The sequence below is a fragment of the Streptomyces sp. NPDC002825 genome (assembly GCF_040295385.1).
GTDB lineage: Bacteria > Actinomycetota > Actinomycetes > Streptomycetales > Streptomycetaceae > Streptomyces.
The window spans coordinates 1-55,519 of sequence record NZ_JBEOVH010000043.1 but is presented as its reverse complement, the minus strand read 5'-3'; the positions used below and the strand labels follow the sequence as shown (position 1 = coordinate 55,519).

Genomic DNA, 55,519 nt, shown 5'->3' with positions numbered 1-55,519 from the left:
GGGGGGGGGCGCCCCGGGGGGGGGGGGGGGGGGCCCCCCCCCCCCCCGCCCCGCGGGGGGGGGGGGGGGGCCCCGGGGGGGGGGGGGGGGGGGGGGCGCCCCCCCCCCCCACGCCGGATCTACAGGTACGGCCGCGTGATCAGCTCGATCGCGTGCCCGGACGGGTCCTTGAAGTAGACCCCGCGCCCGCCGTGTTCCGTGTTGGTCTCGCCCGGGCGCTTCATCTGCGGGTCGGCCCAGTGCTCGATGTCGCCCTCGCAGAGGCGCTGGTACGCCCGGTCGAAGAGCTCGTCGTCGACGAGGAACGCGTAGTGCTGCATCTGGATGTCGACCGGGGGCTCGGCGAACTGGAGCAGAACCCCGTCGGAGAGCTGGATGTTGAGGAAGGGACCCCAGGACGGCGCCTCGGGGAGTTCCAGCAACTCGCGGAAGAAGCGCGCGGATTCGTCGCGGCTCTTGGACGCGATGATGGTGTGGTTGAACGTGACTGCCATGTGGATGACCTCGCTTGTTGATTCGACACGTGGAAGGGGCTCGCAGTGCTGCCGCACCGGGGAGGTCCTCGTGCCGAACCGTCGGGGTGCGTCTCGCGCACCCGCTCGGCGATCAGTCGTCCACCGGATCGCCCGTCTGTGCATGGCGTATCGCCGGTCCGGTGTTCATGGCGGACGACGCTACTTGATCGACCCGGGCCGCGACAAGGCGGGCCGCCCGGTTCCGCACCGGAAATGACCGGAAACGACTGTCCGCGCACCGCGCGTCAGGAACCGGGCGGCGGGCATCGGACCGGATCAGCTCACGAACTCGCGGTCGCCGTAACGCACCTCCGCCCGCTCCCAGTCGGCTCCGAGGGCGGTGGTGAACCTGCGGGCCAGCGGCAGGTCGTCGACCGGGGCGACGAGGACGAGGCGGCCGTCGAGGGTGACGGAGCCGCCGCCGAGCTTGTCGCGGGCCTCGGGGTCCGCGACGAGCGCCTCGCGCAGGCCGTCCACGCGGACGCCGGGCACCTCGATCTCGACCGCGTCGGTCTCCGGCGAGGTGCGCGGCAGGCAGCGGAAGGTGAGCACCGCCTCCTGGTGGTACTGCTTGGCGATGACGCCGGCGATGTGGTGGAGCCCGTCGCGGCCGACCCGCTCGACGTCGAACTCGCGGGACCGCTCGTACGTCGCCTGCTTCAGCTCCTCTGACCAGAAGACGCCGTCCAGCAGCTCCGAGGCGCCCGGTCGGGCCCCGTGGGCACGGATGATCTGCCGCACCTCGTGGCCGAAGCGGGTGAGGCGGGTGTCGAGCCGGGGGTCGTCGGGGTCCGTGATGATCGCGGTGTTGTCGGTCGCGAAGACCTCCGCCGCCGGACAGTCCCGCGCGTCGTGGCTCGCGTACGTGCTGGGCGCGCCCGCGACACCGAGGAGCAGGGCGGCGACGGTCGAGGCGAGGAGGCGGGCGCGTCGCCCGGTGGTGGCGTTCTTCATGGCGTGATCAACGAGGCCGCGTGACGACCGGCACGGCGCGTACGGGTGCTCCCGTCGCGTCGAGGGAGGGACGCCGCTCCCGCGTGCGGGACGCCCGTGTCCCGAGCGCGCGGGCTCGGGACACGGGCGGGTGGGGGTCACCGCGGATCGGGTCAGGCGACGACCTTGAGGGTCTTGGCCTCGCCGTACTTGTCGAGGGTCTTGAACAGGGCCTTGATGTGGTCGGGGCGCAGCTTCACGCAGCCGAGGGACTTGTAGTCGCGGTCGCCGCGCCACTGGGAGGCGCCGTTGACGGTCATGCGGCTGTGGATGAAGAGCTCGTCCCGGTTGGCGCCCTTGCTGCCCCGGCACTTCTTGTCGGCGAGGCGGATCGCGTAGCCCTTGATCGCCTTGCCGTCGTGGGTCCTGGTGCGGAAGGGGATGGCGTACGTGCCGTTCGGCAGCCATCCGCCGGTCCTGCCCTTGCCCACCTGGCAGGGGTTGGTGCTGGTGCCCGAGCCGGCGCGCCACTGTCCGAGCACGCGCTTGCCGAGGTAGGCGGTGAGCTTGGAGTACGTGGGGTTCTTCGGGTTCTTGTCGAAGACGAGGGTCACCTGGCCGCCCGCGGCCCGTGCCCGGGGCGCGGTGGGTGCGGCGTTGGCGGCGGTGCCCGCGGGGGCGGCCAGAGAGAGGGCGAGGACGGTTGAGGCGAGGGCGAGGGCGCGTGTCCTGGAACGAAGCATGATCGTTCTTCTCCTGTCAGACGGTGGGAGCGCCGGGCCTCCGAGCGGCTCGGCGGAATCAGACTCCCGGGGGGCGGGGCCTGGCGGCAGTACCTTCGCCGGGTCGGCTCACCCGGCGTCGTTTCATCCCGGTCCCGTGACCGGCTCACCTCTCTGACCTGCGGTTTCGATCGTTGGTGGGACGGCGGAGGGACGACGATGGGTGAGGCGTTCGGCGCGACGGAGGGCGGCACGGCCCGCGAGGAGCTCGCCCGGCGGATCGGTGCGGCGTGGACGCGGTCGGGCTGTCTGGCACAGGAGCGGATCGAGGCGCGGCTCAAGTCCCGTTTCGCCGGCCGGAGCATGCGGGGCCTGAGCGATTCCAGCTTCAACCGCTACAAGGACCCGGAGGCCACCGCGTTACCGGACGGGGAGGTGCTGGCCGCGCTGGCCGAGCTGTTCGGGGTGGGGGCCGAGGAGGCGGAGCGGTGGGCGAGGCTGCTGGACGAGGCGCGGACCGAGGCGCGCAGGCGCAGGGCCGCGGTACGGGGCGCGAAGGGGGACTCGGAGCCGTCCGGTGGCGCGGGAGGCGCGTCGGACGTCGCTCCGACGGAGGCGTCCGCCGGGGAGCCGGAGTCCGCCGTGCCGTCGTGGGGGCCGGGCCCGGGGGCGGAGGCGGCACCCCACGAGGACCCGGCGCCCGCGCCCGGGCGTAATCCGGCCGGGCGCCGGGCGCTGATGGGCGTCGCCGCCCTGACGGCGGCCGTCGCGACCTGGGCCGTGGCCCAGTTGCCGTCCGTCCCGACCGAGGGCGGGGCGCCGGTCGCCGCGGCGGGCGCGAAGGCGCCGGAGAGGCCCCCCGAGACACTCGGAGGTCCGGTCGGACCGCCCGCGGTCACCGGGACGGCGGCCCCGGGACCGATGACGGGCGACCACCGCTGCGGCAAGGTGCGGGCCGTCGACCACGCGGCGTGGAGCGCCTGCAGCCAGATCTCCGACGACGGCGACACCCTGCGGTTCGCCGTGCGGATCGACAACCCGGGCTCGCGCGCGGTGACCGTACGGGCACGCCTGTCCTGGGTGCGGAGCCGTGTCGTGACGCCCTGCCCCGCACCCTGGGGCACCGGTGTGCGCCTGACCGTCCCGGCCGGCCGGTCCGCCGTCACACCGCTCGACGCCTGCCCCCGTAAGACGGTGCGTCCGAGTGCGTACCAGGCGATGGCCTGGGTGATCGCCGAGACGGACATGAGCTGGGGCGAGCGGGAGACCTCCATGACCGTGCACGTCCACCCCGACCGCTACCGGTGGAACGACCAACTCCCCTGAGAGGCCTTCGACGGTGGCAATGACGTGACGAGTTCTCGCCAAGGGCCCATCCCCGCCTGCCGCACCGTGCAAAGTGGGACGGATCGCCCGCGGGCCGATGGTGGCCCCCGCGAAGGGAGTGGTGCCGTGCTGTCCGACTTCTTCGACCGGTTCCGGCGGGGCGGCAAGGGTTCCGGCGGGCGCGGCCCGGCGCCGATGCCCGCGAACCTCGTCCTCGACGCCGACTTCTCCTCCGCCGAACAGTGGGTCGCGGGCCACTCGTGGGCCTATCCCGACGGCGGGCCGACGAACCAGGGCGACAACAAGCTCGACCACCTGGTCGAGGACCCTTCGTACAGCCGGTCGGGGACCTTCCGGGCCACCCGCAGGACCGACGGGCTCTGGGACGCCGGACTGCTGACGACGGAGGGCAGCGCGCAGGGGTTCCTGGTGCGGACGGGCGACGTCCTGGAGGCCCGGGTGCGGCTGCCCGTGGAGACGGGCGCCTGGCCGGCGATCTGGACCTGGCTCGACGGCGGCCAGGAGATCGACGTCTTCGAGTACCACCCCGACAACCCGGACCTCCTGGAGCTGTCGAACCGGGTGCGGGGCCGGTACCTCTACTTCCGGGACCCCGCGGTCCAGCCGGGGGCGTGGGTGGACCTGCGGGTCGATTTCGGGGCGCGCTCCGTGGTGTGGTGGGTCAACGGAGCGCGCGCCTTCGACGACCGCCGCGGGGTGGGGCGTTCCTGGCGGGCCCATCTCATCGTGAACCTCTCGGTCTGCGCGGGCCGCTACCACCCGGCGCCCGACCCGGACGCCTCGGAGATGTCGTACGAGGTGACGCGGTTGCGCGTGTACCGGAACTGACCGGTTGTCCGACGCCTCCACTGGCCCGGCCGCCCGCTGGTGGCGGCGGGTGTTGCGTAGGCTCGAACGGAGCGTTCCGCGGAGCCCCGCACGCGCCGTCCCTACGACGAGGAGGACCCTGTGAGCACCGCCGGAGAAGGACGGCAGCAGCTGGACGAGGCCAGCGTCCTCAACGCCAAGAAGACGCTCCTCCAGCTGCTCGCCCGGGCGGGGGTCTGGTCCGGCGACGCCGAGGAGCTGATCGGGTTCGTCGAGGCGGGCGCCCTCGCCCTCGCGTACGAGGAGATCGGCGCGGCCCGGCGGGAGGTGCCCGAAGGGAAGGGCGAGGCGTACGCCGCCGGGTGGCTCGACGGGGTGCGGGCCGTCACCGACGAGTTGGGGGCCGTCTCCGAGCGGGCGCTGGGGCGCGCCGTCGCGGCGGATCCCTCGGCCGCCTCTCCGGACGACCGTCCTCCCGTGGGGCGGACGGAGCTGGAGCGGACCAAGGTGGCCGTCACGCCGCTCTATCTCTCCTTCGCGGAGGTCTCCGAGCTCGACCCGGAGGTCACCGAGCAGGTGCTCCGGGCCCTCCTCGGCACGATGAGCTCGCGTCAGCGGGCCGGGTACGCGGGGCGGCTGACGGAGTTCACCTCGGCCCACCGGGCGCGCCTGGAGCGGCTGTACGCCCAGTACGGGCCGGGCAGCGCGATCGCGATCCACGGCCGGTACTCCCTCATCCACTCCCCCACCAGCGTCGCCGTCCTGGAACGGCTCGCCACCGAGCCGGCGGACCTGCACGAGGAGTGGGACGCGGCGGAGCTGCCGCCGGCCTGGCTGGACGGGCTGACGACGGCGTGGGAGGCGTCGGCCTGACGGCGCTTCATTCGGCGGGCACAGGGGCGGGCCCTGCCGTTCCCCGCCAGTCGAGAATAGGTTAGGCTCACCTAACAAGCGCCTCGCGATGGCCGCTGCCTCGGCATTCCCATGCCTGGAGAGGCGTCAGGCGGGGCGCCAGCACACCTCTGCCCGGAGACAAGGATCCGCCATGCCTGCAGTGTTCACCCCCTTCCGCCGCCGCGTCCTCGTGGCGGGCGCCGCCGCGGTCTCGCTCGGCCTCATGGTGACCGGGTGCGGCTCGGACGACAAAAAGGACGACACGAAGGACTCGGCGGCCAAGGCTCCGGCGGGCGCGTTCCCCGTCACCATCAAGAGCGCCCTCGGCGAGGCCGTCATCAAGGAGAAGCCGAAGCGCGTCGTCACCCTGGGCCAGGGTTCCGCCGAGACCGCGATCGCCCTCGGCAGCGTCCCCGTCGGCATCGAGAGCTACCCCTGGGGCAGCGACAAGACCGGCTACCTGCCCTGGATCCACGACGCCGTGAAGAAGTCCGGCGCGACGCTGCCCAAGCAGTTCGACGGCGGCGAGGAACTCGACATCGAGGCCATCACCGAGCTGGAGCCCGACGTCATCCTCGCCCCCTGGTCGGGCATCACGCAGAAGCAGTACGACCTCCTCAAGGACATCGCGCCGACCGTCGCCTACCCCGACAAGGCGTGGAGCACCGACTGGGACCAGCAGATCGAGATCGTCGCCAAGGCGCTCGGCCAGCCGGAGAAGGCCAAGGAGCTCACCGCCAAGATCGACAAGCAGCTGGCCGACGCCGCCGCCACGCGCCCCAACTACAAGAACGTCACGTTCTCGTACATCTACAACACCGGCCCCGGCACCCTCGGCGTCTTCAAGCCCGAGGAGCAGCGCGTCGCGATGGTCTCCAAGCTGGGCCTCAAGGTCGACCCGGTCGTGAACACCTTCAAGGAGACCGAGGGCACCGACTCCGCCCTCATCGGCCTGGAGAACGCCAACAAGCTCTCCAAGAGCGACATCGCCTTCACCTTCTACATGGACGACAAGTCCCGCAAGGAGATCGAGGCGCAGCCGCTGTACGCGGCCATCCCCGCGGTCAAGAAGGGCGCGCTCGTCCACAGCAACGACCAGCCCTTCGTCACGGCCTCGTCGATGATCAACCCGCTCACGGTGCCGTACAGCATCGAGCGGTACCTCCCCATGATCGACAAGGCCGTCGCCAAGGCCGGGAAGTAGCAGCGGGTCCCGAGCGTGACCACTCTCTCCCGGATCGGCCAGGGCCCCGCCGTCGTACGGCGGGGCCCTGGCCGGCACTTCGCGGCCGCCGCGCTGTGCCTCGTCCTGCTCGCCCTCGCGGTCCTCGCCAGCGTGATGTTCGGCAGCAAGCCGACGTCCCCGTCCGATGTCCTGCGGGTCGTCACCGGTGACGGCGACGACTACCTCCGTACCGTCGTCGAGAGCCGCTACCCGCGCACCGCGCTCGGCCTGCTCGCCGGGCTCTGCCTCGGCGTCGCGGGCACCCTGATGCAGGGCATCACCCGTAACCCGCTCGCCGAGCCGGGACTTCTCGGCATCAACGCGGGCGCGTCCGCCGCGATCGTCACCGCGACCGCGTTCCTCGGCGCCTCCGGGCAGCGCGAGAACATCTGGTGGGCCCTCGCCGGCGCCCTGGCGACCGGTGTCGTCGTCCACCTCGTCGGCACGGCCGGCGGCGGCAGCGGACCGGTGCGCCTGGTGCTCGCCGGCGCGGTGCTGTCCGCGGTCCTCGCCGCGTACATCCAGGCCGTCGCCCTGTCCCGGCCGCAGGTCTTCGACACGTACCGCTACTGGGTGGTGGGCGCGCTCGGCGGCCGCGGCTTCGACGCGTTCTGGGCGGTCCTGCCCTTCGCCGCCGTCGGCTTCGTCCTCGCGCTGCTCCTCGCGCCCGGGCTCAACGCCATGGCGATGGGCGACGACAAGGCCGCATCGCTGGGCATCAGCCCCGCACGCGTCAAGGGCGCCGGGCTCCTCGCCGCGACGCTGCTGAGCGCCGCCGCGACGGCCGCGGTCGGCCCCATCGCCTTCGTCGGTCTCGCCGTCCCGCACCTCGTCCGGGCGCTCGTGGGCGCCGACTTCCGGCTGCAGATCCTCTTCACCTCGCTCGCCGGGCCCACGCTGCTGCTGTTCGCCGACGTCATCGGCCGTGTGCTGCTGCGCCCGCAGGAGCTGATGGTCGGCGTCGTCACCGCCTTCGTCGGCGCGCCCGCGCTGCTCTTCGCCGTCCGTCGTATGAGGGGAGCGGCATGAAGACCGCCGAGCGGATCGACACCCCGGCCGTGACGGCGTCCCGGCCCGTACGGCCCTCGGGCCGGAGCCTTCTGCGGATCGGCTCCTGGGTCGCGATCCCCGTGCGGCGCCTCACCGTGATCGCCGCCGTGGTGACGCTGCTGCTGCTCCTCGGGGCGGCCGTCGCGACCCTCTCCCTGGGCCGGCTCGGCATCGACCCGGCCGACCTGCCCTCGGCGCTCATGGGCGAGGCCACCGGCAAGAACGCCTTCGTGCTGAACCGGCTGCGCGGCCCGCGGCTCGTCGTCGCCATCGCCACCGGCGCGGCGTTCGGCCTGTCCGGGGCCCTGTTCCAGTCGGTCACCCGCAACCCTCTGGGGAGTCCCGACGTCATCGGGCTCGGCGCGGGTTCGGGAGCGGGTGCGGCGGCCGCCGCGCTGTTCTTCCCGGAGGTCGTACCGGTGCCCGTCGGCGCGCTGCTCGGCGCCGTGATCGCGATGGCGGTCGTCTACCTGTCGACGGGGACCGGGTTCCGCAATCCGGGGCGCCTGGTCGTGGCCGGCATCGGCGTGTCCGCGATGTCGACGGCCCTCACCCAGTACGTGGTGTACGCCGTCGAGCGGGACAAGGCCAGCGCGCTGACCGCGTACATCAACGGCAGCCTCTCCGCCCGCTCCTGGGACGACGCCACGACGATCTGGGTGGTGCTGCTCGTCTGTCTGCCGCTCGCGGCGCTCCTCGCGCGGCCGCTGAGCATCGGCGAGATGGGCGACGACCTCTCGACCGGCCTGGGCGCCCGACCGGCCCGTACCGCGACGGCGGCGGTCACGCTGTCGATCGTCCTGTCCGCGGGCGCCGTCGGCGTCGCCGGACCGATCGCCTTCATCTCCCTGACGGCGCCTCAGATCGCCAAGCGGGTCACCCGCAGCGGCGGCCCGCACCTGGTCATGTCGACGCTGCTCGGCGCCCTGCTCCTGGTCCTCGCCGACCTGACCGCCCAGCAGCTGCCGCTCTTCGACAACCTGCCGGTCGGCCTGTACACGATGGCCGTCGGAGGCGCGTACCTCGGCTATCTCCTGCTGCGGGAATGGAAGCGGCCGGCCTGACGTCGCTTCCGGTGTCGGTGAGCAGGGGGACCGCTGTGCGGTCCCCCTACCGCTGTCGTGGTCCGAGCGGCTCGCCCGTGCGCAGGTTCCAGCGGCCGGCGCGGCCGCTGAGGTGGACGGCGGTCAGCGGGCGGACGTCCAGGCGCCAGGCCATGGAGTCCGGCGCCGCGAGGGCGTGGACCGTCGCGGCGCGGATCACGTCCGGTTCGACGACCGCGGTCACACGTCCGGAGCCTTCCCGGAGTTCATCGATCCAGCCGCCGACCCGGACGCGCAGGTCGCGCAGCGACTCCCCGCCGTGCGGGGCCGCCGCCGGATCGGACAGCCAGGCGGACACGGCAGCCTCCTCGGCGGCCGCGACGGCCGCGAGGGTCTGTCCGCGCCACCGGCCCATGGCACAGCCCGCGAGCGCGTCCACGGGCTCCGACGGCAGCCCCAGGGCCTCCGCCGTGCGGCGGCAGCGCGGGGACGGCGAAGAGTACGCGCGCGGCGACGGGCCGACGGCGGACGCGACGGCCTCGGCGCATGCGATGCCCGCCGCGTCGAGAGGACCGTCGTCGTCGAACCGGACCTCGCGCAGCGCCTCGTTCGCGGCGGGCGAGATCAGCGTCAACCGGACTGTCATCGGGTTCCTTTGCGGCGTACGGGAGGTCGGTGAGGGTGTGACCGGAGGGGCGGACGGGACTCTACCCGGGGGCGTACGAATGGTGATCCAGGACTCACGCCCTTGGCTGCGGCCTCCGCGCGCGGTACCGTCAGTCGACATTTGAACAGCGTGACGACGGCGAGACGGAAGTCCGGTGTGAATCCGGCACGGTCGCGCCACTGTATGCCGAGGCGTCCTTCGAGGGACGTCACGGCGAGTCAGACCCGTGGACCGTCGTCCTGCACCACCGTCTGGGACGCGAGTTCCCGCAGGAGGTTTCATCATGGCCGAGGCCGTCGTCTCCGCTGCCGTTTCCGCCCCTTCCGTAGCCGTTCCGGCTCCGCTGCCCGTGCGCGCCGTACTGCCCTGGGCCTTCTTCGTCGGGCTCCTCGCGCTGATCGCGCTGTACTTCGTCGGTGCCGAGCAGGGTGCGACCTCCCTGTTCGCGGGCTCCGACGTGCACGAGTGGGTGCACGACGGTCGCCACCTGCTCGGCTTCCCCTGCCACTGAGAGGCGACCGCACCGTGCACGCCTCAACTGTCAGATCCCTCCTGGTCCGTGGCATGCTCGCGGGCCTGATCGCCGGCCTCTTCGCCTTCGCCGTGGCCTACGCGGTGGGTGAACCGCCCGTGAACGGGGCGATCGCCGTGGAGGAGGCCCAGGCCGCGCACGAGGCCCACGGCCACCAGCACGGGGACGCCGCGGCCGAGACCGGGGCCTCCGCCTCCGCCGAAGAAGAGGAGGGGATCAGCCGCTCCGCGCAGTCGACCTTCGGCCTCGCCACCGGCGTCCTGGTGTACGGAGTGGCGCTCGGCGGCATCGCCTCGCTCGCGTTCTCCTTCGTGCTGGGCCGCGTCGGCCGGTTCAGCCCGCGGGCGACGGCGGCGCTCACCGCCGCCGCCGCGTTCACCACCGTCTATCTGGTGCCGTTCCTCAAGTACCCGGCGACCCCTCCGGCCGTCGGCAATCCGGACACCATCGGGAAGCGCACCACCCTGTTCTTCCTGATGATCCTCCTCAGCGTCCTGCTCGGGATCGCCGCCGTGATCGCCGGACGACGGCTCGCGCCGCGTCTGGGGAACTGGAACGCGACCCTGGCGGCCGGCGCCGGGTTCATCGTCGTGACGGCCGTCGCCTTCGCGGTCCTGCCGGACAACGACGACGCCGTCGCGGCGAGTTTCCCGGCCGCGCTGCTCTGGGAGTTCAGGCTCGCCTCGCTCGCCATCCAGGCGGTGCTGTGGGCGGTCTTCGGGGTCGTCTTCGGCGTCCTCGCACACAAGGCACTGGCCCCCCGGACGGCCACCGCCGACACGGAGGCCCGGCTCGGGGCCCCCGCCGCCGGCTGACCGCACACCTTCGCACGTCGCTGCCCCGCCCGCCTCCCGGTGGGCGGGGCAGCGTCGTCCTGGGCCGTCTCTTCCGGATCTTGCCGGTTGAGCCCGCGGCGTCTGGTGCCGTGGATCGCAAGGCGGAGGGTCGCCCGATTACTGGACGTACTCGGGCGGGCCCGACAACGCTGCGAGGTGCGGTGCCAGGCGTCGCGGGTCAGGCAAGATCCGGAAGAGACGGCTTAGGCGCGAACCCGCTCCCAGGCCTCCTCGAACATCTCGTGGAGGGGGGCCGTCGGCAGGATCCGTACGAACGGGGAGCGGATCCACTTGTTCCACCCGGGCCGTACCAGATGGGACGTCAGCTTCGCGGTCTCCAGGGGCAGGTGCGGGGCCTTGAGCTCCGTCCAGTCGCCGGGCAGGAACAGGGTCCGGCCCGCCCGTGCCCGCTTGGCCTCCAGGACCGCTCCGGTGGCGAGGAGTTCCGCCCGGACCTCCGTGTGCCGCTTGGCCGACCAGCCGTTCCAGCGCCGTACGTTCCGGTCGGTGGGCGCGGCGAGGGCCGCCAGCTGGAGGTACAGGGCCGCCGCGTCCTCGCCCACGCCGAGCTGCGCCGCCACCCCGGTGACCAGCTCCGGGCAGGACAGTCGGGGATCGGCCTCGTACCCCCCGGCCGGTACGGCTCCGGACCGGGCGCGCCGCAGCATCCGCTCGAGCCCTCCGCCCGCGAGCAGCGGCGCCAACCGGTCCAGGTCCTCGGCGAGGTCGGTGACCTCGCGGACCTCCTTCCACGCCCCGGGGTCGCCGACGGCCGCGGGGCGCAGGAAGGCGGTGCCGTACGGGGCGCACACCACGAGCGGTCCCGAGTCGTACGCGGTCTGCGGATCGGATCCGCTCTCCGGGTGCGGGACCACCGGCAGCCGCCGGGGCCCGAACCGCTCGGCGATCCGCTCCGGCGTGTCGCGGACGCGGCTCTCGGGGAGTTCGAGCAGCAGCTCGGGGCGGTCCAGCTCGGCGCGCAGCCGCTCGTACAGGGCGGTCGCCCCGGCAAGGGCCGGATCGCCGACGGGCCGGTCCGTCCACGCCCACACGAGGGCGCTCGCGATCTCGGTCAGGGCGAGCCCCACCGGGGTGCGGTAGGGCAGTTCGGTCCCGGCCCGCGGCACGGCCCGCACCTCCACTCCCCTGCCGTGCCGGGTCGCCGCCAGCTCCCAGCCGGCCGCGGGCACGGTCGCGTCCTCGGCGGCGTCGTCGCCTCCGGCGAGGCGCCGGGCCCAGACCTCGGCGAGGCCGAGGTCCGCCTCCAGGGCGTCGGCCGTGTCCTCGTCGACCGCGGGCCGCGCCCCGAGCAGCTCCCGCCACACCCCGGCCATCCGCTCCACGGCCGACTCGACCCCGCCCGGCCGCCACAGCTCGGCCGGATCGTCGGGCAGGGCGGCGGCCAGGACCGCCCTGCGGCCCGCGCCGCCCAGCCGGGTGCGCAGCTGTTCGTACGACTCGGCCGTCAGCGGGGTCGCCTTGTACGGGGCCTTCCGCACAAGGGCCCGGTGCTCCTCCCGGTCGGCCCGGCCGACGAGTCCGGCGACGACGAGCCGGGCCAAGGAGCACCGTACGCCCGTCAGGCCGGCGAAGCGGGCCGCCGCCGACTCCGGGACCGGGACCGGCCCGTGGGCGTCGACGGCGGCCACGAGGGCCCGCAGCCGCCGCGCGTCGTCCCGCTCCACGCGCACCTGCCGCACCTCGGTGGCCACGCCAGGCACCGGGTCGCCGTGCGGGTCCTCGGCGACGGGCGCCACGAACCACTGCTCCGCGCCCCCGTCCCGTACGCCGGCGGACGCGAGGGCCGTGCCGCCCGCGCGCATGAGGTCCGCCTGCCCTGGTCCGGACGCCCTGCCGGCCCACCAGCGGCTGCCCCGGCGGGCGAACGGCTGCTCGGCCCAGGTGTCCAGGAGCGCGAGAAGCGCGGCCCGCTCCGCGTCCGGGGTCGGTGCCACCGCCGCCCGCCAGGCGACGGCGTCGATCGCGCCGAGGAGCTGCGACCAGTCGTGCGGCGGGGCGGGCGGCGAGAGCCGGCGCACCTCCTCGACGACGGCCCCGTCCAGGCAGGCGCCGTCGGCCGCGAGCGCGGTCAGCGTCGCGGGGAGGGCCACGTCGGGGGTCCGCCGCCAGTGGTCGCGCTCGCCGGTGTCGACCAGTCCGAAGAGCGCGGGCACGAGTGCGGTGTCCGGCGCGGACCGGGCGAGCCGCACGGGCGGCGCCTCGGCGAGCAGGGTGACGCGCCGGTGCAGGGCGCTCCGCCGCTCCTCCACCCGGGCCGCCCGCACCGCCACGGCGACGACGGCCTCGACCAGGACGGGATCGGTGACGTCCGGCAACTCCCGCGCGACGACGGCGCGGAGCGCGGCGGTGGCATCAAAGGTGGCCGTGGACGCGGGCGTGGCCGTGGACGCGGGCGTGGCCGTGGACGCGGGCGTGGCCGTGGACGCGGGCGTGGCCGTGGACGCGGGCGTGGCCGTCTCGCCGGAGGCAGTCGTGGCCTCGGAAGGCGTCGTGGCCTCGGAGGCCGCCGTGCGGTCGGGAGCGGCCGTGCTCTCGGATGCGGTCGCACCGTCGGCGGCGGCCATGGCTTCGGAGGCGGCCTTCAGCAGCGCTTCCGCCGTCTCGTGGCTCACGCTGCGCAGCGCACGGGACCCGGCCGCGTCCCGGGTCCGCAGGAGGTACCAGAAGGCCGGGGGCAGGGCCACGCCCCCGGAGAGGGTGGCGCGCCGGACCGGCCCGACCCGGGGGTCACGGGGCGAGCGGTGCCCGTCCAGCTCCCACAGCAGGACGCCGTCGGCGGTGTACGCGCGCACTCCCGTCCGTGTCTCGGCCTCCGCGAGGACCACGTCCTCCACGGCGCCCTCCGGCGGCGCCCACAGCCCCCACGGCTTCTGCCCCTGCCGGTCGATGTCGAAGCGGGCCGTGCGCCCGTCGATGCTCCGGAGCCGGTAGTGGTCGGGCGCGGGGTCGCGGTGCGGGGTCCGGAACAGGATCCGGGTGCCGACGAGACCGTCCCTGCTGCCGAGCGGGGAGTCGGAAAGACCGGCGGGCAGCGGCGCCAGGTGCAGGGCCTCCCCGTCCAGGGCCATGCCCGCCTCGGACGGTTCCGTGGCGGGGTCGGCGCTCGCGGGCCGGCCGGGGAAGTCGGGCACCTCGACGCCGCCCGTCGGCTCTCCCGTCACCGGGTCCACCACCGCCCAAGGACGCCTGCCGTACACGCCGTTGGTCCAGACACGGGAGCCGTCGCCGAGCTGCAGCTCGCTGCTGTCGATGCCCTCCGTACCGCCCGGGCGCAGGGCGCGGAGGCCCCCGTGGCGTCCTCCCCCGTCGGCCGTCTCGAACTGGAAGCCGTAGGCCCCGTCCAGCTGCCCGCCGTACGGCACGAGTCCGCCCTGCTCGTCCGGCGTGAACGGCTCCTCGGGCCGGTCCGCCCAGCAGGCGGTGTCGCAGAAGTACGGATCGGGCTTGACCGACCAGCTCACGAGGAACGATCCGCCGACGTAGTGGACGGCGTACATCGTCGCGTCGACCGGCACCGTGAACCGGCAGGATCCCCGCACCCCGTCCGGGTCGACCGCGACCGCGCGGCCGGGCCCGAAGACGGTGAGCACGGGCCAGGTGCAGGTCACTCCGGTGACGCCGCGCACGGGTCCCCCGGCATCGGCACCGGTGGTGGCGAACTCCGCGTACACCGACTCGAGCGCGGGCCAGGCCAGTTCCTCCGGAAGCCCTGCGGTCAGCGAGCGGCGCAGCGCGCCCGCCGCGGTCGTCGCGCCGAGGGCGTCGGCGATCCCGCCGAGCGCCGTCACGGTCGGCCGGTCGAGAAGGGTCTCCAGCTCGGCCACGGACTCCTCGGCACCGGCCATGCCGCCGCCCCCGACCGTGTCGACGAGCTTGCCGACCCGTCCGGCCACCTCGTGGGCGATGCCCTCGTTGCCCGGGAGCAGCGTCACCGCGGACCCGGGCCGCCGTCCGCGTGCCATGTGCCAGTTCGGCAGCAGGTTGGCGTGGACGGTCCCTTCCAGGCGCGGGCCGAACACCGGGTCGGCGGCGAGCGCGGTGAGGTCGCGCCGGGACTTCTCGCCCCAGAACCGCATCCGGACGTCCGGGCCCGGATCGGTGACCGTGGCCCCGGCCGCCAGGCACGCGTCGAGGACGTCCGCGTCGAAGCCCTGGTAGTGGTGGCGGGTGAGGTGGAGCGTCACGGGTGCGGCCTCGGCCCGCAGTCGGGGGCCCAACCGGCCGATCAGGTCGAGGAGTTCCTCCGGAAGAGGCTGACGTGCGACCCCGCCGCCGGACTGCAGGGCGTACTGGTACATGCGGACGAAGGTGCCGACCCAGTGGTGCACCCCGCCCTCGGGCACGATCCGGCCGGCCTCCATGGCCCCGGTCGCGCCACAGCCGATCAGCATCCGCAGCCACGCGCCTCCGTCGGTGACGCCTTCGGGGAAGACCTCCACCAGTCCGGCAGCGACGGCGTCCGTCGGCGGATGGGCCGCGAGCACCGGCCCGGCCGCCGTCAGCAGGGCGTCCGGCACGGCCTTCTTCCGGGTGACCGACAGGATCGCGCCCACGAGCCGGGCGACCTCCGCGTCCCCGAGGCCGGCCTTCTTGGCGGAGGCCCGTACCCGGCGCACCAGATCCGCCGGGAGATCGGCGGGCGAGGCGGCCCAGGCGGTCAGGAACGCCTCCAGGGCGGTGTGTGCCGCCGCCGGCTCCAGAGCCTCGGCGAGGAACCGCTGATGGGCGCCGAACTCCTTGGCCGGCATGGCGCCGCCCTTGGCGAACAGCAGCCCGTTGGCCAGGCGGTAGGCGGGGTCCACCGGCAGGCCGTGCTGGACCTCGGCCGCCCGCGCCGCCGCGTAGGCCCGCCCGCCCGGCCTGCTCCCGTAACCGATCAGCCGGTGCCCCACGGTGTCCCAGAACCACGGCAGATGCGCCGGCGGCAGCTGTCGCGCCCGCCGGGCCATGGCGTCGACGAAGGCGCCGGGCTTGGTCCAGGACCGGTTGAGCTCGGCCCCCATGTCCTGCACCAGCACGCACGCGGCCTCGGCCGCGCCCGGGTCGTGGGCGGCGACCCAGTCGGCGTAGGTGGTCGACACGTGCGTACCGGCGGTGGGCAGCAGGGCTTCCAGCGAGACGATCATGTCCTGGATCGTCGCATGCCCCACCGACACCGCCCCGGGGCGGCGGGTGTTCGGCCGCGAACAGTCTTGGGAGCGCTCTCAGAGACGTGCGGTCTACGGATATCCTGCAGCCGACCAGCCCACCCGCCGACCAGCGACCACACCAGCCGGCAACCGAACGACCCACCAGCCACCAGCCACCAGCCGAGGAGCGTACGCCTTGCCCGAGCAGACCACGGGGCCCCGCCCCACGCTGGAAGCCGTCGCCGCACGCGCCGGTGTCTCCCGCGCCACGGCCTCCCGGGTCGTCAACGGCGGTGCCGGTGTCCGCGCCCCGCTGGTGGAGAAGGTGCTCAAGGCCGTCGACGAGCTCGGTTACGTGCCGAACCACGCGGCCCGCACCCTGGTCACCCGACGCAACGGCGCCGTGGCCGTGATCATCGCGGAGCCCGAGTTCCGGATCTTCTCGGACCCGTTCTTCGAGCAGCAGGTGCGCGGCATCAGCCGGGAACTGACGGAGCACGACTCCCAGTTGGTGCTCCTGTGGGTGGAGGGTCCCGGCGACCACGAGCGGATCTCGCGGTATCTGGGCGGCGGGCACGTCGACGGCGCGCTGGCGTTCTCGCTGCACAGCGACGACGCGCTGCCGGCCGTGATCGACCGGGCCCGTATCCCCGTGGTCTTCGGCGGGCGGCCCGCGCCCGGGACGGATCCGGCCGTGCCCTTCGTCGACTGCGACAACCGGGGCGGCGCCCGGGAGGCGGTGCGGCATCTGGTGGGGCTCGGCAGGCAGCGCATCGCGCACATCTCCGGCCCCGCCGACCAGACGTCCGCGATCGACCGGATCCACGGCTACCGGGACGTCCTCCTCGACGCCGACCCCGCTCTGCTCTGCGGGGGCGACTTCACGGAGGAGAGCGGGGCCCGGGCGATGGCCGAGCTCCTCGACCGGCGGCCTGACGTGGACGGGGTGTTCGTCGCCAACGACCTGATGGCCTCGGGGGCGTTGCGGACGCTGCGGGAGCGCGGCGTGCGGGTGCCGGAGGACGTCGCGGTCGTCGGCTTCGACGACATGGCCTCGGTGGTCGACAGCACCGTCCCGGCCCTGACCACCGTCCACCAGGACATCGAGGGGATGGGGCGGCTGATGGTGAAGCTGCTCATGCGGCTGCTCGACGGGACCGGGCCGGGGATCCCGGACTCCGTGATCACCCCGACCTCGCTGGTCCGCCGCGCCTCCGCCTGACGTCGTACGGGCAACGGGAAACGGGGAACAGGGAACGGGGAGGCCGTACGGGAATGCGGCGGGGCCGGGTGGCTCTTCCGGGCCCGCCGCCTTCCCTCCCTGGAGTCAGTCGTACGGGATGACGACCACGGACCGGTCCGTGCCCGTCTGGAGCCGTGAGTCGCCGTTTCCGATCGCGCTCCAGACCTCCAGGCGGACCGTGCCGCCGCGCAGGTCGCCGAGCGTGCCGGTGGCGGACCTCAGGCCGCGCGACTGGCTGTACTCCTCCCAGCCGGTGACCGGGTCGGTCGCGAAGTACTGGTAGGTCTCGGTCCGGTCGAAGGTGCCGTCGCCGGTGAGGTCGTAGCTGATACGGGCCTGCTGGCCGAGGCCGACCACCGTGCCGGCGTCCACCTGGAGGCGGAAGACGGTCGAACCGCCGCTCCTGAGGGTGCCGTTGACGTTCCTGACCTCGTAGACGAGCGGCCGGTTCGGGGTGCCGTCGTAGTTGGCGCCCTGCGCCGAGAGGATGGTGTCGCTGCCGGCCGTGGCGCCGGTGGCCGTGGTGAGGGTTCCTCCGGTGCGGAGCTGGAAGGTGTTGCCCGTGGAGGGCTCGGGGTCGGGCCCGGGTCCGCCCGTGCCGGTGCCGGTCGCGGTGGAGCGGGCCGGGACCGAGAGGGACGCGCCGTCGGAGAAGGTGACCGTGCGGGCGGTCGAGGCGTGGTTGTGGGCCACGTACGTGCGCGTGGTGCCCTTCAGGAAGACGGCGGAGGTGGGGATCGAGCCGGTGACCGTGGTGTCGGGCGCGCCCAGCGTGTCGAGGGCCGTCAGCCAGTGGTAGGTGTGGGCCTTGGACTCCCCCGCCTCCGGGGTGTAACCGGCGTTGCCCGCGTCCCACTTGGCCTTGGCGGTGCCGGGGTCGGCCAGGGACTGGAACTCCCAGAGGATGTCGCGCCATTCGACGGCGGGTCCGCCGTTCTCGCGTTCCATCTCGGCGATGTTGCGCCGGACGGCGTCCTTGTGTCCGGCGAGCTGGAGCGAACCGCCGGTCACCGGGAGGACGTTGATGCCGTGGATCTCCTCCGGGTTGGCGGTCCACCAGGTGGCGTAGGCGGCGCCGCTGCCCCACACCATGCCGGCGGTGTCGTGCTGGAAGGAGCCGGGGAAGACCTGCTGGTCGGCGTCGAACCAGTACTGGGCGATGGCCTCGCCCTCGGTGGTCAGGAGGTAGGTGCCGAGGTCGCGGAGCTGGTTGTCGCCGGTGGCCGAGCCCCAGAGGACGAGGGCGGCGCTGAGGTTGGTCGACTCCGAGGAGGACTCCTGGTTGTTGCCCGCGGCGAAGCCCTGGTGCCCGCTCGCCCAGCTGTGTCCGGCGTAGACGTCGAAGCCGCGCAGGAAGGGGAAGGCGCCGTCGGTGCGGCTGGGGTTGGCGGTGTCCCTGACCAGGGTCTTCACCATGGCGCCCCAGGCCGGGTCGGCCGCCCAGGCCGGGTCGTACTGGGCGACGATCGCGGCGGCGTAGACGTAGTAGCCGTAGTGGAAGTGGTGGTCGTTGAGTTCGGTGTCGCTGCCGTAGGAGGCCGGGTAGCCGATGAGGGTCTTCCAGGCCTGGTCGTACGAGAACTCGTTGGCGCCGCCGGCCGTGAACCAGTCCTGGAGGCGGCCCTTGATGAGACCGAGGAGCTTGTCGCGGATCGCGCCCTCGCCGATCTGGTCGGCGAGCGGGACGAGTTGGGCGAGCCGGCCGAGGGCCTTGCCGGTCCAGTACGTGTCGACGGCGCCGGAGAAGGGGTCGGAGGAGTTCGCGACCTCATTGAGGTAGCCGCGCAGCCGGGCGGTGTCCACTCCGGCGCCGGGGAGTCCGGGCAGGGTGGCGGCGGCCCGCTGGGAGGTGGTGAAGGAGGCGGACTCGCGGACCTTCATGGTGCCGCGCGGCGAGACGTACGTGTACGCGGTGAGGGGGTCGGTGGTGTGCAGCCACTGGTGGCGGTAGAGCGCCTGGAGGGTGCCCCGTTCGGTGCCCTCCTTCGCCTCGGTGGTGAGGGTGTACGTGGCGCGGACGGTCCCGGCGTCGTAGCTCCAGTTCACCGTGGATCCGGTGACGAAGCTGTACGCGTACTTCCGGTAGGTCGCGAGGGCGTCGGTGGAGGGCAGGACGGCGACGGAGAAGTAGTCCTTGCCGCCGAGGCCCGCGGTGACGGTCGAGCCGGCCACGTTCCAGTCGGTGCCGGTGGGTGCGAAGAGGGCGTAGTGGTGGCCGGCGACGGTGATGCCGAGGACGTTGCCCTGGTCGGCGAAGACGGTGGGGGTCTCGGCGGTGGTGATCCGTGCGTCGCCGCCGGTGCCCTTGGCGTACACGAAGGGCAGGCCGTGGCCGATGGTGGTGCGCAGGGTGCGGGCGCCGTCGGACCAGTAGGGGGTGACGGTCCAGTCGGACCAGGCGTCGGCCTTGGCGTCGGGCGAGTTGAGGCCGGTGAGGCCGAGGGTGAGGTCGCGCTTGTGGGCGAACTCGTACTGCCGTCCGTCGCCGACGATCGCGGGGCTGGTCGGGTAGCCGATCTCCAGGCCGCCGGCGACCGCCTGATAGGTGAGCGGATGGCCGTACATGGGGGTGGAGTACGGGTTGTCCCCGTACCGCTGGAAGGCGAGCGAGGACCACCAGTCGTTGGTGGGGACCGGCTTGCCCTGGGCGGCGGGGGTGACCTTGGGCGTGACCGGGGTGCCGGTGTTGGTGGTCGGTCCCGAGGTGCCGGCGGGGCGGGTGTCGGAGTAACTTCCGGCGCCCACGGGGACGGTGGCGGCCGCCGCGGGACCGGCGGCGGGGCCGACTCCCAGGGCGGCGAGGGCGGAGACCAGGACCACTACTGCGGCCGGCCTGCTGCGGGGGGCTGGCATGAAGGAGCACCTCATGTCTTCGGGGTGGGTGGGGGGTGTGCGGGGAGGGTGAGAGCGCTCTCAGATCGCCGGAAACGTAAAACCCGCGAAACGACTGTGTCAATGGATTGAACACAGACGGGAGTTGAAGGCCCCTCCCGTCCGATACGCCTTCGAGCCTTGACGGATACACCTCTCCCCGGGCACGCTCCCCCCGCAGGCTTGAGAGCGCTCTCAACCTGCTCTCCCTCTCGACTCGTACTCGTACTCGCACTCGCACTCGCTCTCGCTCGTTCCGGAGCCAAGGAGGCTTCCCATGTCCATCGCCCGAGCCGCCAGGAGAACCGCCGTCCGTCTGGGGGCGGTCGCACTCACCGGGGCACTGCTCGCCGCCTGCGGAAGTTCGACGGACGGCGCGTCCGCGGACGGCGCCGGGGGCGAGGTCACGATCACCGTGGACCTGTTCGGCTCGTTCGGATACAAGGAGGCCGGGCTGTACGCCGAGTACGAGAAGCTCCACCCCGGCGTCACGATCAAGCAGACCGACACCGAGGACGAGGCCGACTACTGGAAGTCCCTCCAGACCCGGCTCGCCGGCGGGGGCGGCCTCGCCGACGTGCAGGGCATCGAGGTCGGCCGGATCGCCTCCGTCACCCAGCAGCAGGCCGAGCGGTTCGAGGACCTCAAGAAGTACGGGGCGGAGTCGCTCAAGGACCAGTTCGCCCCGGCCAAGTGGGCCGCCGCCACCGGCAAGGGCGGCGAGATCCTCGGACTGGGCACGGACGTCGGCCCGGAGGCCCTGTGCTACCGCACGGACCTGTTCAAGCAGGCCGGGCTGCCCACCGACCGCGAGGAACTCGCGAAGAAGTGGTCCACCTGGGACGGCTATCTGGAGCTCGGGAAGCAGTACAAGGCCAAGGCGCCGGGCAAGAGCGCGTGGATCGACAGCGTCGGCAGCCTGTACTCGATCATGATCGGGCAGGAGAAGGAGCGGTACTACGACGCCTCCGGAAAGCTGATCTGGGAGGACAACCCCGCGCTGCGCACCGCCTGGGACCACGCCGTCCAGGCCGCGCAGGGCGGGCTGAGCGCCAAGCTCGACCAGTGGTCCCCGCAGTGGAACCAGGCCTTCGCCGCCGGTTCGTTCGCCACGATCCCCTGCCCCGCGTGGATGCTCGGGTACATCAAGGGGCAGGCCGGTGAGACCGGCAAGGGCAAGTGGGACGTCGCCGCACTGCCCGGCGGCGCCGGCAACTGGGGCGGTTCCTACCTGGCCGTGCCCAGGGCGGCGCAGCACAAGAAGGAGGCGTACGAGCTGATCAAGTGGCTCACCGCGCCCGAGCAGCAGACCCGGCTCTTCGAGAAGCAGGGCAACTTCCCCTCGGCGACCGGCGCGATCGAGAAGGTCGCCGGTGCGAAGGACGCGTACTTCTCCGGCGCCCCGATCGGGAAGATCTTCGGCGACGCGGCGAAGGCGGCGCCGGTCCAGGTGCTCGGCGTGCACGACCAGAACATCGCGCAGCAGATCACGAACGCGCTGAGCGAGGTCGAGCGGAAGGGCACCTCGCCCGAGGAGGCCTGGTCGAACGCGAAGAAGGGCGTCGAGAACACCATCGGCTGACATCGAGCCGCCGGGCGAAGCGGGCGCCCGCCCGGCGCCCGGGCGCCGCGTCCGTCGGTGGCTCCGACGCGGATCCGCCGGGCGCCGCGCTTCCCACGCGGCACCCGTCCGCCGCACCTGCCCGGCACCCCGAAGCTGAACCACCGCACGCCGTGCTTGTCCGCCAGCACCCGGACACCGCGCCCGCCCGGCGCCCCGGCGCTGAAGCCGCCGCGCGCCATGCGTGCCCGCCCGGCGCCCGGGTGCCGCGGCCGTCGGTCGTCCCGGCGCGGAACCGCCGGCCCCGCGCCTGCCCGCCCGGCGTCCTCGCTTCCGTACCCCCCTCCGCCCCACCTCTCACCGAAGGGCCGCACCGTGACCCTCATCGCATCCCAGGCACCGGCCCCGCCGCGCGCCCCCGTCCCGCCTCCCCGGCCGGGGAGCGTCCGGCGGATCTGGCGGACGGTCTCGCCGTACGCCTATCTCGCCCCGTTCTTCACCCTGTTCGCCGCCTTCGGCCTCTTCCCGCTGCTCTACACGGCCTTCGTTTCCCTCTACCGGGTCGAGCTCCAGGCCCCCGGCGACATGGAGTGGCGCGGCCTCGGCAACTACACCGCGCTCCTCGGCGACGAGTACTTCTGGGTCGCGCTGCGGAACACCTTCACCATCGGCGTCCTCTCCACCGTGCCGCAGCTCGTGATGGCCCTCGGCCTCGCGCACCTCCTCAACTACCGGATGCGCGGCCGGACTTTTCTGCGGACGGCGGTGCTCCTGCCGTACGCGACCTCGGTGGCCGCCGCCACCCTCGTCTTCGCGCAGCTCTTCGGCCGCGACTTCGGTCTGATCAACTACGGCCTCGGTCTCGTCGGCATCAATCCGGTGGACTGGCAGAACGGCACGGTCGCCTCGCAGATCGCCGTGTCCACGGTCGTCGTCTGGCGCTGGACGGGCTACAACGCGCTGATCTATCTGGCGGGCATGCAGTCCATCCCCGACGAGCTGTACGAGGCGGCCGCGATGGACGGGGCCTCACGCCTGCGGCAGTTCTTCCACGTCACGCTGCCGGGGCTCCGTCCCACCATCCTCTTCACCGTCATCGTCTCGACGATCGGCGCGACCCAGCTGTTCGGCGAGCCGCTGCTCCTCGAAGGCTCGATCTCGGGCGGCATCTCGCACCAGTACCAGACGCTCGGCCTCTACATGTACGAGCAGGGCTGGGGCTTCTTCCACCTGGGGCGGGCCGCCGCCATCGCCTGGGTGATGTTCCTGCTCATCGTGGTGCTGGTCGGGCTCAACGCCCTGATCGCGCGCCGCCGTTCCCGCAAGGAGGCCCGCCGGTGACCACGCTGGTCCGCCCGGCACGGACCGGGCCCTCCCGGGCCGGCCGCACCCTGCACGCCGGGCCGTTCGCCTACACGGTCCTGATCGCCGCCGTCCTGTTCTCCGCCTTCCCCTTCTACTGGACGATCGTCGCCGCGAGCCGCTCCAACGCCGACCTGGCGAAGGTCCCGCCGGCCCTGCTGCCTGGACCGCACCTGATGCGCAACTTCGAGGCCGTCCTCGAAGAGGCCGACATCGGCAAGGCGCTCCTCAACTCGCTGCTCGTGTCCGGGTCGATCACCCTCGGCACCGTCCTGTGCTGCACGCTCGCCGGTTTCGCGTTCGCCAAGCTCCGCTTCCGGGGACGGGGCGCGCTGCTCGCGGTCACCGTCGGGACCATGATGATCCCGCCGCAGCTGGGGGTGATCCCGCTGTTCATGCTGATCGCCGAGCTCGGCTGGGTGAACCAGCTGCAGTCGGTGATCCTGCCGGGTCTGGTGTCGGCGTTCGGGGTGTTCTTCATGCGGCAGTACCTGGTGCAGTCGCTGCCGGACGAGCTGATCGAGGCGGCCCGGGTCGACGGCGCGTCCACGGCCAGGATCTTCTGGTCGATCGTGGTGCCGATCGCCCGGCCGGGCATGGCCGTGCTCGGTCTGCTGACCTTCATGGCCGCGTGGAACGACTTCTTCTGGCCCGTCGTCGCGCTCTCCTCCTCCGAGCCCACCGTCCAGGTCGCGCTGCGCCAGCTCGGCGGCGGCTATGTCCACGACCAGTCCGTGATCATGGCCGGCACCCTGCTCGGAACCCTGCCGGTGCTGCTCGTCTTCGGCCTCCTCGGCCGGCAGATCGTCGGCGGGATCATGCAGGGCGCGGTCAAGGGCTGACGCCGCCCGTCGCCCCGTCTCCCCCTTCCCCCAGACCTCTCACTCCAGGGAGTTTCACCCTCATGACCGCGCTCGACGCCCACTCCGACGTCACGACCGCTCTCCGCTTCCCCGAAGGCTTCCGCTGGGGCACGGCCACGGCCGCGTACCAGATCGAGGGAGCCGCCGCCGAGGACGGCCGCACCCCGTCCATCTGGGACACCTTCAGCCGTACGCCGGGCAAGGTGCGCAACGGCGACACCGGCGACATCGCCGCCGACCACTACCACCGGGTCGACGAGGACGTGGCCCTGATGCGGCGGCTCGGGGTGACCGACTACCGCTTCTCGATCGCCTGGCCCCGTGTCCAGCCCACCGGGCGCGGCCCGGCCGTCCGCAAGGGCCTGGACTTCTACCGGCGGCTCACCGACACGCTCCTTGAGGCGGGCATCCGGCCGGTGGCGACGCTCTACCACTGGGACCTGCCGCAGGAGTTGGAGGACGCGGGCGGCTGGCCGCACCGGGAGACCGCCTATCGCTTCGCCGAGTACGCGGGGATCGTGGCGGACGCCCTCGGCGACCGGGTCGCGACCTGGACCACGCTCAACGAGCCCTGGTGCGCGGCCTTCCTGGGCTACGGACAGGGCGTGCACGCCCCGGGCCGGACCAGTGACCTCGCCGCGCTGCGCGCCGCGCACCATCTGAACCTGGCGCACGGCCTCGCGGCGCGGGTGCTGCGCGGTGCGCTGCCCGCTGCGGCGGAGGTGTCCCTGACCCTCAACCTCCATGCCGTACGGGCGCTTTCGCAGGCCCCGGAGGATCTGGACGCGGCCCGTCGGATCGATGCCGTCGGCAACCGGATCTTCCTCGACCCGGTCTTCCACGGCCGGCTCCCCGAGGACCTGGTCCGGGACACGGCGTCCGTCACGGACTGGTCCTTCGTCCAGGACGGCGACCTGGCGACGGCGGCCGCGCCGATCGACTCGCTGGGCATCAACTACTACTCCCCGGCTGTCGTCGCGGCCGGCACCTCCGAGTCGCCGTCGCCGTGGGCGGGCGCCGAGCGGCACGTACGGTTCGAGCCGGTGCCCGGGCCGCGCACGGCCATGGACTGGCCGGTGGACGCGGACGGACTGCACGAGCTTTTGGTCCGGCTGCGGGACGAACTGCCGGGCGTACCGCTGGTGATCACCGAGAACGGGGCGGCGTACGAGGACTACGCCGACCCGTCGGGGAACGTGAAGGACCCCGAGCGGGTGGCGTATCTGCGCGCGCACCTGGCGGCGGTGCACCGGGCGCTCGCGGACGGCGCCGACGTGCGGGGCTACTTCCTGTGGTCGCTGCTCGACAACTTCGAGTGGGCGTACGGCTACAGCAAGCGGTTCGGCATCGTCCACGTGGACTTCGCGACGCAGCGCCGGACCCCGAAGGACAGTGCCCGCTGGTACGCGGACGTGATCGCGAGGGGCGGTCTCGGGGAGGCCTGAGACCGCCCGGGTGCGCCTACTTCTTCAGTGCGCCTGCGACGAAGTCCTGGGTGAGCCGGGCGGCCGAGTCGACCGGGATGTACTGGTCGTCGAACGGGAAGAAGTCGAGGACTCCGGCCGCCCCGTAGTTCGCCCAGAGGCAGGTCGTCATGGGGAAGGTGTCGGTGACGTTCTGCCGGCACTTCACGACGAGGGTGCTGCTGGTGACGGTCTTCGGATCGCCGGTGAGGTTGCGGCCGTAGTCCTCGGCCAGGTTCATGGACGCGTCGAAGATGCGGTCGAGGGAGGCGGCGGGGTCCCGCACGTTCTCGTACAGGTGGGTACGGGCGGTGAACGTGGGCGCGGAGGCCGACATGGTGCCCCTGCGGAGGACGTTGCGGGGGCTGCCGAAGCAGGAGACCTCGTCGGCGGTCTCCTGGCTGTCGTCCTCGATCTCCTTCAGGTCGTCGTCGCCGGTGACCGACATGTCGAGGTCGCTGCCGAAGTGGAAGCCACCGTCGCCCTCGTCGCAGACGAGGCCTTCCATGGTGGGCACGGCGACGGTGGTGTAGCGGGTGCCGGGGTCGGCGGCGAGCCGCTCGCCCTTCGCCCGTGCCGCGTCGCCGGTGGAGGGCTTCGCCGGGGCCTGCTTGTCGGCCGGCCGGGTGTCGTCCGCCGGGGTTCCGGAGCCGCAGCCCGCCGCCACGGTTGCCAGTACGACCGCGGCGACGGCTGTCCTCACCCTGTTCACGTGCTGATTCCCCCGAGAAGTCGCGATGTTGATCATGATCGGGGTGATCATACGCGGAGGGGGACGTCCACCCGCAGACGCTCCTCGCCGGGGAGCGGAAGCCGTACGAGGGCGACGTCGACGTCCCCGGCGGCGGGCCCGGCGGCCTTCCTGGCCCTGGCCGCCGGGTCCCTCGCTCTCGGCGCCGCGCGCTGAGAGCGATCGGTCAGGAGGCGTTCGGGCCCACGTCCGTGGAGGTGAGGGGGCGGCGGACCGGGGCCACGGTCGCGTACTCGTCGGAGCCGATGTCCCGCGCGGTGCCCCGGGCATGGCCGTCGATGTCGTCCGCGACCGGCGTGGTGGTGGTGAGGGTCGCCGCGCCGATCGCGGGGCTGTTCGACGCGAGGCGGTGGACACCGTCCGTGGACGGCGTCAGACGCGGGTCCACACGCGTGTAGCCGCCGGCGGGGATGTTGCCGTCGGAGGCCGCGCCCCAGAGGATGTTGCTCTGCCAGACGAAGCCGGACGTCGCACCCATCGCGACGAGGCTGCCGCTGTCCCCGACGACGAGGTTGTCGGCGACGGTCACGTCACGCGGCTCGTACGGGCGGGTCGTCTCCCCCGAGAGCGAACTCTTGTTGGAACGCAGGGTGTTGTGCACGATCACCGCGCGGTCGCAGGCGTCGTTGCCGCGCCGCTCCTCGGTGGTCTCGCCCTCGTGGTGGTCGCGCGTGGTGCCGCTGCCGATCACGAGCGCACGGCCGGTGAGCCCGGCGATGTGGTTGTTCACGATCAGGTGGTCGTTGCCGTAGAGGCGGATGCCCTCCTTGCCTCCGAGCAGCCAGTTGCCCTCGACGGTGGAGCCGTTGCCGTGGCGCAGCACGATGCCGCCCTGGCTGTCGCGGATCGTGTTGTACCGGATCGTGTTGCCGGAGGACTTCACGGAGACGGCCTCGGGGTCGCCGTCGCAGTGCTCGAACAGGTTGTACTCGACGACCGCGTCGGCGCGGGACAGCGCACGGCTGCTGACGCCGAGCCGGATCGCCTCGCCGCCGTTGGCGCCCGTGTAGAGGTGGTGGGAGAAGTGGTTCTTGAAGATGTGGAGGCGCTGCGCCACGGCGGTGGTGCCGGGCCCGTCGACGACGAGGAAGATGCCCTGGGTGGTCCGGTCGTGGAAGTGGTTCCGGTCGATCTTGGCGTCGTCGCCCTCCACGAGGACCCAGTCGAGGCCGTCCACGTCCGCGAACCGGATGTCGTTACGGGTCAGCCGGATGCCCGTGCTGCCGGCCGGGATCGCCAGGGTGCCGCTCTGCCGGAGCGCGAAGCCGCTGATGGTGACGGCGCTCGCGCCGTCGAGGACGAAGCTGCGCTCGCCGCGCAGCACGGCGCCGCCGCGGGTCTGCGAGACGATCGTGATGCCGCTGCGTCCCGAGACGTCGATCGATCCGCCCGAGGGGACGGTGTACGTGCCGTCGGCGACCACGATCCTGTCTCCGGGGACCGCCCGGTCGATCGCCGTCTGAAGGGCGGTCAGGGAGGTGACCGGTGCCGGCTCGGCCGCCACGGCGCCGAGGGGGACGGCGGCGGCCGCCGCGCCGAGCAGCGAGCCCTTGAGGAAGGTACGTCGTCGCATGGTGCCTCCTGGAGGAAGGGTGAAGTCGTCGTCTTTGTCCTGTGACCAGGTGGCAGTGATCGCCGGGGGCCGGGAGCCGGTGCGGGCCCCCACGGCCCGCACCGGCTCCTGACGGGTCGGGCCGGTTCCGGACGCGACACCCCCTGGGGCGTCCACGCGTCCCGCCGGTGCCGCCCCCACGACGGCGCCCGTCAGGACGACGGCCGCCACGGCGCCCGCCTCGGTCCCGCGCGTTCCGGTCCGCTCTTCGGAACGCGTCGGCGGGCGTGCTGGGCGGGCGGTCACCCCTCCCTGGCCTGCCGACACGCACAGCCTGCCCGGCGCCGCTCACGTCTCGCTCACGTTCCGCTAACGCCCGGGGACCGGGCGGCCGGCGCGAACGGCGGGGCTCGCCCCGACCAGGTGTCCAGCTCCGGCTTCGGGCTGCAGTTCTCCACCGCCGTCGACGGCCGGGTCTACGCCCAGTCGTGGGGCGCACCCTGGTCGCGGCGACCGAGAACAACAAGGTGTACGGGATCGACGCGGCCAAGTACGCGGCCGGCTCGTCGTCCGCGTCGACGGCACCCAGGTCATCGGCGTCGCGCTGACGCTCCCCAGGAACGTCCTTCTCCGGAGGTACCGGCGAATTGACGGATCGTCACGCGGTCACGGGAGTGCGGATCGGGTACTGGGGTACCCTGCTCGCTCTCCGGAGCACGTACCCGATCTCTTCCAGTGAAGCGAGCGAGACAGATGACCGAACTGAGCCGGATATACGTGGACGAGTGCCTGCGCGGGGACGGCGGGCTCGCGACGGCCGTCGCCCGGGCCGAACTGCCTCCCGCCTTCGAGGCGGCCTGGCGCCCTTACCTGCTGCCCCGGCCGTGGTTCGTAAGCGCCTCGGAGACGGCCGCGTTCGGCCGGGACCTGGAGAGCCTCTTCGACCTCCTCCTCTCCCTGCCGGAACGTCTCTTCGACGGGGACGTCGAGCGGTACGCCGCGGAGCTCGGTCTCGAACCGCCCCTCGTGGCGCTGCTCCGCCGGGCCGGCTCGGGCGTCCCCACCAAGCTGGGCCGCGCCGACGCGTACCACGACGGCACCGGGTTCAAGCTCCTGGAGCTCAACCTCGGCAGCGAGGTCGGCGGCCTCGACCTGGCCGTCTTCAACCAGTCGCTGCTGCGGGTCCCCGAGTTCGCCGGCTTCGCTCGCGAGCACGGCCTCGACCACGTGGACATCGCCGCCCGGATGGCCGCCGTCCTGCGCGACCGGGCCCGTCCCGCGCTGTCCGGTTCGGCGGAACCGGTGATCGGCCTCATCGAGGGGCGCGGCGGTGTCGCCGCGTACGGCCCGCTGATGCGCTCCGCCCAGGAGGCGATGGCCGAGCAGGGCCTCGACCTCAGGGTCGGCGAGATCGGCGACGTACGCGCGCGTGCCGACGGAAAACTCACCCTGGACGGCACCCCGCTGGATCTGGTGCTCCGGAACTTCGCCGCGAGCCAGCTGCTCGACGATCCGGAGGGACCGGAGGTGGCGGAACCGTTCTTCCGCGCCCACGAGGCGGGCAGGACCGTGCTGTTCACGTCCCTGGAGAGCGGCCTCTACTCCCACAAGGGCGCCCTCGCCCTCCTCTCCGACCCGCGCCTGGCCGAGGCCTTCGACGCCGGCGAGCGGGCCCTGGTCGAACGGGTCCTGCCGTGGAGCCGGTCGCTGCGTGCCTCCGGCCCCGCCGAGCTCATCGACCTCTGCCGGGAGCGGCGGGAGCGGCTCATCCTCAAGCCCGGCGCGGGGTACGGCGGTCTGGACACGTTCGTCGGCTGGGAGTGCACGGACGCCGAGTGGGCGAAGGCCCTGGACCTCGCCGTCGAGCGCGGCGGCTACATGGCGCAGGAGCGGGTCGTGGCACGGCCCGAGCCCGTGTACGACCCGGAGACCGGGACCGTGGACGACCGGATCGCGGCGCTGGGGTTCTTCCTCACCGACGACGGCTACGCGGGCGCGCACGCGCGCGTGAACCGCGCGGACGGGGGCGCGATCGTCGGTCTGAGCAGCAACCCGGGCACGCGGATGGTCGGGGTCTTCACGCACCCCTGAGCATCACCGTGTCTCCTCCTTGAACCGGTGCCGGGGGGCACGGGGTCCCGTCAGCTGTCGAACCCGAGGCCGAGGCGGTCGAGGGTGCGCAGCCAGAGGTTGCGGTGTCCCTCGTTCCGGTCGGCGCGTGCCATGGACCACTTGGTGATGCCGATGCCGATCGAGCGGACGGGCTCGGGCGGGAAGGGCAGCGGCTTGCGGCGTACGAGTTCCAGCCCGGTCCGCTCCGTGCCCTCGCCCGCGAGCAGGTCGAGCAGCACGTCGGCACCGAAGCGCGTGGCGCCGACGCCCAGGCCGGTGTATCCGGCGGCGTAGGCGACCTTGCCGTGGTGACTCGTGTCGAAGAAGACGCAGAAACGGGTGCTGGTGTCGATGGCTCCGCCCCAGGCGTGACTGAAGCGGACCCCTTCGAGCTGCGGAAACGTCGTGAAGAAGTGGGCCGCGAGGGTCGCGTAGGTCGCGGGCCTGCGGTCGTGTTCGGCGCGGACCGGGCCGCCGTGGTAGATCGCGTCGTAACCGCCCCACAGGATGCGGTTGTCGGCGGAGAGCCGGACGTAGTGGAACTGGTTGGCGCAGTCGGCGAAGCCCTGGCGGCGGGTCCAGCCGACCGAGGCGAGCTGCTCGTCGGTGAGCGGCTCGGTCATCAGCGCGTAGTCGTACACGGGGACGGTGTACGGGCGGTGGCGGCGGAGCAGGGACGGGTAGGCGTTGGTGGCGAGGGCGACGCGGCGGGCGGTGATCCGGCCGTACGGGGTGCCGACGCCGACGACCGCGCCGCGCTCGTCGAGCGAGGTCGCGGGGGTGTGCTCGTGGATGCGGACGCCGAGGTCGAGGCAAGCCCGCTTGAGGCCCCAGGCGAGGCGGGCGGGGTTGACCATGGCGACGTCGTCCCGGTTCCACAGGCCGCCGAGGAAGGTGGGTGAGTCGATCTCGGCGCGGACCTCGTCGGCGTCGAGGAGGAGGGGCTTGCCGCCGTATCGGGCGGCGGCCTCCGCCTCCTCGGCGAGGCCGTCGAGCTGGTAGCGCTCGGTGGCGACGACGAGGGAGCCGGTGCGCTCCCAGTCGCAGTCGATGCCGTACCGCCGGACGGCGTCCTCGATGCCCTGGAGGTTCTCGCGGCCGAGGCGTTCCAGGCGGCCGATCTCCTGGGGCCAGCGCTGGCGGCCGTTCGCCAGGCCGTGGGTGAGACTGGCCTCGCAGAACCCGCCGTTGCGGCCGGAGGCGGCGCCGCCGACCTCGTCCGCCTCGATGAGCACGACGTCGGCGGAGGGGTCGCGTTCCTTGGCGTTGAGGGCGGTCCACAGGCCGGTGTAGCCGCCGCCGACGACCAGGAGGTCGCAGGTGGTGCCGCCGACGAGGGCCGGGGCGGGCTGCGGCCGGCGGGGATCGTCGAGCCAGAAGGGGATGGGGGCGGCGTCCCGGAGGGAGCTGAGGTGGTCCATGGGTGTTCCTTCGGGGTCGCGGAGACGCCCGGGCGCGGGGAGTCTCCGAAGTGCCGCCCATGAGACTCCGCCGCGCACAACAAGGTCAATGGTGTTGACATAAGCGCCCCTCGGTCGGGGCGGCGCCACCCCGGCCGTTACGCCTCCGGCTCCCAGCGGTCGAGGATGTCGTCCGCGATGCGCCGTGCGCCGGGCTCGTAGCGGGCGGAGAGCTCGCGGAAGAGCGTCTCGGCGGCCTCGGCGGGCCAGTCGGCCGGCAGGTGCTCGGCGGGCAGGTGCGGGTCGCGGCGGACCAGATCGAGCCAGTCGGTGTGGAGCAGCAGCAGCCGGCCGAGGTCGTCGCGCGCCTCGCCGACGCCGGGACCGCCGAGGTCGTCATGCGCCTCACCGGGGCCGGGACCGCCGGCCTCGCCGGGCGACTCCTCCGGCGCGGCGCCTCCGCCCCAGCGGGTCAGGAAGGCGCGGTAGCCCTCGGCGATCGCGTCCACGTCGAAGGCCGTACGGAGCAGAGGGCCGGCCTCGGTCGGTGCGGCGGCCTCGCCGTGGAAGGCCCTGATACGGTCCCCCAGCCCGAGCTCGGCCGCGATGGGGGCGACGTCGATCCGGCCGGGGGCCACCCAGAGCCCGCTCTGCAGCGGGCCGAAGCCCGCCCAGACGAGCCGTGAGCGCAGGTCGTGGCGTTCCCGGCGCCAGGATTCGGGCAGCGAGAAGCCGACCAGGGTCCAGGTGCCGTCCCAGGCGCGGTTGACGGCGCCCGTGCGGTGGATCCGCTCCTCGCCGTCGGCGAGGACCTCGGCGGCGCGGGGCGTGAGCGAGAAGTACATGCGGCGGCCGCGCCGGTGCCGTTCGAGGAGTCCGCGGGCGACCATGCGGGTCAGCGTGGAGCGGACGGCGTCCTCGCCGACGTCGACCCGGGCGAAGGCGTCGATGACGCTCGCCGAGGACAGGGCGGTTCCGGTGCCGAGGACGTGGATGCCGAAGAAGGTCAGCATCAGGGACTGGGGGCGGGGCGGAGAGCCGGGCTCGGCGGCGGATCCGGTCTCGGCGGTCGGGGCGGGCTGTGTCACGGGGACAGCGTAGGGCGGGTTCCGGGAAACCGACCCCCAACATTCGGCAATTCATTGACGGCCGACACGAGAGTGCCTAACTTGTTCGCTCGACGGTGTGTGACCGGTCGCGATCCCCCGCGCCCCGCACCGCGTCTCACGGGAAAGGACCCCCGTTCATGACTCATGTGGATCTCTCCGGCAAGGTCGCCGTCATCACCGGCAGCGGCCGCGGACTCGGCCTCGCCTACGCCCGCTCCCTCGCCGCCGCCGGCGCCTCGGTGGTGATCAACGACGTGGACGCCGAGGCCGCCGCCGAGGCCGTTCGCCTGATCACCACCGACGGCGGGCGGGCCGTCGCCGAGGTGGTGCCCGTCGGTTCCACCGAGGCCGCCGAGGCCCTCGTCGCCCGCGCCGTCGACACGTACGGCCGGCTCGACGTCATGGTCACCAACGCCGGCGTCCTGCGGGACCGGGTGCTGTGGAAGATGACGGACGAGGACTTCGACACCGTCGTCGAGGTGCACCTGCGCGGCACCTTCACCTGCGTCCGCGCCGCCGTCGAGCGGATGCGCGCCCAGGGCGAGGGCGGCCGGATCGTCGTCGCCGGCTCCCCCGCCGGACAGCGCGGCAACTTCGGGCAGACCAACTACGCCGCCGCCAAGGCCGGGATCGCCGCCATGGTGCGCACCTGGGGCATGGAGCTGGCGAAGGCCGGCATCACCGCGAACGCCGTCATCCCGGTCGCCGCGACCGCGATGACGAAGACGATCCCCGTCTTCGCCCCGCACGTCGAGGCCCTGGAGCGGGACGGCATCGCGTTCCCGGACAGCCTGCGCAAGGGCGAGGGCTTCGGCACCCCCGAGGACGTCGCCGGTCTGGTGACCTTCCTCGCCTCGGACGCCTCCGCCGGGGTCACCGGCCAGTGCGTCGGCATCGGCGGCGACAAGCTCTCGCTGTGGTCGCACCCGCAGGAGGTGTCGGTGGCGTACGCCGACGGGGGCTGGAGCGCCGAGGCGATCGCGGCCGCCTGGCCGGTGACCGTCGGCCGCACGCCCGAGACCTTCGGCATCCCGGCGCCGCAGCTGTGAGCGGCCGCGGCCCGGCGTCCTCGCTGGACGTGAACGCGCTCGTCGCCATCGACATGCACACCCATGCCGAGGTGTCGGAGAAGGGCGGAGCCTCCCTCTCCGCCGAGCTCGACGCCGCCGCCGGCGCGTACTTCAAGGCGGAGCACCGCCACCCCACGCTGCCGGAGATCGCCACGTACTACCGCGAGCGCCAGATGGCCTGCGTGGTGTTCACGGTGGACGCGGAGTCGGCGACCGGCACCCCGCCGGTGCCGAACGAGGAGATCGCCGAGGCCGCGCTGCGGAACCCGGACGTGATCATCCCGTTCGCCGGCGTCGACCCGTACAAGGGAAAGGCGGCGGTCCGTCAGATCCGGCGGCTGGTAACCGAGTTCGGTGTCAGGGGCTTCAAGTTCCACCCGAACATCCAGGCCTTCCACCCGAACGACCGGATGGCCTACCCGCTGTACGAGGCGATCGAGGAGGCCGGCGCGATCGCGGTCTTCCACACCGGGCAGACGGGAATCGGTGCGGGCGCTCCCGGCGGCGGGGGCATCCGGCTGAAGTACTCGAACCCGATGGACGTGGACGACGTCGCCGCGGACTTCCCGGGCATGAAGATCGTCCTCGCGCACCCGTCCTTCCCCTGGCAGGACGAGGCGCTCGCGGTGGCCACCCACAAGCCGCAGGTGTACATCGACCTGTCGGGCTGGTCGCCGAAGTACTTTCCGCCGCAGCTGGTCCGGTACGCCAACAGCCTCCTGAAGGACAAGGTGCTGTTCGGCTCCGACTTCCCGCTGCTCGCCCCGGACCGCTGGCTGGCGGACTTCGCGGAGCTCCCGATCAAGGACGAGGTCCGTCCGAAGATCCTCAAGGAGAACGCGGCCGCGCTGCTCGGTCTCACCGGACGCTGAGGGGTACCCCATGCGCAACCAGGGCATCGGCTCCTGGCCCGCCCGCCGCAACCGCAGATCGCCCCGGCGCACCGCCCTGGTGCACGAGGGCCGGGCGATCGACTACGCCGAACTCCACGACCGCTGCACCCGGTTGGCCCACGCCCTGCGCGGCGCCGGGGTCGAGCGCGGTGACCGGGTGGCGTTTCTCGGCCCCAACCATCCGGCGTATCTGGAGACGCTCTTCGCGACCGGACTCCTCGGGGCGGTGTTCGTCCCGCTCAACACCCGCCTCGCCGTACCGGAGTTGCTGCACCAGCTGACCGACTCGGGCAGCGAGGTCCTGGTGCACGCCGGGCAGCCGGCCGAGCGCGTGACGGAGCTCGCGGAGGCCACGGCCCTCGCCGCCCTCCTCGCCGTGGACGGCGGCCCGGGAGCCCCGTACGAGGAGCTGCTCGCCGCCGCGCCGGCGGAGCCGGTCGACGAGGAGGTGGGGCACGAGGACGTCTGCCTCATCATGTACACCTCGGGCACCACGGGCCGCTCCAAGGGCGCCGTCCTCACCCACGGCAACATCGTCTGGAACAGTCTCAACGTCCTCGTGGACACCGACCTCGCCGGCGACGAGGTGTCCCTGGTCTCCGCGCCGCTCTTCCACACGGCGGCGCTCAACATGAGCTGCCTCCCGACCCTGCTCAAGGGCGGCACGGTCCTCCTGGAGTCCTCCTTCGACCCGGACCGCACGCTCAGGCTGATCGAAGACCACCGTGTGACCTGCATGTTCGGTGTGCCGACGATGTACGACGCGATGGCGGCGGCCGCCGGCTGGGCGGCGGCGGACCTGACCAGTCTGCGCACCCTGCTGTGCGGCGGCGCCCCGGTGCCGAGCCGCACCGCCGCCGCCTATCTCGGCCGGGGACTCGCCTTCGTCCAGGGGTACGGGATGACGGAGACCTCGCCGGGCGCCCTCATCCTGGACCGGGCGGACTCGCTGAGCCGGGCCGGTTCGGCGGGCGTCCCGCACTTCTTCACCGACGTACGAGTGGTGCTGCCGTCCGGCGAGGAGGCGGCGCCCGGCGAGAGGGGCGAGGTCGTCGTCGCCGGGCCGAACGTCACCCCGGGCTACTGGAACCTGCCGGAAGCGACCGCCGCGGCCTTCCGCGACGGGGGGCGCTTCCGGTCGGGCGACGTGGCCACCGTCGACGAGGACGGCTACGTGCGTCTCGTCGACCGCCTCAAGGATATGATCATCTCGGGCGGCGAGAACATCTACCCGGCCGAGGTCGAGGACGCCCTGCTCGGACACCCCGACGTCGCCGAGGCGGCCGTCATCGGCGTACCCGACGCCCGCTGGGGCGAGGTGGGACGAGCCGTCGTCGTCACGCGCGCCGGGGCGACCGTCACCGAAGGGGAGCTGATCGCCCATCTGGAGGGCCGGCTCGCCCGCTACAAGATCCCGCGGAGCGTGGTCCTCGCTCCCGAACTCCCGCGCAACGCCGCCGGAAAGCTGCTCAAGGCCCCCATCCGGGCCCGCTACGGCGCCGACGTCTGACCCTTCTCTTCCTTTCTGATTCCGAGGAGTACCACCATGGCTCTCACCGTCCACGGCATCGACGAGATCAAGGCCCAGGCCGGGGCCGACCTCGGCCACAGCTCCTGGGTCGAGATCGCCCAGCCCCGCGTCGACACCTTCGCCGACGCCACCGACGACCACCAGTGGATCCACGTCGACGCCGAGCGCGCCGCGGCCGGCCCCTTCGGCGGCACCATCGCCCACGGCTATCTGACGCTCTCCCTGCTCATCCCGATGTGGAGCGAGCTGCTCCAGGTCGAGGGCGTGTCGATGGCCGTCAACTACGGTCTGAACAAGGTCCGTTTCCCCTCCCCCGTGCGCGTCGGCTCGAAGATCCGCACGCACGGCCGCGTGGTGTCCGTGGAGGACGTCAAGGGCGGGGTCGAGGTCGTCGTGGACCTGACCGTGGAGATCGACGGCGTCGCCAAGCCGGCGTGTATCGCGCAGGCGGTGTACCGCTTCTTCGCCTGACCTGCCCGTACGCGGAAGGGGGCGGCTGCTTCGAGCAGCCGCCCCCTTTCACGTACCTCCGCCGACTCGTCAACTCGTCCTGAAGCCGACGTAGTTCTCGGCGAGGGAGGCCGAGGCGGCCTCGGAGGCCGCGAGGTAGCGCAGGTGCGAGAGGCGCAGTTCCCGGTCGAAGGCGGACTCGGTGGGGTCGGCGTGGAGCAGGGTGGTCATCGTGTACGAGAAGTGCTCGGCCCGCCAGATCCGGCGCAGCGCGGTCTCCGAGTACGCGTCGATCGCCGTCTCGTCCCCCCGCGTGTGGTGGCGGGTGAGGGCCTGGGCGAGCAGGGTGACGTCGGCGACGGCGAGGTTGAGTCCCTTGGCGCCGGTGGGCGGCACGATGTGGGCGGCGTCGCCGGCGAGGAACAGCCGGCCGTGGCGCAGGGGTTCGGCGACGAAGCTGCGCATCGGGGTGATGCTCTTCTCGGTGATCGGGCCGCGCCGGAGGGTCCAGTCGCCGTCGACGGCGAAGCGGGCGTCGAGTTCGTCCCAGATCCGCTCGTCGGACCAGTCGTCGACGCTGTCGTCGGGGTCCACCTGGAGGTAGAGGCGGCTGACCTGCGGCGAGCGCATGCTGTGCAGGGCGAAGCCGCGTTCGTGGTGGGCGTAGATCAGCTCGTCGCAGGAGGGCGGGACGTCGGCGAGGATGCCGAGCCAGGAGAAGGGGTACGTCCGCTCGACGACCTTGAGCAGGCCCTCGGGGAGGGAGCGGCGGCCGATGCCGTGGAAGCCGTCGCAGGCGACGACGTACGCGCACTCCAGGGTGTCCTCCGCTCCCTCGTGCCGGTAGCGGACGGTGGGCCGGTCGGTGTCGGCGCCGTCCACGGAGAGCGCCTCCGCCTCGAAGAGGACGGTTCCGCCGTCCTTCAGGCGCAGTTCGATGAGGTCCTTCACGACCTCGGTCTGGGCGTAGACCATGACGGAGCGGCCGCCGGTCAGGGACGGGAAGTCGATGCGGTGGGAGTGGCGGTCGAAGCGGAGCTCGATGCCGTGGTGCTCCAGGCCCTGGCGGTCCATCCGGGCGCCGGCGCCGGAGGCGCGCAGCACGTCGACGGTGTCCTGTTCGAGGATGCCGGCGCGCTGGCGGCGCTCGACGTAGGCGCGGTCGCGCAGTTCGAGGACGACGCTGTCGATGCCCTGCTGGTGGAGCAGGTGGGAGAGGAGGAGGCCGGCGGGACCGGCTCCGATGATGCCGACGGTGGTGGTGCGGGGCATGGGTGGCTCCGTGGAGGTCGGTGGGGCGGGCGGGGGTTCAGGAGGCGGTCGCGTCCTCGGCGAGGACGCGCTGGGCCGTGGCGAAGGCGGCGTTGGCGGCGGGGACGCCGCAGTAGACGGCGGAGTGCAGCAGGACCTCGCCGATGTCCTCGGGTGTGAGTCCGTTGCGCAGCGCGGCCCTGACGTGCAGGGCGAGCTCCTCCAGGTGGCCGTGGGCGACCAGGGCGGTGAGGGTGATGCAGCTGCGGGTGCGGCGGTCGAGTCCCGGGCGGGTCCAGATCTCTCCCCACGCGCAGCGGGTGATGTAGTCCTGGAAGTCGGCGGTGAGCGCGGTCGTCCGGGCGACGGCCCGGTCGACGTGCGCGTCGCCGAGGACCGCGCGGCGCACGGCCATGCCCTGGGCGTGCCGGCTGCCGTCGTCGGCGGGGGCGCCGAAGTGGCCGAGGAGCGCGGTGAGGACGGCCTGCGGGCGTTCGGCGGGGGCCAGGTGGGAGGCCCCGGCGAGTTCCAGGAGGCCCGCGTCGGGGATGGCGTCGGCGAGCTCGCGGGAGTGGGCGGGCGGGGTGGCCGGGTCGGCGCGGCCGGCGACGACCAGGGTCGGGGCGGTGATCCGGCCGAGGGCCTCGCGCAGGTCGTACGTGGCGAGGGCGTCGCAGCAGGCGGCGTAGCCGTCGGGGTCGGCGGCGCGCAGATCGGCGAGGAGCCGGTCGGCGGTCCTCGTGGAGCCGAAGCCGGGCGTGAACCAGCGCGAGGCCATCGTCTCCGCCAGTGGCGCGGTGCCCTTGGCGCGGACGAGCTCGGCCCGCTCGCGCCAGCCCTCCGGCGCGCCGAAGCGGGCCGAGGAGCAGACGACGGCGAGGCCCGTGACCCGCTCGGGGTGGTGGACGGCGAGGTGGGTGCCGACGGCGCCGCCGAGGGAGATGCCGGCGTAGCCGAAGCGCTCGGCGCCGAGGTGGTCGGCGAGTTCGAGGACGAGCGCGGCGAGGTCGGCGACGGTGGCGGCCCCGGGGCCGGTGTCGGGCAGGGCGCCGGCCGGGGTGCCGCCGTGCCCGGGAAGGTCCCAGCGGACCACGCGGTGGTGCCGGGCGAGGGCGGCGGTCTGCGCGTCCCAGACGGCGAGCGAGGTCCCGAGGGAGGGGCCGAGGATGAGGACGGGGGCGTCGGCGGGCCCGTCGACGCGGTGATGGAGGGCGGGGGTGGCGCGGGAGGCGCCGGGGGCGCGGGCGGCTTCCGGGGCGCGGGGGGCTTCCGGGGCGCGGGGGGCTTCGAAGGTACGGGGCGCTTCCGGATCGCGGGCGGCTTCGGGGATGCAGGGGGCTTCGGGGGTACGGGGCGCTTCCGGATCGCGCGCGGCTTCGGGAGTACGGGGCGCTTCCGGATCGCGGGCGGCTTCGGGGATGCGGGGCGCTTCCGGAGCGCCGGGCGGTTCCGGAGCGCCGGGCGGTTCCGGAGCGCGGCGCACTTCCGGGGCGACGGGCGCTTCCGGGGCGCGGGGCGCTTCCGGGGCGCCGGGTGCCGCGGTCGGGTCGGCTGCCTCGGCGGTGTTGGGCGCCGACGGGGCGGGCTGGGTCGCGTCGGGGGTCATGCGGGGCCTTTGCGGTCGGCGGAGGGCGGTCTCCGGAGGGCGTGGTCGACGAGCCGGGGGGCGGCGCCGGTCGCGGTCGTCGGGTCCGTGAGGGTCTTGAGGCGGTCCGGGGTCACCAGGTCGGCGAGTTCCGGGGCCTCGGCGAGGACGTCCGCGAGGTGGCGGCGTTCCGTCAGGGCGCGCTGGGCGGCCGTGTCGAGGAGTCGCCGGGCGGCACCGCGGCCGAGGAGCCCGGAGAGCTCCGCGGCGAGGCGTTCGCTCGCCACCAGGCCCCGGGTCCGGTGCAGGTTCTCCCGCATCCGGTCGGGGTGGACCTGGAGGCCCTCGGCCAGCGCGGCCAGGTGGTGGGCGGCGCCCCCGGCGAGGCGGAGGAGTTCGCGGAGGGTCTGCCATTCGGCGTGCCAGGCGCCGGCCGGGCGCTCGTCCTCGGCGGTGAGCGAGCCGAGGAGGACCGCGGCGAGCGCGGGGGCCTGGCGGGCGGCCGCGGCGACGAGGGTGGCGTGGACGGGGTTGTTCTTGTGGGGCATCGCGGAGGACCCGCCGCCCTCGCCCTCGGCGAGTTCGCCGGTCTCGGTGCGGCTGAGCAGCAGCACGTCGGCGGCCGGTTTGCCGAGCGCGGCCGCGGTGAAGGCGAGCGCGGTGCCGAGGTCGGCGACCGGGGTGCGCAGGGTGTGCCAGGGCAGGTCGGGGGCCGCGAGGCCCAGCTCGCGCGCGTACGCCTCCGCGAGCGCGGGCCCGCTGCCGGGCGCGCCGGCCAGCTGCTCGAAGGCCGCCAAGGTGCCTGCGGCGCCGCCGAGTTGGGCCGGTGGCGTGAGGGCCGTGAGCCGGTCGGCCGCGTCGAGGACGAGGCTGCGCCAGCCCGCCGCCTTGAGCCCGAAGGTGGTGGGGACGGCGTGCTGGGTGAGCGTCCGGCCCACCATGGGCGTGTCGCGGTGGGTCGCGGCGAGCCGCCCGAGAGCGGCCGCGGCGCGGTGCAGCGGGGCGGTGATCAGGGGCAGGGCGCGGGCCGCCACGAGCATCGCGGCGGTGTCCATGATGTCCTGGCTGGTCGCGCCCCGGTGGACGTAGCCGGCGGCGTCCGGGGGTACGGCGGCGGCCAGTTCGGCGACCAGCGGGATGACGGGGTTGCCGCCGCTGCGGGCGCGGAGGGCGAGCGTGCGCGGGTCGAACCGGTCGGTGCGGGCCGCGGCCTCGGTGACGGCGGCGGCCGCCTCGGCGGGCGCCTGGCCGAGGGCGGCCTGGGCCCGGGTCAGGGCGGCTTCGGCGTCGAGCATCGCCCGGAGGAAGGCCCGGTCGCCGGTGGCCGCCTCGACGCCGGTGCCCGCACGGACGGGGGCCAGGAGTCCGACGTCGTACGGCGCGCCGACTTCGTCCTCGTACGGCGCCGGGCCGTGTCCGGACTCGTACGGCCCTGGCAGGTGCCCGGTCTCGTACGGCCCCGGGTCCTGCCCGGACTCGTACGGCCCCGGGCGGCACCCCTCCTCGTACCGTCGCGGCGGCTGCTCAGCGGAAGTCAAGGAACACCGTCTCCTCCGGCCCCTGGAGGTGGACGTCGAAGCGCAGCGTGCGGGGCCCGGACTCGGCCGCGAGCAGGGTGGCGCGCCGCTCGGGCGGCAGCGAGGCGAGCAGCGGGTCGGTCTCGGCGGCCGGGCCCGGCAGGTAGAGGCGGGTGAAGAGGTGGTGCAGCAGGCCGCGGGCGAAGACGCAGACGCAGAGGTACGGCGCTCCGGCGGGCGGCAGGGTGCGTATCGCCCAGCGGCCGTCGGCGTCGGTCGCGACCCGGCCGAAGCCGGTGAAGGTGACGCCGTCCCGTCCTGCGTGGCCGCCGGTGACGGGGTCCTTGCGGAGGGAGCCGGGGGCGCCGGTCCGGTCCCCGTCGGGGCCGGGCTGCCAGATCTCCAGGAGCGCGTCGGGGACGGGGGCACCGGCCCCGTCGTACACGTGGCCGTGGACGGTGAGTGTGTCCGGGTGCCCGGCGGGGGCGATGTCGGGGCCGCCGGGGAAGGGCAGCGCGTACCCGTAGAAGGGGCCGACGGTCTGGGCGGGGGTCGGGAGCGTGGGCGTGCCGGTCATCGGCCTTCCTCGATCCAGGTCGCGGCGGGTCCGTCGAGGACGATGTCCCAGCGGTAGCCGAGGGCGTGTTCGGGGGTGGTGAGCTCGTGGTCGTAGGCGGCGACGAGCCGGGCGCGGGCGGCGTCGTCGGTGACCGACTGGAGGATCGGGTCGTAGGCGAAGAGCGGGTCGCCGGGGAAGTACATCTGGGTGACGAGCCGCTGGGTGAACGCGCTGCCGAAGAGCGAGAAGTGGATGTGCGCGGGGCGCCAGGCGTTGGTGTGGTTGCGCCAGGGGTAGGCGCCGGGGCGGATCGTGGTGAAGCGGTACGTGCCGTCGTCGTCGGTCAGGCAGCGCCCTGCCCCGGTGAAGTGGGGATCGAGCGGGGCCGGGTGCTGGTCGAGCTGGTGGGCGTAGCGTCCGGCGGCGTTGGCCTGCCAGATCTCGACGAGCTGGCCGCGCACGGGGCGGCCCGCGCGGTCGAGGATCCGGCCGGTGACGGTCATCCGCTCGCCCAGCGGTTCGCCGGCCGCGCCGCGGGTGAGGTCGGCGTCGAGCGCGGTGACGTCGGTGGCGCCGAAGACCGGCCCGGAGAGTTCGACGGCGTCGGGGTCGCGGACCGGGACGGGGGCCTGGCGCGGGTGGCGGAGGGCGCTGCTGCGGTAGGGCGGGTAGTCGCGGGCGGGGTGGTGCCGGGTCTCGCCGGTGCGGAGGTACTCCTCGCGCCGGGCGTCGATCTCCTTCGAGATGTCCTGCTGGGTCGGGATCATGCTGCGGTTTCCACCTTCACGGGAGCCGCCGTCAGGCGGGTGAGGTCCTCGGGGGTGACGCCGGGGGCGGTCTCGACGAGCCGGAGTCCGTCCTCGGTGACGTCGAGGACGCCGAGGTCGGTGATGATGCGGTCGACGCAGCCCCGGCCGGTGAGCGGCAGGGAGCACTCCTCGACGATCTTGGGGGTGCCGTCCTTGGCGGTGTGCTCCATGAGGACGACGACCCGGCGGGCTCCGTGGACGAGGTCCATGGCGCCGCCCATGCCCTTGACCATGCGGCCGGGGATCATCCAGTTGGCGAGGTCGCCGCGGGCCGAGACCTGCATGGCGCCCAGGATCGCGGTGTCGATGTGGCCGCCGCGGATCATGCCGAAGGAGAGCGCGGAGTCGAAGAACGCGGCGCCGGGCAGGACGGTGACGGTCTCCTTGCCCGCGTTGATGAGGTCGGGGTCGACCTCGTCCTCGTACGGGTAGGGGCCGACGCCGAGGAGCCCGTTCTCGGAATGGAGGACGACGTCGACGCCGTCGGGGAGGAAGTTCGGTACGCGGGTGGGCAGTCCGATGCCGAGGTTGACGTACGAACCGTCGGTCAGCTCGCGGGCGGCGCGGGCGGCCATCCCGTCCCTGGTCCAGCTCATCGGGTGCGTACCGTCCTTCGTTCGATGCCCTTGTCGGCGGCCTGTGCGGGGGTGAGCTCCAGGACCCGCTGGACGAAGACGCCCGGCAGGTGGACCTGGTCGGGGTCGAGCTCGCCGGGTTCGACGAGCTCCTCCACCTCGGCGATCGTGATCCGGCCCGCCATGGCGGCGAGCGGGTTGAAGTTGCGGGCGGCGCGGGCGAAGACGAGGTTGCCGTGGCGGTCGCCGCGGGCCGCGCGGACGAGCGCGAAGTCGGTGGTGATGCCGCGTTCGAGGACGTACGCGCGTCCGTCGTACTCGCGGGTCTCCTTGGGCGGGGAGGCGACGGCGACGGTGCCGTCCTCCGCGTACCGCCAGGGCAGTCCGCCGTCGGCGGCCTGGGTGCCGACGCCCGCGGGCGTGAAGAAGGCGGGGATGCCGCAGCCGCCGGCGCGGAGCCGTTCGGCGAGGGTGCCCTGGGGGGTGAGTTCGAGTTCGAGTTCGCCGCCGAGGTAGCGGCGGGCGAACTCCTTGTTGTCGCCGATGTAGGAGCCGGTGACGCGGCTGATCCGGCCGGCCGCGAGCAGGATGCCCAGGCCGCCGCCGTCGACGCCGCAGTTGTTGGAGACGACGGAGAGGTCTCCGGGGCCGTGGGCGTGCAGGGCGCGGATGAGCACGTCCGGTACGCCGCTCAGGCCGAAGCCTCCGACGGCGAGGGAGGCGCCGTCCTCGATGTCCGCCACCGCTTCCGCGGCGCTGGCGACCACTTTGTCCATGTAACGACCCGTTTCGCTGGGGATTCATTCGGGATTGACGCTGCGGTGTTCGCCTGCTGAACTTCAGTTCAGAATTTTGGCGGGGAGGAGTGTCCATCCACGCCACGGGCCGTGTCAACGGCGCGGGTACGGTTTTCCCGCGCGGCTCCCCGTGCCCGTTCCGCCCGCCACCGCACCGAGGAGTCCGGACGATGCCGCAGCCCACCGAGGCCCAGGGGGCACCCGACGAGCTGGTCGGACCGCTCGAACGCGGGCTCGCCGTGCTCCGCGTCATGGCCGCGGGGCCCGAGCTCCGGCACCGGCCCGGCGACCTCGCCCGGACGACCGGGCTCGCCCGCTCCACGATCGACCGGGTCGCGACGACGCTCGTCCGCCTCGGCGCGCTGCGCACCGAGGGCCGCGACCTGCTGCTCGCGCCCGGAGCCGCCGAGCTCGGCAACGCGTACCTGGCCTCCTGCGGGCTGCCCGGGCTCCTCGGACCGCACGCCGTCGCCCTCGCCGACGCGCTCGACGAGTCGGTGTCCGTCGCCGTCCCGGACGGCGACGGCGTGCGCTTCCTCGCCCAGGCCACCCGCCGCCGGGCGATGGCCATCTCCTTCCGGACCGGCGACCTCCTGCCGGCCGAACGGTGCGCTCCCGGCGCGCTGTTCGCCGCGCGGTGGGACGAGACGGAGCTGGAGGACTGGCGGGCCCGACGCGCCAAGGACCCTCTGGACACCGGCTTCCCGTCCGTACCGCCCCGTCCGCCGGCCCCGGCCGGGGAGGTCGAGAGCGAGTTCCTCGCCCGGGTGCGGGAGGCCCGCGAGACCGGTCTGGCGGTGGACGACCAGCTGATCGAGCCCGGTCTGCTCGCCGTCGCGCTGCCGGTACGGGGCCCGGACGGGGCGGTGGTCTGCGCGGTCAGCGTCGTCAGCCACACGAGCCGGCACAGCGCGCGGTCCCTCACGGCCCAGGCCCTGCCGCCGCTCCGGAAGGCGGTGGCGGCGATGGAGGCGGCCCTCGCGGCGCCGGGGGGTGCTTCCGGCGCCCTGCCGGAGACCGCGGCCACCGCTGCGGCGCCCGCCCTCAAGGAGGAGCTCGGCTCCGGGTTCCTGCAGTCGCTCGCACGCGGGCTCGACGTCCTGCGCGCCTTCGGCTCTGCCCGGGGTCCGCTGCGGCTCGCCGAGCTCGCCCGGCTGACCGGGCTGCCGCGCGCGACCGCCCGCCGGTCGCTGATCACCCTGCGCCATCTCGGGTACGTACGGGAGGAGCCCGACGGGTTCCTCGTCCTGCCCCGGGTCCTGGAGCTGGGCTACGCCCGCCTCTCCCGGCTGAGCCTGCCGGAGATCGCGACCCCGCACCTCGTCGCCCTGGTGCTGCGCGTGCACGAGTCCGCTTCGGTCGCCGTCCTCGACGGGGACGACATCCGGTACGTGGCCCGGGTCGCCTCCACCCGCATCATGCACATCGACATCACCGTGGGCACCCGACTGCCCGCGTACGCCACCTCCATGGGCCGGGTCCTGCTCGGCGCCCTGCCGGAGGCGGAGCGCGCCGCGCGGCTCGGCCGGATCACGCCGGAGGCGCTCACCCCGCGCACGGTGACGACCCGCGAGGGGCTCGACGAGGCCGTGACGGCCACCGCCGCGCGGGGGTACGGCTGGGTGGAGCAGGAGCTGGAGGAGGGGCTGCGCTCGCTCGCGGTGGCCGTCACGGACGGCGCGGGCCGGGTGGTCGCAGCGGTCAACGTGGCCCTGCACGCGGGCCGGGCCACGCCGGAGGAGAGCCTCGCGGCCCTCCTCCCGCCGCTGCGCGAGACGGCCGCGCTGATCAGCGCGGACCTGGCAGCCGTGGGACGCTTCTCCCCCGTCACGACGGGCTGAGCGCTTCCCGTGACGACGGGCTGAGCGCTTCCCGTCACGACGTGGGCTCGGCCGCCCCGCACGGCCCCTTCGTCACGGCGGGCTCGGCCGCCCCGCACGGCCCCTTCGTCACGGCGGGCTCGGCCGCCCCGCACGGCCCCTTCGCCACGGCGGGCTCGGCCGCCCCGCACGGCCCCTTCGCCACGGCGGGCTCGGCCGCCCCGCACGGCCCCTTCGTCACGGCGGGCTCGGCCGCCCCGGGCGGCTCCCCTGTCGCGACGGCCTGAGCCGCCCCGCATGCGGTACTACCGTGCAACCGCGGCCACGGCGACGATCGCCCGCACCTGGGCGATGATGTCGAGCCGGTTCCGTACGAACTCGGCGTCGGTGACCGTACCCGTCGCCGGGTCGGTGTTGCCGGGGCCGAACTGGAGGACCGGCGTATGCACATGGCCGCCGGGCAGGTCCGTCAGGCCGAGGCGGTCGCGCAGCAGGGTGGCCCGGTAGGCGATCTCGTTGGACAGGTAGTTCCCGCCGCCGCCCGCACGGGCCGCCGAGCCGGGCGTGGGCCCGCCCGGGCGGACCACGGGCGTGTCGGACCCGGCCGGCAGCTCGGTCACCGAGGTGTTGTCGTACACCGGGAAACGGCCGGTGGAAGCCGCCGTGATCGCCGCGTACGGAAGGGTCGTCGACGTCCACTGGGGCTGCGTGGCCGGAGCGGAGACGGGCACGGTCCCGGTGCGGGACAGGTTCTCGTTGTCGGGGAAGCCGCCGCGCCAGGCGCCGTTGGTCCGCTCGATGTCGAAGCGGCCGGGGCGGCCCTGGCTCACCGTGGTGAAGAGGTCCACCTCCGGCAGGTGCGGGCACAGGGTCCGCTCGACCGTGCCGTCGGCGAAGTCCTGCCAGCGGACGGGGAAGACGGCCGTCTCGACCCGGGCGAGGGAGCCGTCGGAGGTGCGCAGCCAGGTGCCGTCGAGGGCGAGCGCGGTGGCCCCGGACGGGTTGCTGATCCGGGTGTCCCGGTCGAGCGTGAACGGATCGAAGCCGGTCAGCAGGATCCGCTTCACGCCCTTCCCGGCCGGGTAGCGGATCGAGTCCTGGCCGCGCGAGGACCGTTCGAGCCGGTCGAGCAGCCGGGTCCTGCCCTCCTCGGTGATCGTGAAACCGGGCTGCCAGGTCCGGAGTTCACGGGTGAGCGCGAGGCGCGACCAGTAGAGCGGCCGGTCGTCGTCCCGCGACAGGTCACCGCCCGCCTCGCCCCGGCCCTGCGCCCGGTCCACGGCCCGGCGCCAGAGCCCCGATCCGTACCGGCCGACCGTCCGCTCGGCCGCGGCGAAGGAGTCGGCGCGGGCGAGTGCCTCGGCGAACTCCGGGGCCAGGGAGGCGAATCCGCTGCGCCGCAGGATCTCCTGGGGGGCGGCCCGGTCGAGCCTGGCCTCCTCGACGGTGACGGTGGCGGGCTCGGCCGCCGGGGCGGGCGGGGTCGCCAGGGCCAGGGAGACTGCGGCGAGGGGGAGGGCGAGGGCGCTGCGTATGGAGAGCACGGGGGTCCTTTCGCGCGGGCGTGTCGCTTCGTCAGAAGTCTCTCCACGCAAGGCGCCTCGCGCTACGGGGCCCCCACGAGCCCCTGCGGCGAACTCAGGCGACTGCAGCCCCAGCAGCACCCCGTCTTCAGCTCACGCCCCTCGTCGGCCCCGGCTCACCCGTCCGTCGGCCTCAGTGCCTCCACCGCGCTCAGCATCAGTTCCAGCGCGAACGGGTAGCCGCTGTCGCGCATGTCGGCGGCCAGGAGCGGGAAGGTCGCGGCGATGTTCGGGTGGGTGTCGGGGGACAGCCGGCCGTAGACCGCGTGCCAGACCTCCGCCTCCTTCTCCTGGGCCGCGGGCGGCAGGGCCAGCGCCGCCGCGTCCTGGGCCGCGAAGGCGAGGGCCTGGTCCACGAAGGCGTGGTAGATCCGCACGGCGAGGGCGTCCGGGAAGCCCGCCGAGCGCAGGACGCCGAGGATCCGCTCGACGGCCCGGGTCTCGTACGGCCGCCCCGTGGTCCGGTGGGCCGCGAGCGCCGCCGCCTGCGGGTAGGCCTGGTAGCAGCCGTGGATGCGAAGGCCCAGGTCACGCAGGTCCGCCCGCCAGTCGCCGGTGGCCGTCCAGCCCTCCTGCGCGCGGCCGATCATCTCGTCGGCGACGGCGAGCAGCAGGGCGTCGGTGTTCCGGAAGTAGCGGTAGAGGGCCGTGGGGTCGGCGCCGAGCGCGGCGCCCAGCCTCCGTACCGACAGGGCTTCCGCGCCGTGCTGCGCGATCAGGCGCAGCGCGGTCTCGACGATGAGCCGCTCCGAGAGGACGGCGCCCTGCTTGGTGGGGCGGCGGCGCTGCCGGCTGCCTTCGGGGACCACGCGTTCGGACATGACCGGAACCTTACGTCAACACCATTGACGTGTAAACGGCCCGCCCGCTTCCATGGCGCCCACCGACCCACACCACTAGTTCTGGAGCGCCCATGACCACGGCCGATCTGGTCTTCACCCGCGGTCCCGTCTTCACGGCGGACCCGGCCCGCACCCGGGCGACCTCGCTCGCCGTCGTCGGCGAGCGGATCGCGGCCGTCGGCCACGACGAGGTACGGGACCTCATCGGGCCCGGTACGGAGGTCGTCGACCTGACGGGCAAGCTGCTGCTCCCGGGATTCCAGGACGCCCACATCCACGCGGTCTCCGGCGGCAAGGAACTGGCCGAGTGCGATCTGACCGGCACGGTCGGCGTCGCGGACTACCTGGAGCGGATCCGGGAGTACGCGGACGCCCACCCGGAGCACACCTGGATCACCGGCGGCGGCTGGTCGATGGAGAGTTTCGAGGGCGGTCTTCCCACCCGGCAGCTCCTCGACTCCGTCGTCCCGGACCGGCCGGTCCTGCTGTCGAACCGTGACCACCACGGCGCGTGGGCCAACTCCCGCGCGCTGGAGCTCGCCGGGCTCACCGCCGCCACCCCCGCCCCGGCCGACGGGCGGATCGAGCGGGAGGCGGACGGCTCCCCCAGCGGCATGCTGCAGGAGGGGGCGATCGGCCTCGTCGCCCGGCTGGTGCCGCCGACGACCGCCGAGGAGCGGCTCGCGGGCCTGCTGCGGGCGCAGAAGCTGCTGCACTCGCTCGGCATCACGGCCTGGCAGGACGCGCTGCTCGGTTCCTTCGGCGGGATGGCCGATCCCTCGGAGGCGTATCTGAGCGCGGCCGGTGACGGTTCGCTGACGGCCAGGGTGACCGGGGCGCTCTGGTGGGACCGGGAGCGGGGCGCCGAGCAGATCCCCGAACTGGTCTCGCGGCGCGAGAAGTTGAGCGCCGGCCGGTTCCGCGCCGGCTCGGTGAAGATCATGCAGGACGGCATCGCGGAGAACTTCACGGCCGCCATGACCACCCCGTACCTGGACGGCTGCGGCTGCGCCACCGCCAACAGCGGTCTGAGCTTCGTCGATCCCGAGGCGCTGCGCGGGTACGTGACCGAGCTGGACGCCCTGGACTTCCAGGTCCACTTCCACGCCCTGGGCGACCGGGCCGTCCGGGAGGCCCTGGACGCGCTGGAGGCGGCGATCGCCGCCAACGGGCACCGTGGCAACCGTCACCACCTCGCCCACCTCCAGGTCGTCCACCCCGACGACCTGGCCCGCTTCGCCGCGCTCGGCGCGATCGCGAACATCCAGCCGCTGTGGGCCGCGCACGAGCCGCAGATGGACGAGCTGACCATCCCGTTCCTGGGTCCCGAACGCGCCGCCTGGCAGTACCCGTTCGGCGATCTCGTACGGGCCGGGGCCACCCTCGCCGCCGGCAGCGACTGGCCGGTCAGCAGCCCGAACCCGATCGAGGGCATCCACGTCGCGGTCAACCGCCGCGACCCCGAGGCCCCCGACGACCGGGTCTTCTACGCCGAGCAGCGTCTCGACCTCACCACCGCGCTCGCCGCCTACACGGCGGGCACCGCGCACGTGAACGGCCTCGACGACACCGGCAGCCTGCGCCCCGGCCACCTCGCCGACCTCGTCGTCCTGGACCGCGACATCCTCACCGGCCCGCCGGAGGAGATCGCCGAGGCCCGGGTGGAGCGGACGTACGTCGGCGGCCGGCTCGTGCACGCGGTCTGACCCCCCTCAGCGACGCACCGACGAGCCCCGCACCTCCAGACGCGTCGGTACGAGCGTCCCGGCGGGCTCCCGGCGGCCGTGCTCCAGGACCGCGACGAGGTGCTCGACGCCGGCCTCCGCGACCGCCTCCGGCCGCAGGCTCAGCGTGGTGACCGGCGGCTCGGTGTGCAGGGCCGTGGCGTCCTCGCTGACCAGGACGACCAGCAGGTCGTCGGGGACCTCGAACCCGTGGCGGCGCACCGCCTCCAGGACGAGGGGCGGGCTCGCCTCGGCGACGACCAGGAGGGCGTCGGGCCGCTCCGGCCCTTCGCCGGCCAGGGCGGTCTCGACGGCGCGCACCACCGGCCCGTTGCCGGCCTCCGCGACGCGCACCGCCCGTTCCGGCAGGCCGTGGGCGGCGCACCACTCCCGGTGGGCGGCGTACACCTCGGTGTGGAAGCGGGTGGTGCTGTCCGGCACGACGAGGACGGGCCTGCGGGCCCCCTGCTCATGGAGGTGGTCGAGGGTCTCGCGGACCGCGCGGCCCGCGTCGACGTCCACCCAGTACGCCCCCGGCAGCCCCTCGACGGAACGGTCCGTGAAGACGGGGATGCCGGCGGCGAGGAGGTCCTCGACGACCGGGTCGTCGGCGACGGGGTCGGCGACGACCACCGCGTCGAGGGACAGGTCCGCCCACTCGCTCTGCAGGGAGCCGGCGGGCAGCAGCACCACGGCGTAGCCGCGGCGCAGCGCGCTGGCCGCCGTGGCGCCGGTCAGCCGGGCGAAGTAGGGCGACTCGAGAAAGGTCCAGGGAGTGGCGGCGAACTCGCCGACCACGTATCCGATCAGCCGGGCCCGTCCCGCGCGCAGCTGGCGCGCGGTGGCGTTGGGCCGGTAGCCCATTCTGCGCGCGGTCTCGCGGGCCCTCTCCCGTACCTCGGGGGAGAGTCTGCCGGTGCCGTTGAGCGCCGCCGAGACGGTCGTCTTGGACAGGCCCGCCTCGCGGGCCACGTCGACCAGGCGGACGCGCTGGATGGGCGGCGAGGGCTGTCCGCCGTGACGTGAAGCTTCGGTCATGGTGGTGATGCTGCCACCCTCGTGAGCTCTGCAAAACCGTTCCCGCAAAGTCGGGTGCAGGTCTTGTGCGGGAACGTTCCCGCACCAATACTCGCTCCATCCCCCCGAGCCCGTCACTACACCTGTAAAGGGGTGGGTCCCTCCCCATGCGCATGCCCAGAGCCCTCGCGCTTCTCGTCTGTACCGCCGCCCTCGCGGCCACCACCGGCGCCTGTTCCGGCGCCACGAACCCGCCGGCGGCCGGCGGCGGCACGAACTTCAAGGTCAGCCCCACCTCACCGCCCGCGCAGGGCCCGCTGGACTCCTTCACCTGGTCCCTGTACGCCGAGCCGTACACGCTCGACTACGCCCTCGCGTACGACTACCCGCCGAACACCGTCCTCGCGAACGTGTGCGAGCAGCTGCTGCGGGTCACTCCCGACCTGAAGATCGTGCCCGGCCTGGCCGTGAAGTGGACGCGTCCCGACCCGCGCACCCTCGTCTACACCCTGCGGCCCGGGGTGAAGTTCCACGACGGCACCACCATGACCGCCGACGACGTGGTCGCCTCCCTCAAGCGGCAGATGGCCCCGGAGACCGGCTCCCCCTGGGGCTCCTCCTTCAAGTCGGTCGACACCATCGAGAAGACCGGTCCGCTGGAGGTGACGATCCGCCTCGGCAAGGAGGACGTCCTCTTCTCCGAGCTGATGGCCGCCTCCCCCGGCACGGTCGTCAGCGCCGCCTCCCTCGCCAAGGAGGGCAAGGACTACGGAACCCCGAAGGGCAAGCTCAACTGCACGGGCCCGTACGCCCTCGACTCCTGGGCCCAGGGCGACAGCATCACCCTCAAGAAGCACACCGCCTACTGGGACAAGTCGCTCACGCCCAAGTCCGAGAAGGTGAAGTTCACCTTCATCGAGGACGCCGCGGCCCGCTCCAACGCCTTCCTGTCCGGGACGGCCGACGGCGGCTACATGGTCCCGTCGTCCTCGTTCGCCCAGCTGAAGGCCGGTGACAAGGGCTCGCTCCTCTTCGGCCCCAACACCGCCGCCGCGGACCTCGCGGTGCTCGACTTCCACGGACCGCTCGGCAACCTCAAGGTCCGCAAGGCCCTGTCGATGGCCCTCGACCGGAAGAACATCATCAAAGCCGCGGCCGGCGGCGTCGGCGTCCCCGCCAAGGCCCCCGCGGCGCGCGGCGCCTGGGCGCTGGCCCCGGAGAAGACGGCGGAGCTGTACGACACGCTGCCCGAGCCGGTGTACGACGTCGAGGCCGCGAAGCAGCTCGTCAAGGAGGCCCACGCGACCGGCCGGACGATCACCATCGTCACGAGCACGCTCGCGCCCGAGATCAGCGTCGTCGCCAACGCCGTGCAGGCCGCCGGCCGGCAGATCGGGCTCGACGTCAAGCTGAAGCCGGTCTCGCCCGACGCGTACAGCAGCATCTTCGTCGACCCCGACGCGCGCGAGGGCATCGACCTGGTCATCACCAACGGCTACGACAACACGCCCGACCCGCTGGAGTTCTACCAGTACCTGCACACCGGCGACTTCGGGAACTACGGCCGCTGGTCCGACGCCGAGTACGACGTCGCCTTCGACAAGGCCAACTCCGAGCCCGACCCGGCCAAGCGCGCCGAACTCACCGCGAAGCTCCAGAAGATCGCGATGGACCAGCTGCCGGTCATCCCCGTGTACGAGGCGCCGTACTCGGTCTTCCTCGGCAAGCGGATCACCGGCGCGCCGACCGGCATCGCCCAGCTCTACTTCCCGTGGGCCGCGACGATCGGGGCCTCCCAGCGATGACGCGCTACCTCGTCGGACGGCTCCTCGGCCTGGCGGCGGTGCTGTTCGTGACCTCCCTGGTGGTCTTCGGCTCCGTCCACCTGGCCCCCGGCGACCCGGTGTCGTTCCTCCTGCACGGCCGCCCCGCGACCCCCGAGGCCGTGGCGGCCCTGCGGGCGGAGCACCACCTCGACGACCCGCTGGTCACGCAGTACGCGAAGTGGCTCGGCGGCGTCCTGAGCGGTGACTTCGGCCGCTCGGCCCAGTACCACCAGGACGTGGCCTCGCTCATCGGCTCCCGGCTGCCCGGCACCGCCCTGCTCGTCGGCTACGCCGCCCTGCTCGTCGCGGTGCTCGGCGTCGCGGCCGGCATCCTCGGGGCGCTGCGCCCCGGCCTGCCGGACCGGGTGGTGCTCATCGGCACCGGTGTCGCCACCGCCACGCCCTCGTTCGTGACGGCCATCGCGCTCGTCTCGCTGTTCTCCGTGCAGCTCGGCTGGTTCCCGGGGCCGGGCGGCGGCACCCCGGCGGGCCTCCCCGACCGGCTGTACCAGCTGACGCTGCCGGCCTTCGCCCTGGCGCTGTCCTTCGCGGGACTCCTCGCCCGGGTGACCCGCTCGGCGATGCTCGACGAACTCGGCCGCGAGCACGTCGAGGTGGCGCGCGCCCGGGGCGTCGCGGGCCGGTCCGTGGTCCGCCGGCACGTCCTGCGGAACGCGCTCGGACCCGTCGTCACCGTCGGCGGCACGATGCTCGCCGGTCTCCTCATCTCCACCTCGATCGTCGAGACCGCCTTCGACGTCCCCGGCCTCGGCTCGCTGCTCGTGCAGTCGGTCACCGCCAAGGACTTCGCGGTCGTGCAGGCGATCACGCTCCTCAGCGTGGCGGCCTTCGTCCTCGTCAACCTCGTCGTCGACCTGCTCGCCCCGCTCATCGACCCCCGTCTCTCCCTCGGGGAAGGCTCCTCATGACCTCCACCACCTCCGCGGTGCCGTACCGCAGGCCGGGGCTGCGCGCCCTGCGCCTGTTCGGCCAGGGACCGCTCTTCGCGGTCTCGGTCGCGGTGCTCGCCCTGCTCGTCCTGGTCGCCCTGCTCGCGCCCGTCCTCGCCCCGTACGACCCCGAGGCGCTCGACCTGTCGGCGAGTCTCGTCGGCACCACCGGCGACCATCTGCTCGGCACCGACCAGTCGGGCCGTGACATCCTGTCCCGGCTGCTGAACGGCGCCCGCACCGGACTGCTCGGTCCCCTGCTCGTCGTCGGCGTCTCCACCCTGCTCGGCACGCTCCTCGGCGTGGTGGCGGCCTGGCGGGGCGGCTGGGTGGACACGCTGCTCTCCCGGTCCATGGACCTCGTCTTCGCGATCCCCGGTCTGCTGCTCGCGATCCTCCTCGTGTCGGTCGTCGGCTCGGGACTCACCGCGCCCGTGATCGCCATGTCCGTCGCCTACACCCCGTACGTGGGCCGGCTCGTCCGGGGCATCGCCCGGCAGGAGAAGGCCCGGCCGTACATCGAGGCGTACCGGGTGCAGGGCTGGTCCGGCTGGACCGTCTGCGTGCGCCATCTGCTGCCCAACATCGCGCCGACGGTCTTCGCGCAGTCCGCGATGAACTTCGGGTACGCGCTGATGGACCTGGCGGCGCTGTCCTTCCTCGGCTTCGGGGTGCAGCCGCCGGCCGCCGACTGGGGCGCCATGATCAACGAGGGGCAGGCGGCCGTCCTGCAGGGGGCGATGCTGCCGGCCCTCGCGCCCTCCGCGTGCATCGTGCTCGCCGTGGTGGCGTTCGGCATCGTCGGCGAGGGGCTCGCCGACCGGATCGCGAAGCGGGAACGGTGAAGACGATGAGCACGGAGTCGAAAGCGCCGGTCCTGGAGATCGAGGGCCTCGGCGTCCGCCTCCCCGGCGACCGCGCCGCCCGGCCGATCCTGGACGGGGTCGGTCTGACGGTACGGCCCGGGGAGACGGTCGGCCTGGTCGGCGAGTCCGGCTCGGGCAAGTCCGTGGCCTGCCGCAGCGTCCTCGGGCTGCTGCCGGCGGGCGCCCGCACCGAGGGGCAGGTCCGGGTCGCGGGGCGGGACGTCCTCGCGATGAAGCGCGCCGAGCTCACCGCGCTGCGGGCCCGGCAGGTCTCGATGGTCTTCCAGGACCCGCGCGCCTCCGTCAACCCGCTGCGGCGGGTGGGCGACTTCCTCACCGAGGGGCTGCGCGCGGCCGGGACGCCCGCCGCCGAGGCGACCGCCCGCGCCGAGGAACTCCTCGACGCGGTCGGCATCCGCGACCCGCGCGGCGCCCTGCGCCGCCACCCGCACCAGTTCTCCGGCGGCATGCTCCAGCGGGTCGTCATCGCGGCGGCCCTCGCGAGCGAGCCGGCCCTCCTCGTCGCCGATGAGCCGACGACCGCGCTCGACGTCACCACCCAGGCCGAGGTCATCTCGATCCTGGCCCGGCTGCGGGCCGAGCGGGGCACCGGCATGCTGTTCGTCACCCACGACCTCGAACTGGCCGCCGCGATCTGCGACCGGGTGTACGTCATGTACGCGGGCCGGATCGTGGAGACCCGGTCCACGGACGAGCTGTTCGACCGGCCCCGCCACCCGTACACGGCGGGCCTGCTCGCCTGCACCCCGCGGCTCGAACCGGGCGCGCCGGCGCCCCGGCCCATCCCGGGCCGCCCCGTCTCCCTCGCGGAGGCGCCGCCCGGCTGCTCCTTCGCCGCGCGCTGCGCGCACGCGGTGCCGCGCTGCACCGAGGAGAAGCCCGTGCTCGTACGCCACGGCGACGGGCTCGCCGCCTGCCACCGCGCCGAAGAAGGGATCACGCTGTGACCGTCACGCCCGTCGGGCTCGAAGAGGGCCTGGTCGTCGAGGGACTGCGCAAGCGGTACGGGGACCACATGGCCGTCGACGGCGTGTCGTTCGCCCTCGCGCCCGGGTCCTCCCTCGCCCTCGTCGGGGAGTCCGGCAGCGGCAAGACCACCACGGTCCGGATGCTCGTCGGTCTGGAACGCCCGGACGGCGGCACGGTCCGCCTCGACGGCAAGGACCGTTCTGCCCGGCCGCGGGGACGGGCCGAACGGCTGGCCCGGGCCCGGGACATCCAGATGGTCTTCCAGGACCCCTATCTGTCGCTCGATCCCCGGGTGACCGTCTCGGGCTGCCTCGACGAGGTCCTGCGCCTGCACACCGCCCTCGACCAGGCGGCCCGCCGGGCCCGGGTCGGCGAACTGCTCGACCAGGTCGGCCTCGGCGCCCGGGAGGCCTCGGCCCTGCCCCGGGGCCTCTCCGGCGGACAGCGGCAGCGCGTGGCGATCGCCCGTGCCCTCGCCGTGCAGCCCCGGGTCCTCGTCCTCGACGAGGCGGTCGCCGCGCTCGACGTGTCGATCCAGGCGCAGATCCTCGAACTGCTCGGCACGATCCGCCGCGAGTCGGGCATCGGCTATCTCTTCGTCACCCACGACCTGGCGGTGGTCCGGCACATCGCGGACGAGGTGCTGGTGCTGAAGTCCGGCCAGGTCGTGGAGACGGGCCCGACCGCCCAGGTCCTGGTCGCGCCGGAGCACCCGTACACCCGGCTCCTCCTGGACTCCGTGCCCCGCCGCCGGCGCCCGGCGGCATGAGGTGCGGGCCGCGCACGCCCCCCGGACAGCTCGGAGGCGGCTTCTACTACCCGCCGACCGTCCTCGACGAGTGCCGGCAGGACATGC

46 protein-coding genes are annotated in these 55,519 nt (G+C 73.5%); 26 read left to right on the top strand and 20 right to left on the bottom strand.

Features of this window, described 5'->3' with window-relative positions; translation table 11 throughout:
* Positions 1-119: 119 nt before the first annotated feature.
* The 3 genes from ABT041_RS35670 to ABT041_RS35660 form a co-directional block, all read right to left on the bottom strand.
* Positions 120-494, bottom strand: coding sequence for a VOC family protein (locus ABT041_RS35670; RefSeq protein WP_351192444.1), 375 nt, complete (start codon positions 492-494; stop codon positions 120-122).
* A 297-nt stretch (positions 495-791) separates the two neighbouring features.
* Positions 792-1,469, bottom strand: coding sequence for a hypothetical protein (locus tag ABT041_RS35665; RefSeq protein WP_351192442.1), 678 nt, complete (start codon positions 1,467-1,469; stop codon positions 792-794).
* Between the two features lie 152 nt (positions 1,470-1,621).
* On the bottom strand, positions 1,622-2,191 hold the full coding sequence (locus ABT041_RS35660) for a L,D-transpeptidase (protein WP_351192439.1): 570 nt from the start codon (positions 2,189-2,191) through the stop codon (positions 1,622-1,624).
* 198 nt (positions 2,192-2,389) lie between these two features.
* Here ABT041_RS35660 and ABT041_RS35655 point away from each other — a divergent pair, with 198 nt between their 5' ends.
* The 6 genes from ABT041_RS35655 (at position 2,390) to ABT041_RS35630 (ending at position 8,557) form a co-directional block, all read left to right on the top strand.
* Positions 2,390-3,496, top strand: coding sequence for a hypothetical protein (locus ABT041_RS35655; RefSeq protein ID WP_351192437.1), 1,107 nt, complete (start codon positions 2,390-2,392; stop codon positions 3,494-3,496).
* A 195-nt stretch (positions 3,497-3,691) separates the two neighbouring features.
* Positions 3,692-4,345: a beta-glucanase gene (locus ABT041_RS35650; RefSeq protein ID WP_351192463.1), complete on the top strand. Its 654-nt coding sequence runs from the start codon at positions 3,692-3,694 to the stop codon at positions 4,343-4,345.
* Between the two features lie 120 nt (positions 4,346-4,465).
* Positions 4,466-5,197, top strand: coding sequence for a hypothetical protein (locus ABT041_RS35645; protein WP_351192434.1), 732 nt, complete (start codon positions 4,466-4,468; stop codon positions 5,195-5,197).
* Between the two features lie 172 nt (positions 5,198-5,369).
* Positions 5,370-6,422: an iron-siderophore ABC transporter substrate-binding protein gene (locus ABT041_RS35640; RefSeq protein ID WP_351192432.1), complete on the top strand. Its 1,053-nt coding sequence runs from the start codon at positions 5,370-5,372 to the stop codon at positions 6,420-6,422.
* Between the two features lie 15 nt (positions 6,423-6,437).
* A complete protein-coding gene (locus ABT041_RS35635; protein ID WP_502976680.1) occupies positions 6,438-7,472 on the top strand; it encodes a FecCD family ABC transporter permease in 1,035 nt (344 codons plus the stop codon).
* A complete protein-coding gene (locus ABT041_RS35630) occupies positions 7,469-8,557 on the top strand; it encodes a FecCD family ABC transporter permease (protein WP_351192429.1) in 1,089 nt (362 codons plus the stop codon). The genes ABT041_RS35635 and ABT041_RS35630 overlap by 4 nt, the downstream gene beginning before the upstream one ends.
* A 46-nt stretch (positions 8,558-8,603) precedes the next feature.
* On the opposite strand, the gene ABT041_RS35625 is transcribed toward ABT041_RS35630, so the two are convergent.
* A complete protein-coding gene (locus ABT041_RS35625; protein WP_351192426.1) occupies positions 8,604-9,182 on the bottom strand; it encodes a histidine phosphatase family protein in 579 nt (192 codons plus the stop codon).
* A gap of 304 nt (positions 9,183-9,486) precedes the next feature.
* Here ABT041_RS35625 and ABT041_RS35620 point away from each other — a divergent pair, with 304 nt between their 5' ends.
* A complete protein-coding gene (locus ABT041_RS35620; RefSeq protein WP_017236531.1) occupies positions 9,487-9,714 on the top strand; it encodes a CbtB domain-containing protein in 228 nt (75 codons plus the stop codon).
* A 14-nt stretch (positions 9,715-9,728) separates the two neighbouring features.
* Entirely contained in the window at positions 9,729-10,550 is an 822-nt protein-coding gene (locus tag ABT041_RS35615) for a CbtA family protein (RefSeq protein ID WP_351192423.1), read from the top strand.
* Positions 10,551-10,774: 224 nt separating this feature from the next.
* On the opposite strand, the gene ABT041_RS35610 is transcribed toward ABT041_RS35615, so the two are convergent.
* The gene (locus ABT041_RS35610) at positions 10,775-15,718 is read right to left on the bottom strand and encodes a hypothetical protein (protein WP_351192421.1); all 4,944 of its coding nucleotides are present in this window, start codon (positions 15,716-15,718) and stop codon (positions 10,775-10,777) included.
* Between the two features lie 199 nt (positions 15,719-15,917).
* Between ABT041_RS35610 and ABT041_RS35605 the strand changes: the two genes are divergently transcribed.
* Positions 15,918-16,943 carry a LacI family DNA-binding transcriptional regulator gene (locus ABT041_RS35605; protein ID WP_351192419.1) on the top strand — a complete coding sequence of 342 codons (1,026 nt, stop codon included), beginning with the start codon at positions 15,918-15,920 and terminating at the stop codon, positions 16,941-16,943.
* A gap of 105 nt (positions 16,944-17,048) precedes the next feature.
* Here ABT041_RS35605 and ABT041_RS35600 read toward each other — a convergent pair whose 3' ends face one another.
* Positions 17,049-19,817 carry a glycosyl hydrolase gene (locus ABT041_RS35600; RefSeq protein WP_351192417.1) on the bottom strand — a complete coding sequence of 923 codons (2,769 nt, stop codon included), beginning with the start codon at positions 19,815-19,817 and terminating at the stop codon, positions 17,049-17,051.
* Between the two features lie 295 nt (positions 19,818-20,112).
* Here ABT041_RS35600 and ABT041_RS35595 point away from each other — a divergent pair, with 295 nt between their 5' ends.
* From ABT041_RS35595 to ABT041_RS35580, 4 genes are all read left to right on the top strand, one after another.
* A complete protein-coding gene (locus ABT041_RS35595) occupies positions 20,113-21,417 on the top strand; it encodes an ABC transporter substrate-binding protein (RefSeq protein WP_351192415.1) in 1,305 nt (434 codons plus the stop codon).
* 354 nt (positions 21,418-21,771) lie between these two features.
* On the top strand, positions 21,772-22,737 hold the full coding sequence (locus ABT041_RS35590; RefSeq protein WP_502976679.1) for a carbohydrate ABC transporter permease: 966 nt from the start codon (positions 21,772-21,774) through the stop codon (positions 22,735-22,737).
* On the top strand, positions 22,734-23,600 hold the full coding sequence (locus ABT041_RS35585) for a carbohydrate ABC transporter permease (RefSeq protein WP_351192413.1): 867 nt from the start codon (positions 22,734-22,736) through the stop codon (positions 23,598-23,600). The genes ABT041_RS35590 and ABT041_RS35585 overlap by 4 nt, the downstream gene beginning before the upstream one ends.
* Positions 23,601-23,662: 62 nt before the next feature.
* Positions 23,663-25,066 carry a GH1 family beta-glucosidase gene (locus ABT041_RS35580; RefSeq protein WP_351192411.1) on the top strand — a complete coding sequence of 468 codons (1,404 nt, stop codon included), beginning with the start codon at positions 23,663-23,665 and terminating at the stop codon, positions 25,064-25,066.
* A gap of 16 nt (positions 25,067-25,082) precedes the next feature.
* Here ABT041_RS35580 and ABT041_RS35575 read toward each other — a convergent pair whose 3' ends face one another.
* A complete protein-coding gene (locus ABT041_RS35575; RefSeq protein ID WP_351192408.1) occupies positions 25,083-25,796 on the bottom strand; it encodes a hypothetical protein in 714 nt (237 codons plus the stop codon).
* 205 nt (positions 25,797-26,001) lie between these two features.
* Positions 26,002-27,408, bottom strand: coding sequence for a chondroitinase-B domain-containing protein (locus tag ABT041_RS35570; RefSeq protein WP_351192406.1), 1,407 nt, complete (start codon positions 27,406-27,408; stop codon positions 26,002-26,004).
* Between the two features lie 732 nt (positions 27,409-28,140).
* On the opposite strand from ABT041_RS35570, the gene ABT041_RS35565 reads away from it, so the two are divergent.
* The gene (locus ABT041_RS35565) at positions 28,141-29,478 is read left to right on the top strand and encodes a hypothetical protein (RefSeq protein WP_351192404.1); all 1,338 of its coding nucleotides are present in this window, start codon (positions 28,141-28,143) and stop codon (positions 29,476-29,478) included.
* Between the two features lie 50 nt (positions 29,479-29,528).
* Here ABT041_RS35565 and ABT041_RS35560 read toward each other — a convergent pair whose 3' ends face one another.
* On the bottom strand, positions 29,529-30,920 hold the full coding sequence (locus tag ABT041_RS35560; protein WP_351192401.1) for an NAD(P)/FAD-dependent oxidoreductase: 1,392 nt from the start codon (positions 30,918-30,920) through the stop codon (positions 29,529-29,531).
* A 137-nt stretch (positions 30,921-31,057) separates the two neighbouring features.
* The gene (locus ABT041_RS35555) at positions 31,058-31,987 is read right to left on the bottom strand and encodes a PaaX family transcriptional regulator (RefSeq protein WP_351192398.1); all 930 of its coding nucleotides are present in this window, start codon (positions 31,985-31,987) and stop codon (positions 31,058-31,060) included.
* A 158-nt stretch (positions 31,988-32,145) separates the two neighbouring features.
* Between ABT041_RS35555 and ABT041_RS35550 the strand changes: the two genes are divergently transcribed.
* Genes ABT041_RS35550 through ABT041_RS35535 form a run of 4 tightly spaced genes read left to right on the top strand, consistent with a single transcriptional unit; the run spans position 32,146 to position 35,973 of the window.
* The gene (locus ABT041_RS35550) at positions 32,146-33,057 is read left to right on the top strand and encodes an SDR family NAD(P)-dependent oxidoreductase (protein WP_351192395.1); all 912 of its coding nucleotides are present in this window, start codon (positions 32,146-32,148) and stop codon (positions 33,055-33,057) included.
* A 53-nt stretch (positions 33,058-33,110) separates the two neighbouring features.
* The gene (locus tag ABT041_RS35545) at positions 33,111-33,950 is read left to right on the top strand and encodes an amidohydrolase family protein (protein ID WP_502976681.1); all 840 of its coding nucleotides are present in this window, start codon (positions 33,111-33,113) and stop codon (positions 33,948-33,950) included.
* A gap of 10 nt (positions 33,951-33,960) precedes the next feature.
* Complete coding sequence (locus ABT041_RS35540; protein WP_351192392.1) at positions 33,961-35,481, top strand: acyl-CoA synthetase; 1,521 nt, start codon at positions 33,961-33,963, stop codon at positions 35,479-35,481.
* A gap of 36 nt (positions 35,482-35,517) precedes the next feature.
* Entirely contained in the window at positions 35,518-35,973 is a 456-nt protein-coding gene (locus tag ABT041_RS35535) for a MaoC family dehydratase (protein ID WP_351192389.1), read from the top strand.
* Between the two features lie 69 nt (positions 35,974-36,042).
* On the opposite strand, the gene ABT041_RS35530 is transcribed toward ABT041_RS35535, so the two are convergent.
* From ABT041_RS35530 to ABT041_RS35500, 7 genes are all read right to left on the bottom strand, one after another.
* Entirely contained in the window at positions 36,043-37,224 is a 1,182-nt protein-coding gene (locus ABT041_RS35530) for a 4-hydroxybenzoate 3-monooxygenase (RefSeq protein ID WP_351192386.1), read from the bottom strand.
* A gap of 37 nt (positions 37,225-37,261) precedes the next feature.
* Entirely contained in the window at positions 37,262-38,371 is a 1,110-nt protein-coding gene (gene pcaDC / locus ABT041_RS35525) for a bifunctional 3-oxoadipate enol-lactonase/4-carboxymuconolactone decarboxylase PcaDC (protein WP_351192454.1), read from the bottom strand.
* Positions 38,372-38,805: 434 nt separating this feature from the next.
* The gene (pcaB, locus tag ABT041_RS35520; protein WP_351192452.1) at positions 38,806-40,149 is read right to left on the bottom strand and encodes a 3-carboxy-cis,cis-muconate cycloisomerase; all 1,344 of its coding nucleotides are present in this window, start codon (positions 40,147-40,149) and stop codon (positions 38,806-38,808) included.
* Positions 40,150-40,312: 163 nt separating this feature from the next.
* Positions 40,313-40,882, bottom strand: a complete 570-nt coding sequence (gene pcaG / locus ABT041_RS35515; protein ID WP_351192383.1) for a protocatechuate 3,4-dioxygenase subunit alpha — start codon at positions 40,880-40,882, stop codon at positions 40,313-40,315.
* The gene (gene pcaH, locus ABT041_RS35510) at positions 40,879-41,631 is read right to left on the bottom strand and encodes a protocatechuate 3,4-dioxygenase subunit beta (RefSeq protein ID WP_351192380.1); all 753 of its coding nucleotides are present in this window, start codon (positions 41,629-41,631) and stop codon (positions 40,879-40,881) included. The genes pcaG and pcaH overlap by 4 nt, the downstream gene beginning before the upstream one ends.
* Positions 41,628-42,269 carry a CoA transferase subunit B gene (locus ABT041_RS35505; protein ID WP_351192378.1) on the bottom strand — a complete coding sequence of 214 codons (642 nt, stop codon included), beginning with the start codon at positions 42,267-42,269 and terminating at the stop codon, positions 41,628-41,630. Before ABT041_RS35505 ends, pcaH begins: the two co-directional genes overlap by 4 nt.
* Positions 42,266-43,024, bottom strand: a complete 759-nt coding sequence (locus ABT041_RS35500; protein ID WP_351192376.1) for a CoA transferase subunit A — start codon at positions 43,022-43,024, stop codon at positions 42,266-42,268. Before ABT041_RS35500 ends, ABT041_RS35505 begins: the two co-directional genes overlap by 4 nt.
* Positions 43,025-43,215: 191 nt before the next feature.
* On the opposite strand from ABT041_RS35500, the gene ABT041_RS35495 reads away from it, so the two are divergent.
* Both ABT041_RS35495 and ABT041_RS35490 read left to right on the top strand, forming a co-directional pair.
* On the top strand, positions 43,216-44,886 hold the full coding sequence (locus tag ABT041_RS35495) for an IclR family transcriptional regulator domain-containing protein (protein ID WP_351192373.1): 1,671 nt from the start codon (positions 43,216-43,218) through the stop codon (positions 44,884-44,886).
* Positions 44,887-44,927: 41 nt separating this feature from the next.
* Positions 44,928-45,152 carry a hypothetical protein gene (locus tag ABT041_RS35490; RefSeq protein WP_351192370.1) on the top strand — a complete coding sequence of 75 codons (225 nt, stop codon included), beginning with the start codon at positions 44,928-44,930 and terminating at the stop codon, positions 45,150-45,152.
* Between the two features lie 18 nt (positions 45,153-45,170).
* On the opposite strand, the gene ABT041_RS35485 is transcribed toward ABT041_RS35490, so the two are convergent.
* Together ABT041_RS35485 and ABT041_RS35480 are read right to left on the bottom strand one after the other, a co-directional pair.
* Positions 45,171-46,409, bottom strand: coding sequence for a PA0049 family protein (locus ABT041_RS35485; RefSeq protein ID WP_502976678.1), 1,239 nt, complete (start codon positions 46,407-46,409; stop codon positions 45,171-45,173).
* Between the two features lie 155 nt (positions 46,410-46,564).
* Positions 46,565-47,269 (bottom strand): TetR/AcrR family transcriptional regulator, encoded by a 705-nt coding sequence (locus ABT041_RS35480; protein WP_351192368.1) that lies wholly within the window; start codon positions 47,267-47,269, stop codon positions 46,565-46,567.
* Between the two features lie 92 nt (positions 47,270-47,361).
* On the opposite strand from ABT041_RS35480, the gene ABT041_RS35475 reads away from it, so the two are divergent.
* Positions 47,362-48,996, top strand: coding sequence for an amidohydrolase (locus tag ABT041_RS35475; protein ID WP_351192366.1), 1,635 nt, complete (start codon positions 47,362-47,364; stop codon positions 48,994-48,996).
* 6 nt (positions 48,997-49,002) lie between these two features.
* On the opposite strand, the gene ABT041_RS35470 is transcribed toward ABT041_RS35475, so the two are convergent.
* Complete coding sequence (locus ABT041_RS35470) at positions 49,003-50,052, bottom strand: LacI family DNA-binding transcriptional regulator (RefSeq protein WP_351192364.1); 1,050 nt, start codon at positions 50,050-50,052, stop codon at positions 49,003-49,005.
* A 146-nt stretch (positions 50,053-50,198) separates the two neighbouring features.
* Between ABT041_RS35470 and ABT041_RS35465 the strand changes: the two genes are divergently transcribed.
* The 5 genes from ABT041_RS35465 (at position 50,199) to ABT041_RS35445 (ending at position 55,432) form a co-directional block, all read left to right on the top strand.
* Entirely contained in the window at positions 50,199-51,836 is a 1,638-nt protein-coding gene (locus ABT041_RS35465; RefSeq protein WP_351192362.1) for an ABC transporter substrate-binding protein, read from the top strand.
* Positions 51,833-52,786, top strand: coding sequence for an ABC transporter permease (locus ABT041_RS35460; RefSeq protein WP_351192359.1), 954 nt, complete (start codon positions 51,833-51,835; stop codon positions 52,784-52,786). Before ABT041_RS35465 ends, ABT041_RS35460 begins: the two co-directional genes overlap by 4 nt.
* The gene (locus ABT041_RS35455; protein WP_351192356.1) at positions 52,783-53,652 is read left to right on the top strand and encodes an ABC transporter permease; all 870 of its coding nucleotides are present in this window, start codon (positions 52,783-52,785) and stop codon (positions 53,650-53,652) included. The genes ABT041_RS35460 and ABT041_RS35455 overlap by 4 nt, the downstream gene beginning before the upstream one ends.
* A gap of 5 nt (positions 53,653-53,657) precedes the next feature.
* Entirely contained in the window at positions 53,658-54,641 is a 984-nt protein-coding gene (locus ABT041_RS35450; protein ID WP_351192353.1) for an ABC transporter ATP-binding protein, read from the top strand.
* Positions 54,642-54,709: 68 nt separating this feature from the next.
* Positions 54,710-55,432 (top strand): ABC transporter ATP-binding protein, encoded by a 723-nt coding sequence (locus ABT041_RS35445; protein ID WP_351192447.1) that lies wholly within the window; start codon positions 54,710-54,712, stop codon positions 55,430-55,432.
* Positions 55,433-55,519 lie beyond the last annotated feature (87 nt).

Bases quoted from the DNA above. Each gene is read 5' to 3' on its own strand.
- ABT041_RS35670 (WP_351192444.1), bottom strand. From the start codon at position 494: ATGGCAGTCACGTTCAACCACACCATCATCGCGTCCAAGAGCCGCGAC.
- ABT041_RS35665 (WP_351192442.1), bottom strand. From the start codon at position 1,469: ATGAAGAACGCCACCACCGGGCGACGCGCCCGCCTCCTCGCCTCGACC.
- ABT041_RS35660 (WP_351192439.1), bottom strand. From the start codon at position 2,191: ATGCTTCGTTCCAGGACACGCGCCCTCGCCCTCGCCTCAACCGTCCTC.
- ABT041_RS35655 (WP_351192437.1), top strand. From the start codon at position 2,390: ATGGGTGAGGCGTTCGGCGCGACGGAGGGCGGCACGGCCCGCGAGGAG.
- ABT041_RS35650 (WP_351192463.1), top strand. From the start codon at position 3,692: ATGCCCGCGAACCTCGTCCTCGACGCCGACTTCTCCTCCGCCGAACAG.
- ABT041_RS35640 (WP_351192432.1), top strand. From the start codon at position 5,370: ATGCCTGCAGTGTTCACCCCCTTCCGCCGCCGCGTCCTCGTGGCGGGC.
- ABT041_RS35630 (WP_351192429.1), top strand. From the start codon at position 7,469: ATGAAGACCGCCGAGCGGATCGACACCCCGGCCGTGACGGCGTCCCGG.
- ABT041_RS35625 (WP_351192426.1), bottom strand. From the start codon at position 9,182: ATGACAGTCCGGTTGACGCTGATCTCGCCCGCCGCGAACGAGGCGCTG.
- ABT041_RS35620 (WP_017236531.1), top strand. From the start codon at position 9,487: ATGGCCGAGGCCGTCGTCTCCGCTGCCGTTTCCGCCCCTTCCGTAGCC.
- ABT041_RS35610 (WP_351192421.1), bottom strand. From the start codon at position 15,718: ATGATCGTCTCGCTGGAAGCCCTGCTGCCCACCGCCGGTACGCACGTG.
- ABT041_RS35600 (WP_351192417.1), bottom strand. From the start codon at position 19,817: ATGCCAGCCCCCCGCAGCAGGCCGGCCGCAGTAGTGGTCCTGGTCTCC.
- ABT041_RS35595 (WP_351192415.1), top strand. From the start codon at position 20,113: ATGTCCATCGCCCGAGCCGCCAGGAGAACCGCCGTCCGTCTGGGGGCG.
- ABT041_RS35580 (WP_351192411.1), top strand. From the start codon at position 23,663: ATGACCGCGCTCGACGCCCACTCCGACGTCACGACCGCTCTCCGCTTC.
- ABT041_RS35570 (WP_351192406.1), bottom strand. From the start codon at position 27,408: ATGCGACGACGTACCTTCCTCAAGGGCTCGCTGCTCGGCGCGGCGGCC.
- ABT041_RS35565 (WP_351192404.1), top strand. From the start codon at position 28,141: ATGACCGAACTGAGCCGGATATACGTGGACGAGTGCCTGCGCGGGGAC.
- ABT041_RS35560 (WP_351192401.1), bottom strand. From the start codon at position 30,920: ATGGACCACCTCAGCTCCCTCCGGGACGCCGCCCCCATCCCCTTCTGG.
- ABT041_RS35550 (WP_351192395.1), top strand. From the start codon at position 32,146: ATGACTCATGTGGATCTCTCCGGCAAGGTCGCCGTCATCACCGGCAGC.
- ABT041_RS35545 (WP_502976681.1), top strand. From the start codon at position 33,111: ATGCACACCCATGCCGAGGTGTCGGAGAAGGGCGGAGCCTCCCTCTCC.
- ABT041_RS35540 (WP_351192392.1), top strand. From the start codon at position 33,961: ATGCGCAACCAGGGCATCGGCTCCTGGCCCGCCCGCCGCAACCGCAGA.
- ABT041_RS35535 (WP_351192389.1), top strand. From the start codon at position 35,518: ATGGCTCTCACCGTCCACGGCATCGACGAGATCAAGGCCCAGGCCGGG.
- ABT041_RS35530 (WP_351192386.1), bottom strand. From the start codon at position 37,224: ATGCCCCGCACCACCACCGTCGGCATCATCGGAGCCGGTCCCGCCGGC.
- pcaG (WP_351192383.1), bottom strand. From the start codon at position 40,882: ATGACCGGCACGCCCACGCTCCCGACCCCCGCCCAGACCGTCGGCCCC.
- pcaH (WP_351192380.1), bottom strand. From the start codon at position 41,631: ATGATCCCGACCCAGCAGGACATCTCGAAGGAGATCGACGCCCGGCGC.
- ABT041_RS35505 (WP_351192378.1), bottom strand. From the start codon at position 42,269: ATGAGCTGGACCAGGGACGGGATGGCCGCCCGCGCCGCCCGCGAGCTG.
- ABT041_RS35500 (WP_351192376.1), bottom strand. From the start codon at position 43,024: ATGGACAAAGTGGTCGCCAGCGCCGCGGAAGCGGTGGCGGACATCGAG.
- ABT041_RS35495 (WP_351192373.1), top strand. From the start codon at position 43,216: ATGCCGCAGCCCACCGAGGCCCAGGGGGCACCCGACGAGCTGGTCGGA.
- ABT041_RS35480 (WP_351192368.1), bottom strand. From the start codon at position 47,269: ATGTCCGAACGCGTGGTCCCCGAAGGCAGCCGGCAGCGCCGCCGCCCC.
- ABT041_RS35475 (WP_351192366.1), top strand. From the start codon at position 47,362: ATGACCACGGCCGATCTGGTCTTCACCCGCGGTCCCGTCTTCACGGCG.
- ABT041_RS35470 (WP_351192364.1), bottom strand. From the start codon at position 50,052: ATGACCGAAGCTTCACGTCACGGCGGACAGCCCTCGCCGCCCATCCAG.
- ABT041_RS35465 (WP_351192362.1), top strand. From the start codon at position 50,199: ATGCGCATGCCCAGAGCCCTCGCGCTTCTCGTCTGTACCGCCGCCCTC.
- ABT041_RS35460 (WP_351192359.1), top strand. From the start codon at position 51,833: ATGACGCGCTACCTCGTCGGACGGCTCCTCGGCCTGGCGGCGGTGCTG.
- ABT041_RS35455 (WP_351192356.1), top strand. From the start codon at position 52,783: ATGACCTCCACCACCTCCGCGGTGCCGTACCGCAGGCCGGGGCTGCGC.
- ABT041_RS35450 (WP_351192353.1), top strand. From the start codon at position 53,658: ATGAGCACGGAGTCGAAAGCGCCGGTCCTGGAGATCGAGGGCCTCGGC.
- ABT041_RS35445 (WP_351192447.1), top strand. From the start codon at position 54,710: ATGGCCGTCGACGGCGTGTCGTTCGCCCTCGCGCCCGGGTCCTCCCTC.